Origin of the sequence: Streptomyces tamarix (assembly GCF_032423885.1) — a bacterium.
GTDB classification, from domain to species: domain Bacteria; phylum Actinomycetota; class Actinomycetes; order Streptomycetales; family Streptomycetaceae; genus Streptomyces; species Streptomyces tamarix.
On sequence record NZ_JAWCTQ010000046.1, the window covers coordinates 1 to 57,671 of the forward strand.

Annotated in this window: 47 protein-coding genes, 1 tRNA gene and 2 pseudogenes (1 of these 50 running past the window's edge); 22 read left to right on the plus strand and 28 right to left on the minus strand. The window is 73.2% G+C overall.

What is annotated here, in order from left to right; genetic code table 11:
- The first annotated feature begins 871 nt into the window (after positions 1-871).
- The 3 genes and pseudogenes from RND61_RS27035 to RND61_RS27045 form a co-directional block, all read left to right on the plus strand.
- Entirely contained in the window at positions 872-1,201 is a 330-nt protein-coding gene (locus RND61_RS27035; protein WP_315880735.1) for a hypothetical protein, read from the plus strand.
- Positions 1,202-1,619: 418 nt separating this feature from the next.
- Positions 1,620-3,011: a hypothetical protein gene (locus tag RND61_RS27040; protein ID WP_315880736.1), complete on the plus strand. Its 1,392-nt coding sequence runs from the start codon at positions 1,620-1,622 to the stop codon at positions 3,009-3,011.
- 833 nt (positions 3,012-3,844) lie between these two features.
- Positions 3,845-4,223 (plus strand): annotated as a pseudogene (locus tag RND61_RS27045) (winged helix-turn-helix domain-containing protein); the annotation flags it as partial.
- Here the strand turns inward: RND61_RS27045 and RND61_RS27050 are convergent.
- Positions 4,224-4,442: pseudogene (locus RND61_RS27050) on the minus strand (XRE family transcriptional regulator); the annotation flags it as partial. It abuts the pseudogene before it with no gap.
- Positions 4,443-4,617: 175 nt separating this feature from the next.
- On the opposite strand from RND61_RS27050, the gene RND61_RS27055 reads away from it, so the two are divergent.
- Positions 4,618-6,246, plus strand: coding sequence for a penicillin-binding transpeptidase domain-containing protein (locus RND61_RS27055; RefSeq protein WP_315880737.1), 1,629 nt, complete (start codon positions 4,618-4,620; stop codon positions 6,244-6,246).
- A 312-nt stretch (positions 6,247-6,558) separates the two neighbouring features.
- Here the strand turns inward: RND61_RS27055 and RND61_RS27060 are convergent, their stop codons facing one another.
- Positions 6,559-8,292 (minus strand): fibronectin type III domain-containing protein, encoded by a 1,734-nt coding sequence (locus RND61_RS27060; protein ID WP_315880738.1) that lies wholly within the window; start codon positions 8,290-8,292, stop codon positions 6,559-6,561.
- A 109-nt stretch (positions 8,293-8,401) separates the two neighbouring features.
- On the minus strand, positions 8,402-9,064 hold the full coding sequence (locus RND61_RS27065; RefSeq protein ID WP_315880739.1) for a class I SAM-dependent methyltransferase: 663 nt from the start codon (positions 9,062-9,064) through the stop codon (positions 8,402-8,404).
- A gap of 84 nt (positions 9,065-9,148) precedes the next feature.
- Here RND61_RS27065 and RND61_RS27070 point away from each other — a divergent pair, with 84 nt between their 5' ends.
- Entirely contained in the window at positions 9,149-9,529 is a 381-nt protein-coding gene (locus RND61_RS27070) for a DUF4180 domain-containing protein (RefSeq protein WP_315880740.1), read from the plus strand.
- Between the two features lie 392 nt (positions 9,530-9,921).
- On the opposite strand, the gene RND61_RS27075 is transcribed toward RND61_RS27070, so the two are convergent.
- Entirely contained in the window at positions 9,922-10,119 is a 198-nt protein-coding gene (locus RND61_RS27075; RefSeq protein ID WP_315880741.1) for a hypothetical protein, read from the minus strand.
- A 175-nt stretch (positions 10,120-10,294) separates the two neighbouring features.
- On the opposite strand from RND61_RS27075, the gene RND61_RS27080 reads away from it, so the two are divergent.
- Positions 10,295-11,041, plus strand: coding sequence for a DUF6879 family protein (locus tag RND61_RS27080; protein WP_315880742.1), 747 nt, complete (start codon positions 10,295-10,297; stop codon positions 11,039-11,041).
- Positions 11,042-11,064: 23 nt separating this feature from the next.
- Positions 11,065-11,916 carry a helix-turn-helix domain-containing protein gene (locus RND61_RS27085; RefSeq protein WP_315880743.1) on the plus strand — a complete coding sequence of 284 codons (852 nt, stop codon included), beginning with the start codon at positions 11,065-11,067 and terminating at the stop codon, positions 11,914-11,916.
- 33 nt (positions 11,917-11,949) lie between these two features.
- Here RND61_RS27085 and RND61_RS27090 read toward each other — a convergent pair whose 3' ends face one another.
- Positions 11,950-13,125 (minus strand): serine hydrolase domain-containing protein, encoded by a 1,176-nt coding sequence (locus RND61_RS27090; RefSeq protein WP_315880781.1) that lies wholly within the window; start codon positions 13,123-13,125, stop codon positions 11,950-11,952.
- 613 nt (positions 13,126-13,738) lie between these two features.
- Here RND61_RS27090 and RND61_RS27095 point away from each other — a divergent pair.
- On the plus strand, positions 13,739-14,200 hold the full coding sequence (locus tag RND61_RS27095; protein WP_315880744.1) for an SsgA family sporulation/cell division regulator: 462 nt from the start codon (positions 13,739-13,741) through the stop codon (positions 14,198-14,200).
- A 439-nt stretch (positions 14,201-14,639) separates the two neighbouring features.
- Here the strand turns inward: RND61_RS27095 and RND61_RS27100 are convergent, their stop codons facing one another.
- Both RND61_RS27100 and RND61_RS27105 read right to left on the minus strand, forming a co-directional pair.
- Entirely contained in the window at positions 14,640-16,958 is a 2,319-nt protein-coding gene (locus RND61_RS27100) for an MMPL family transporter (RefSeq protein WP_315880745.1), read from the minus strand.
- Positions 16,959-17,127: 169 nt separating this feature from the next.
- Positions 17,128-17,703: a TetR/AcrR family transcriptional regulator gene (locus RND61_RS27105; protein WP_315880746.1), complete on the minus strand. Its 576-nt coding sequence runs from the start codon at positions 17,701-17,703 to the stop codon at positions 17,128-17,130.
- 156 nt (positions 17,704-17,859) lie between these two features.
- On the opposite strand from RND61_RS27105, the gene RND61_RS27110 reads away from it, so the two are divergent.
- Positions 17,860-21,588, plus strand: a complete 3,729-nt coding sequence (locus RND61_RS27110; RefSeq protein ID WP_315880747.1) for a S41 family peptidase — start codon at positions 17,860-17,862, stop codon at positions 21,586-21,588.
- Positions 21,589-21,654: 66 nt separating this feature from the next.
- Positions 21,655-21,903 (plus strand): hypothetical protein, encoded by a 249-nt coding sequence (locus RND61_RS27115; RefSeq protein WP_315880748.1) that lies wholly within the window; start codon positions 21,655-21,657, stop codon positions 21,901-21,903.
- 320 nt (positions 21,904-22,223) lie between these two features.
- Here RND61_RS27115 and RND61_RS27120 read toward each other — a convergent pair whose 3' ends face one another.
- The 4 genes from RND61_RS27120 to RND61_RS27135 all read right to left on the minus strand — a co-directional run bounded on the left by RND61_RS27120 (position 22,224) and on the right by RND61_RS27135 (position 25,923).
- A complete protein-coding gene (locus RND61_RS27120; RefSeq protein WP_315880749.1) occupies positions 22,224-22,412 on the minus strand; it encodes a hypothetical protein in 189 nt (62 codons plus the stop codon).
- Positions 22,413-22,508: 96 nt separating this feature from the next.
- Positions 22,509-23,390, minus strand: coding sequence for an SDR family oxidoreductase (locus RND61_RS27125; RefSeq protein ID WP_315880750.1), 882 nt, complete (start codon positions 23,388-23,390; stop codon positions 22,509-22,511).
- Complete coding sequence (locus RND61_RS27130) at positions 23,387-24,379, minus strand: alpha/beta fold hydrolase (protein ID WP_315880751.1); 993 nt, start codon at positions 24,377-24,379, stop codon at positions 23,387-23,389. The genes RND61_RS27125 and RND61_RS27130 overlap by 4 nt, the downstream gene beginning before the upstream one ends.
- Positions 24,376-25,923 carry a flavin-containing monooxygenase gene (locus RND61_RS27135; RefSeq protein WP_315880752.1) on the minus strand — a complete coding sequence of 516 codons (1,548 nt, stop codon included), beginning with the start codon at positions 25,921-25,923 and terminating at the stop codon, positions 24,376-24,378. Before RND61_RS27135 ends, RND61_RS27130 begins: the two co-directional genes overlap by 4 nt.
- Positions 25,924-26,077: 154 nt before the next feature.
- On the opposite strand from RND61_RS27135, the gene RND61_RS27140 reads away from it, so the two are divergent.
- On the plus strand, positions 26,078-26,728 hold the full coding sequence (locus RND61_RS27140; protein WP_315880782.1) for a MerR family transcriptional regulator: 651 nt from the start codon (positions 26,078-26,080) through the stop codon (positions 26,726-26,728).
- A 369-nt stretch (positions 26,729-27,097) separates the two neighbouring features.
- On the opposite strand, the gene RND61_RS27145 is transcribed toward RND61_RS27140, so the two are convergent.
- From RND61_RS27145 to RND61_RS27165, 5 genes are all read right to left on the minus strand, one after another.
- Positions 27,098-27,475: a hypothetical protein gene (locus tag RND61_RS27145; RefSeq protein WP_315880753.1), complete on the minus strand. Its 378-nt coding sequence runs from the start codon at positions 27,473-27,475 to the stop codon at positions 27,098-27,100.
- Between the two features lie 100 nt (positions 27,476-27,575).
- Complete coding sequence (locus RND61_RS27150; protein ID WP_315880754.1) at positions 27,576-30,977, minus strand: ALF repeat-containing protein; 3,402 nt, start codon at positions 30,975-30,977, stop codon at positions 27,576-27,578.
- Between the two features lie 909 nt (positions 30,978-31,886).
- Positions 31,887-32,762: a DUF6528 family protein gene (locus RND61_RS27155; RefSeq protein ID WP_315880755.1), complete on the minus strand. Its 876-nt coding sequence runs from the start codon at positions 32,760-32,762 to the stop codon at positions 31,887-31,889.
- Between the two features lie 292 nt (positions 32,763-33,054).
- Complete coding sequence (locus RND61_RS27160; RefSeq protein WP_315880756.1) at positions 33,055-33,972, minus strand: helix-turn-helix transcriptional regulator; 918 nt, start codon at positions 33,970-33,972, stop codon at positions 33,055-33,057.
- 89 nt (positions 33,973-34,061) lie between these two features.
- Positions 34,062-34,334, minus strand: a complete 273-nt coding sequence (locus RND61_RS27165; RefSeq protein ID WP_315880757.1) for a hypothetical protein — start codon at positions 34,332-34,334, stop codon at positions 34,062-34,064.
- 439 nt (positions 34,335-34,773) lie between these two features.
- Between RND61_RS27165 and RND61_RS27170 the strand changes: the two genes are divergently transcribed.
- A complete protein-coding gene (locus RND61_RS27170; protein ID WP_315880758.1) occupies positions 34,774-35,988 on the plus strand; it encodes a helix-turn-helix domain-containing protein in 1,215 nt (404 codons plus the stop codon).
- A gap of 458 nt (positions 35,989-36,446) precedes the next feature.
- Here the strand turns inward: RND61_RS27170 and RND61_RS27180 are convergent, their stop codons facing one another.
- A complete protein-coding gene (locus tag RND61_RS27180) occupies positions 36,447-37,244 on the minus strand; it encodes an exodeoxyribonuclease III (RefSeq protein ID WP_315880760.1) in 798 nt (265 codons plus the stop codon).
- 69 nt (positions 37,245-37,313) lie between these two features.
- On the opposite strand from RND61_RS27180, the gene RND61_RS27185 reads away from it, so the two are divergent.
- Together RND61_RS27185 and RND61_RS27190 are read left to right on the plus strand one after the other, a co-directional pair.
- Positions 37,314-37,799 carry a GNAT family N-acetyltransferase gene (locus tag RND61_RS27185; RefSeq protein WP_315880761.1) on the plus strand — a complete coding sequence of 162 codons (486 nt, stop codon included), beginning with the start codon at positions 37,314-37,316 and terminating at the stop codon, positions 37,797-37,799.
- Positions 37,800-37,960: 161 nt separating this feature from the next.
- Complete coding sequence (locus RND61_RS27190) at positions 37,961-39,004, plus strand: trypsin-like serine peptidase (RefSeq protein WP_315880762.1); 1,044 nt, start codon at positions 37,961-37,963, stop codon at positions 39,002-39,004.
- A 432-nt stretch (positions 39,005-39,436) separates the two neighbouring features.
- Here the strand turns inward: RND61_RS27190 and RND61_RS27195 are convergent, their stop codons facing one another.
- Positions 39,437-40,444 (minus strand): asparaginase, encoded by a 1,008-nt coding sequence (locus RND61_RS27195; protein WP_315880763.1) that lies wholly within the window; start codon positions 40,442-40,444, stop codon positions 39,437-39,439.
- Positions 40,445-40,568: 124 nt separating this feature from the next.
- Here RND61_RS27195 and RND61_RS27200 point away from each other — a divergent pair, with 124 nt between their 5' ends.
- Positions 40,569-41,024: an Lrp/AsnC family transcriptional regulator gene (locus tag RND61_RS27200; protein ID WP_315880764.1), complete on the plus strand. Its 456-nt coding sequence runs from the start codon at positions 40,569-40,571 to the stop codon at positions 41,022-41,024.
- A 3-nt stretch (positions 41,025-41,027) separates the two neighbouring features.
- On the opposite strand, the gene RND61_RS27205 is transcribed toward RND61_RS27200, so the two are convergent.
- The 8 genes from RND61_RS27205 to galU form a co-directional block, all read right to left on the minus strand.
- Positions 41,028-41,384: a hypothetical protein gene (locus RND61_RS27205; protein WP_315880765.1), complete on the minus strand. Its 357-nt coding sequence runs from the start codon at positions 41,382-41,384 to the stop codon at positions 41,028-41,030.
- Positions 41,385-41,923: 539 nt separating this feature from the next.
- Positions 41,924-41,997: transfer RNA gene (locus tag RND61_RS27210), tRNA-Ala, on the minus strand.
- 84 nt (positions 41,998-42,081) lie between these two features.
- Entirely contained in the window at positions 42,082-43,191 is a 1,110-nt protein-coding gene (sepX, locus tag RND61_RS27215; RefSeq protein WP_315880766.1) for a divisome protein SepX/GlpR, read from the minus strand.
- A gap of 140 nt (positions 43,192-43,331) precedes the next feature.
- Positions 43,332-43,955, minus strand: coding sequence for a GNAT family N-acetyltransferase (locus RND61_RS27220; RefSeq protein ID WP_315880767.1), 624 nt, complete (start codon positions 43,953-43,955; stop codon positions 43,332-43,334).
- Positions 43,952-44,440, minus strand: coding sequence for a MogA/MoaB family molybdenum cofactor biosynthesis protein (locus RND61_RS27225; protein WP_315880768.1), 489 nt, complete (start codon positions 44,438-44,440; stop codon positions 43,952-43,954). Before RND61_RS27225 ends, RND61_RS27220 begins: the two co-directional genes overlap by 4 nt.
- A complete protein-coding gene (moaC, locus tag RND61_RS27230) occupies positions 44,437-44,916 on the minus strand; it encodes a cyclic pyranopterin monophosphate synthase MoaC (protein WP_315880769.1) in 480 nt (159 codons plus the stop codon). Before moaC ends, RND61_RS27225 begins: the two co-directional genes overlap by 4 nt.
- 91 nt (positions 44,917-45,007) lie before the next feature.
- Positions 45,008-46,315: a molybdotransferase-like divisome protein Glp gene (glp, locus tag RND61_RS27235; protein WP_315880783.1), complete on the minus strand. Its 1,308-nt coding sequence runs from the start codon at positions 46,313-46,315 to the stop codon at positions 45,008-45,010.
- A gap of 14 nt (positions 46,316-46,329) precedes the next feature.
- Positions 46,330-47,232 carry a UTP--glucose-1-phosphate uridylyltransferase GalU gene (galU, locus tag RND61_RS27240; RefSeq protein WP_315880770.1) on the minus strand — a complete coding sequence of 301 codons (903 nt, stop codon included), beginning with the start codon at positions 47,230-47,232 and terminating at the stop codon, positions 46,330-46,332.
- 236 nt (positions 47,233-47,468) lie between these two features.
- Between galU and RND61_RS27245 the strand changes: the two genes are divergently transcribed.
- A complete protein-coding gene (locus tag RND61_RS27245) occupies positions 47,469-48,062 on the plus strand; it encodes a 5-formyltetrahydrofolate cyclo-ligase (RefSeq protein ID WP_315880771.1) in 594 nt (197 codons plus the stop codon).
- On the opposite strand, the gene RND61_RS27250 is transcribed toward RND61_RS27245, so the two are convergent.
- Positions 48,063-50,861, minus strand: coding sequence for a penicillin acylase family protein (locus RND61_RS27250; protein WP_315880772.1), 2,799 nt, complete (start codon positions 50,859-50,861; stop codon positions 48,063-48,065). It abuts the gene before it with no gap.
- Between the two features lie 313 nt (positions 50,862-51,174).
- Between RND61_RS27250 and RND61_RS27255 the strand changes: the two genes are divergently transcribed.
- The 6 genes from RND61_RS27255 (at position 51,175) to mscL (ending at position 57,554) form a co-directional block, all read left to right on the plus strand.
- Entirely contained in the window at positions 51,175-52,707 is a 1,533-nt protein-coding gene (locus RND61_RS27255) for a potassium/proton antiporter (protein ID WP_391654246.1), read from the plus strand.
- A gap of 485 nt (positions 52,708-53,192) precedes the next feature.
- Positions 53,193-54,473: an MFS transporter gene (locus RND61_RS27260; RefSeq protein WP_315880773.1), complete on the plus strand. Its 1,281-nt coding sequence runs from the start codon at positions 53,193-53,195 to the stop codon at positions 54,471-54,473.
- Positions 54,474-54,541: 68 nt separating this feature from the next.
- Entirely contained in the window at positions 54,542-54,871 is a 330-nt protein-coding gene (locus tag RND61_RS27265) for an FmdB family zinc ribbon protein (protein WP_315880774.1), read from the plus strand.
- A gap of 324 nt (positions 54,872-55,195) precedes the next feature.
- The gene (locus RND61_RS27270) at positions 55,196-56,032 is read left to right on the plus strand and encodes an S-methyl-5'-thioadenosine phosphorylase (RefSeq protein ID WP_315880775.1); all 837 of its coding nucleotides are present in this window, start codon (positions 55,196-55,198) and stop codon (positions 56,030-56,032) included.
- 343 nt (positions 56,033-56,375) lie between these two features.
- Positions 56,376-56,954 carry an RcpC/CpaB family pilus assembly protein gene (locus RND61_RS27275; protein WP_315880776.1) on the plus strand — a complete coding sequence of 193 codons (579 nt, stop codon included), beginning with the start codon at positions 56,376-56,378 and terminating at the stop codon, positions 56,952-56,954.
- 111 nt (positions 56,955-57,065) lie between these two features.
- Positions 57,066-57,554, plus strand: coding sequence for a large conductance mechanosensitive channel protein MscL (gene mscL, locus RND61_RS27280; protein WP_315880777.1), 489 nt, complete (start codon positions 57,066-57,068; stop codon positions 57,552-57,554).
- Positions 57,555-57,573: 19 nt separating this feature from the next.
- On the opposite strand, the gene RND61_RS27285 is transcribed toward mscL, so the two are convergent.
- Positions 57,574-57,671 carry the 3' end of a hypothetical protein gene (locus RND61_RS27285; protein WP_315880778.1) on the minus strand. Its footprint extends 112 nt past the window's final position, so the window shows 98 of its 210 coding nt (coding positions 113-210); its start codon lies off the right edge, out of view; its stop codon occupies positions 57,574-57,576.

The following is a 57,671-nucleotide window of genomic DNA, read 5'->3' on the forward strand; positions in this document are numbered from 1 at the left end:
CTTCGACGGCCCACAGGCGGCCCGGGTGAAACCCTGGGCCTGACAGGGATCTGCCCCATTCGCCGTCGGCAAGCCGGGGCAGTGGAGGCAACCCGCTGATCAGCGGAAGGAGTCCCGGCCCCCGACTCCCGGACGTGGGCGTTGTCAGCCTGCACGAGCCAGCAGAGTGCCGGGCCGTCTCTCTGAGTACGGCTACGTGCATGCACGTTGCCGTCAGGTGTTGCCGTCAGAACTGCGCATTTCGAGTTGTCCGATCTTGTTCCGCCAGAGTCCACGAGGGTCCACCCTCACCACGGAACCGCAGTTCACACCGGATCTCGTACGGTGCCGGACACCGACGGACGGCTACATACGATCCGCCTTCTGAGACCACGACTGAGACCGCCGGGCACCTCCGCCTTCCGGCTCTGCGGCCTGCGGTCACACGACGCCCGAGGCGCCACCGCCTGCCGTGGCCCGGCGCTCCTCAACGGTCGCCCTCAACTCTGCCGGCGTCGGCCAGGAGGCAGCGTCATGAGCTTGGGAATCACGGTGCGATCCCATACACGTCATGCCCCTGACCTACGCGAATACCTCGCAGTTCGCACTGTGGTGGAGCCCGAAGTGACCGCTGGTGACCGCTCCTCCCCGCCTGTTCTGGCACGCATCTGGCACGGGTGGCCCTCCGTTCGCCTGGGGCCGCCATTCTCATGCTTTGTACCTCGCGAGGCCCCGTACAGGGTCGTTCACCTGCCTTCACGGCCGGCTAGTCACCGGAGCGGCTACGGGCTTTGGTCTCGGCTGAACGTCCGTGAACGGCGCTGAGCGATACGGAAACTTAGACGGACAGCGGGCCAGACTGGCTGACAACATGGTTGTTGAAGGGGGCCTCATGGCGCTGGTTCGCAAGGGATCACGACGGATCGTCATAGACGGCACGGTCTACCGCTGGCGGCTGCGGGGCCGGCCGACGTACTGCCGGGGGCTGGCCTGGTCGCCGTGCACGTTCGCGGTGGAGCATGCGGACACTCCGGGGGCGACGCTCGTGGTCGTCACCGACCAGCCGCATCCGAGCAACTGGATCGGCCGCGAGGCTGAACCTGTACTGCCGTCCCGTGTCGCCGCGGCTGTTCGGCTCGCCTTGGGTAAGGGTTGGACTCCGAGGACTCCGGGCTCCTCGTTCCGTCTCGACCAGTCCACTGGCTTCACGCCCTCGTCCTGAACGATGTTGTAGAGCGACCACCGCTTTAGGAGAGAGGGAGGGCGGGACCGCACCTGACCTGCACAGACGCTGCGGGAGCTGATCGATACCGTAGAGCCCGACAATGCCCTTCGTTCCCCGTGGCTCCCCGCACGATCTGGCACGGATGTGGCACGGTCTTCGCGGCCGTCTGTCAGTGCCGCGGGATAGCGTCCACCTGCGCGCGGTCGCCTTCCGAGGTGTCCAGTTCTGCAGTGCAGCTGCATCCCTGGCTCTGTCCGGGGGCGGCCCGGTGTAAGCCCGGGACCCAACCGACGACCAGGCTCCGCCGATAGCCAAGAGCGCCCTGCCAGCGCCGGCCGCGCGCCCGATGTGTCGTTCGTACTGTAGGAGCTGTTGGGCTCCGCCAATGGGGCTACCGGTCCTCTACACTCTCGCCATGGTGGCTCGCCTTCCCTCACGCTACGAGGATCTTGACCCTGCCTTCCGTGGACGGTTGCGTCCAGATAGGCCCCTGCTGGCGCAAGTGCAGCGCGCCCACGCCAGTATGCAAATTACCGGCGGAATTCGATTCCTTCCCATATTCGGCCGAAGCGGGTCGGGCAAGAGTTCGGCAGCCCGAGAACTGTCTACACATCTCCCTGAATGCAAGGTCGTCGAGCTGTCTCGCTCGGCGATTGCTTCCGAAGCAGCCCTCCTAGAGGAGCTGCGAGCGGTCGAGGGCTACCGAGATAAAAGTAGGCTAATAATCGCCGTGGTAGACCAATTCGAGGAGCGGGTGGCAGAGAAAACTGCCTTGCCGTCACAGTTCGTGGAGAGATTGAGCCTTCTCGACAGAGGCGAGCTGCGCCAGCGCCCGATCCTTTTCCTGTGGCTGACCACCAGTCGAGAATTTCAATCGGATCTCGCAAAGGCGACATCTCGCAACGAGAGAATTCTCCTCAACCCAGATTTCGAATTGGCCGGACCTCCCAGAAATGACTGGGCGGAAATTCTCGAGGAAACATTCGCTTTCCACAACAAGAGTCAACCTTTGGCCGACTACGAAGTCTTGAAATCAGACGTCGACGAAATCGCCGATAAAGCGCCTACGATTGGTCGCTCTATCGAACTGGTTGGCGATCGGCTGGCTTCCTACACCACAGAGCTTCACGACATCTCCAGGTACCAGGTCGTAATGCTGTGGCCTGTTACAGACGGACTTAGGATCACCCGCGTAGCGGGATTCACCAATGCGCGCGACGGCTACAAGCTGGACTGGAACGCTTTTTACCGAGAACTGAACGAAGACGATCGACAGACGCTTCCCCTGTCGGAACTGAATAGGGCACGACTCTATTTCGATGTGCGGCTCGTGCCGATCGCCGCCGCGGACTTGCATCCCCTCTGCCGCGATCTAGAGAAAGCAGACTTCGAACCCAGTAGGTCATACTTGGAGCGTTTCGAGAAGTCTCACTTCGTTTCCATCGTCGGGGAGAATTGGGATCCGTCTGCCTATAGCCCGCTTCGTGAACGTGAATCAGAGCGCGCCACAAAGGCGCGCGAGTGGTATGAAAGCGTAACCACCAAGCCCACTCAATTGGGATCTCGAATCGCGTTGTGCTTGAGATCGCTCGGCTATGACGCTAAGTCGGAACAAGAGGTCAAAACCCCCAGTAGTAGGGTTCGGGCCGACGTCCTAGTTTCGCGACCTGACAGTCAGCAGAACTCGGTGATCGTGGAGCTGAAAGCCTTCTCGACTGAGAACACCCGACCTTCGTCAATCAAGGATGCGATTCGCGTGACACTTAAGCGTCACGCACAGTTGGCGGGCTTCCTAGGGCGACAGTGAAGCGGTGAATCACCATAGCTGCAATGCGGGCAGGGATTAGATACTTCTAGTTTCAGCTCGCGCGACACACGAAAGCACCTAAGGTGGCGCGTTCCAGGTCGCTCCAGGACCTGCCCCAACTCCCATCCCGTCTGCCGTCGACCCACACGTATGTGGAGCGGGCGCGGGCCCTGGCGTCCAGGTGGAGCGCGCCACTGTACGAACGACCTGGACGCCAGGGTCCGTGTCTGCTCGGCTTGCCCTGGGTCGACGGCAGACGGGATGGGAGTTCCCCACCGCCACACCCCACGGCCGGCACCCGCTCGCGGAACCCCCGCCCACCCTGGTGCTTGTTGCGCCCCCGCCGGAGGCATGTCGGTGACGGGAAGAGAACCGCGGGCGTCGGGGACTCGGACTCATGCTCTTGGGCCTATCCCGTCTTGCAGGGGCGGGCGTCGGCGCAGCGGGGGCGGAGCGGGCCGAAGGCAGGAGCGTCGCCCCGAGCGGAGCCGGGAAGCCCGCCCGGCGGAGCAGAGCGCAGCCGGGTGCTTGGTCAAGTAGGGAAAGTTCTACCGTCCTCGGTGGCGACGGTTTTCAAGACCGACCGGCGTACAGCAGCCACCCCTACCCTGACCTGCTGGTTTTCCGCGTCCAGACTGCCGTGGGCGCGCGCTGGCCCACACATGGCCCACGAGACCCCGAAATCGTCCTCCTGAGGGCCGCCACACTCGTCCCCACGAGCAGCCCAGAGCGAGCACTTACGGAAGCGAGAGAGACACATGGCTGAGTCATCCGTGCCGCTCCCCCGTTACGCTGGCGAGCCCCAGCCGATGGCCTGGGAGTGTGCGCCGAGGATGGGACCCAAGGCGCAGAGGGTCTACGAGACGATCCGTTCCTGGATCGAGTCAGGACGGTACGGCCCCGGCGACAAGCTGCCGACAGAGCGGACGTTGAGCGCTGAGCTTGAGATCGGCCGCACCGCTCTCCGGCAGGTGCTGGGCCCTCCGGCGGGTGCTGGCCCGTTTGACGAGCGAGCGGTTCATCAAGGCGTACGGACGCAGCGCTTACCGGGTCGCGGGCAGCGAGGGCGTTCCCACGCCGGCCGACCTGGAGCCGTGGCAGGTCCACGGCAGCCGTCGCATCTACGAAAACCGCTGGGTGAACCTCGACCTGGTCGACGTGGAGCCGCCGGGCGTCAAGCGCTTCGAACACCACGTGGTCCGGCTACACCACGGCTGCGGCGAGCCACGCTCGCAGCCGAGGCGACTGCCGCTCAGGCTGGGTCTGCTGTGCGTTCCGCACCAGTTCGACGGCGGGCTGCGGGCGGCCGGCGTCAGCCAGCACGTACGCCTGCCCGTCCATGGCGTGAGCAAGGTACAGCGGCGACTCGGCGTCCTGTGCCGCCTTCTTCGCCAGCTCGTACCGCCGCCATGCCCGCTCCACGGCGCCCGCACGATCCCGATGGACCAGTGGCGGGCGCGGATGTGGCTGGATACGTGGGTGTGAGGGCTTCCGGTTGATTCCGTTCGGGTAACGGGCGCGCACGTGTTCGACTCTGCGGCATAGGGTTTCCCCAACGGATCTTGAACACGTTCAGGGGGACGTGCCGACGGAGGGGGACCGCGGAATGCGCAGCGGAGCGAAGGTGGCGGTCGTCGGCGGGTTGTTCGCCGTCGTCGCCGGGGGCGTCGGGTACGGGGCGTACAACCTGTGGGACGACCTGATGGGCAGCACGACCACCGCCGCGTCGGCCGACGGCTCGCCCAGGAGGACCGGTCCCGTCACGGCGGAGGAGACCGAGGCCACGGCGAAGGGCTTCCTCGCCGCGTGGGCGGCGGGCGACGCGGCCGAGGCCGCCCGGTTCACCAACGACCCGGCCACGGCGCAGACCGCGCTGTCCGCCTACCTGACGGAGACCCACGTCGGGGGCGTGAAGGCCACGGCGGGCGCGCCCAGCGGGACGACGGTGCCGTTCACGGTCAGCGCCGTCGTCTCGTACGGCGGGGCCCGCGTCCCGTGGACGTACGCGTCGCGGCTCACCGTCGTGCGGGGGCTCTCCACCGGGCAGCCGCGCGTCGACTGGTCGCCGGCCGTCCTGCACCCGGAGCTGAAGGACGGCCAGGCGCTGCGGGTGACCTCGTCCGGGGCGCCCGCCATCAAGGCCGTCGACCGCAACGGCGCCGAGCTGACGGCGGAGCGGTACCCGTCGCTCCGGCCGGTCCTGGACGAGTTGCGCGAGCGGTACGGCACCGGGGCGGGTGGCACGTCCGGCGTCGAACTCGTCGTCAGCGGCGAGGGCGACGCCGCGGACCGCACGCTGCTGACGCTGCGCGAGGGCAAGCCGGGCGAGGTCCGCACGACGCTGGACGCCGGGGTGCAGGCCGCCGCCGAGAAGGCGGTGAAGCGGTACGCCGAGTCCTCCGTGGTCGCGATCAAGCCGAGTACGGGCGAGATACGCGCGGTCGCCAACAACCGGAAGGACGGCTGGAACGCGGCGTTCCTCGGCAAGCAGGCGCCCGGGTCCACGATGAAGATCGTCACGGCGGCGCTGCTGCTGGAGAAGGGCCTCGTGGCCGCGGACCGGGTCGCGGAGTGCCCGCCCGAGGCGATGTACCACGGCACCACGATCAGGAACCTGGACGGCTTCTCCCTCGCCGGCAGGACGTTCACGGAGAGCTTCGCGCGCTCCTGCAACACCGCGTTCGTCAAGCTCATCGACGACGTGGACGACGACGACGCCCTCGGCAAGGAGGCCCGGGACGTCTTCGGCATCGGGATGAACTGGCAGGCGGGCGTGCCCACCTCGGACGGGTCCGTGCCCGCCGAGACGGGCGGGGTGGCCGCCACCCAGTACATCGGGCAGGGCACCGTCCAGATGAACGCCCTGAACATCGCCTCCATCGCGGCGACCGCGAAGAACGGCGCCTTCAAGCAGCCGGTCATCGTCCCGGCCGCCCTCGACGGCCGGGAGATCGCCGTGGCGCCCCGCGGCATGGACGGCTCGGCCGCCCGCCAACTGCGCGACATGATGCGCGCGACCGCCCGCGGCTACGGCACGGGCGCGGACGCGATGGCGGGCGTGAGCGGCGACAAGGGCGCGAAGACCGGTTCGGCGGAGGTCGACGACCAGGGGCAGGCGAACAGTTGGTTCGCTGCGTTCGCCGACGACCTGGCCGCCGCGGCGGTGGTCCAGGCGGCCGGGCACGGCGGCGACGCGGCGGGCCCGCTGGTGGCGTCCGTACTGAACGCGCGGTAACCACCCCGCCGAACGTCACCGCCGCGCCCGGCCCCACGCCGGCCGGCCCGGCGGGGGCCCGGCCCGATGGGGAGCCCGGCGGGGCACGCCCGGTGCATCCGGCACGTCCGGCTCCACGGGGCACCCGGCCCGGCGGGGCCCAGCTCGGCGGAGAGCCCGGCACGGCGCGCATCGCGGCGGCCGGGCCGATGGCGGCGGGCATCGAGCCGGGAGCGGGCTGGTGCCGCACACCGGGTGGGCCACCGCGCCGGGTGGGTCACCGACGCCGCGTACGGCCGCCGCGCCGCGCGCGCGGCGGTGCGGCGGCGCGGCTCACCCCTCGGTGGGGGTGCCCAGCTCGGTCACCGTGACCCAGGCGAACTCCTGCCCGGTGTGCGGGGCGCGGCTGTTGCCCCAGTCGTCGGTGGCGACGACCGCGTACAGCACCGTCTCGCCTTCCGGCGTCGCCTTGTGCAGGTAGCTCGTGTCGGTCTCGTTCAGCCAGGCGATCTGGCCGATGGCCCACGCCCCGTCCTCGCTGCCGATGGGGCCGTCGCCCAACCAGGTGGCCTTGTACACGTCGTACCGCTTGAGGTCCGGCTCCTGGTTCGGCTCCCACTCCAGCAGTACGCCGTCCTCGCGGGGCGTCGCGGTCAGGCCGGTGACGACGGCCGGGGGCACGCGGTCGCCGGGAGTGGTGTGCGTGACGGCGGCGGCGCGGGTCTCGTTGCCCGAGCGGTCGACGGCGGCCACGACGTACTCGTACGTGGTGCCATACCTGGCATTTCTGTCCTCGTACGCGAACGTGTACGGCCGGGTGGTGTCGTCCACGGCCCGGTCGATGCGGTCCACGGCCAGCTCCCCGTCGCGGTAGAGGCGGTATCCGGCCACGTCGTCGCTGGTGGACCCGGACCACTGCAGGTGGACGCCGTAGCGGCTGTCGGCGGTGGTCACGCCGGTCGGCGGGGCGGGCGGGTGGTCGCCGCGGGTGACGGTCAGGTCGGCGGACCGGACGGAGGCGTTTCCGGCGGCGTCGACGGCGCTCACCGAGTAGGTGTAGTCGGCCCGTTCGGGGGCGGTCGTGTCCGTCCAGGTGGGGGACGTGACGGTGGCGGCCTCGACGACGGGCTGGATCTCCCCGTTCACGGGGCGTTTCTGCCGGAACACGGTGTACCGCGCCGCGTCGGGCACCGCCGTCCACCGGAGCGTCACCCCGCCCCGCGCGTCGGCGCCGGTGAGGCCGGTCGGGGAGGCGGGCCGGGTGCGGTCGACGCTGACGACGGACCGGTCGGCGCTGCCCGTCGACTCGTTGCCGGCCTTGTCGACAGCGCGGACCTCGTACAGGTACGTCTCGCCGGTGGCGGGCGGGAGGTTCGCGTACGTGTCGGACGTGACGAGGCCGGTGCCGCTGACCCGCGACCAGGCGGTGGAGGTGGCGGGGCGCCGGTACACGCGGTACCCGGCGATGTCCATCTCCTTGTTGCGGAGCCACAGCAGGGTGGCCCTGTTGACGGTCCGGTCGTAGCTGACGGACGGACCCGTGGGGGCGAGCGGGCGGACCTTGTCGACGGTGGAGGCGGTGCGGGGCGCGTAGGTGAACTTGACGTTCGCGGCGCCGGTCCAGGCGGCGAAGTCGACGCGGATCGTGTGGGAGCCGGCCGGGAGGGAGAGGTTGAGCGTGCGCCGCTGGGTGGCGGTGACGTTCCGCCACGCGTCGATCTTGCGGACGCCGTCGACGTACACGCGGACGCCGTCCTGCGACTCGGCGGTGAAGGTGAAGGGGCCGCCGGAACCGAAGTCGCGGGTGAGGGTCCAGCGGGCGGAGAAGTTGTCCTTCGGCAGCGTGACGCCGGGAGGGTCGCCGAGGCCGTAGTTCTGGTTGAGCGCGCTTTCGCAGAAGGTCGCCTTCGGCGTGCCGCTCAGCGTCGTGTTGGCGTAGAACTGCACCCGCCACTTGGGCGAGGAACAGACGGAGGCCGCGGCGGCCGGGGTGGCGGTCAGCAGACCGCCGGTGACGGCGAGCACGGCCGTGGTGGCCAGTGCTCCCGCCCTGGTGCGAATGATCACAGAAGGGTCGACCTTTCAAGCCCACGTCAGGAGGGACGGCATGCGTGGGGGGCGGCGGCGGTACGGGTGGGGCCGGTGTTTCCGCCAGGGCGCGAATGCTACAGCCGTGTCATGCCCGCGCCCGCGCCAGGAGGGCGTACCGCTCGTCGTCGACGGGCCGCCCCCACAACGCGGCGTCCCCGTCGAGCCGCTCGACGCGCAGGTCGCGGACGAGCGGCGCGACGGCACCGGCCAGCACCTCGGCGGGCACGCCCCCGCCCCAGGGCAGCGCCTCACCACCGGGGACGTACGGCTCGGGCTCCCGCCCCGCCTCGCCCCACCGCCCCTCGACCAGGACGAGCCGCCCGCCGCTCCGCAGCAGACCGGTCCACGCGCGGAGGGCGGCCTCGGGCTCGGGGAGGGTCCATACGAGGTGCCGCACGAGGACGACGTCGAACCGCCGCTCCCCCACGGGCGGTCGCGCGGCGTCCCCCACCAGGAACCGCCCCGGCAGCCCCGCCGCCGCGAACTTCGCCCCGGCCCGCGCCACCATGCCCGGCGCGAGGTCGACCCCGGTGACGCGGTGCCCCTCCTCGGCGAGGACCAGCGCGAGGGAGCCCGTACCGCACCCCGCGTCGAGCACGTCGCACGCCCCGTCCGGCAGCCACCGCCGCAGCCGGTCCCGCCAGGCGCCGCGGGTACGGGGGTCGAGGAGCCCGTGGTCGGGCTCGTCGTCGAACGAGGCGGAGGCGGAGTCCCAGTGAGCGGCGATGGCGGCGTTCAGTCCGGTCATCGGGGCATCGTCGCACCGCCCACCGACAACGCCCCCGGAAAACACCTCGTACTCCCCCGCCGCACGGCACTAGCCTCCCGTCCCATGACCACCCCTCCCCCTCCCCCCGCCCTGCGGACGATCCACGGCACCCCCGTCTGGATGTGCCCCGCCGAGGGCCCGCCCGTGGCGGGCGAACAGGACGCCCTGGACCTGATCGGTGACGCCGGTTACTGGGGCGCCCGGTGGGTCGTCGTCCCGGTCGCGCGTTTCGACGAGGCGTTCTTCCGCCTGCGCACGCGCGTGGCGGGCGACGTCGTCCAGAAGTTCGTGAACTACCGCATGGGGCTGGTCGTCCTCGGTGACGTCTCCCACCACACGGAGGGGAGTCCGGCGCTGCGGGACTTCGTCCGCGAGTGCAACAGGGGCACGCAGACGTGGTTCGTCCCGGCCCTGCGGGACCTGACGGACCGCCTGGAGCCCTGAGCGACCGGTCCGGGGGCGAGACCGGGGCGGCCGGGGCGGGGCGGAGCCGGGGGCGGGAGTGGCCGGTGCTGTGGCCGGGGCCGCTCCGGGGGCGGGAGCGGTCGGGGCCGGGACGGGGCGGCCGGGGCTGAGGCCGGGACCGGGGCGGGAGCGGCCGGGGTCGGGGCCGGGGGTGAGGCCGGGACGGGGGTGGCCGACCGCTCAGCGCGGATCGCGCGCGCAGCGGGGGCAGAGGCAGGGCGGCCAGACGCTCGACCCCAGCGGGGCCGGGCGGTCCGTGACGCGGTACGCGCGCGGGGCGCCCCAGGTGCGCCCCCCGTCCCGGGAGACCCGCAGGGTGAGCAACCGCAGGGGCTCGCCTTCCGTGCCCGCCGCGCCTTCCGCACCGGTGTTCACCGCGGCGCCGTCCGGTGCTCGTGGTTGCGCAGCTCGACGTTGCAGTCGGACACCTTGGACAGGTCGCCCCGCCGCCGCGCGGCGGCGCGCTCCGCCACGAGGGCGGCACACACCCGGCAGCCGGGTGTGCCCTTCGGCTCCGGCACGGGCAGGGCGAGGTGTACGGGGCCGTCCATGGCCGTCGTCGTCCGCATGGACGGGACGCTAGGGAGGGGCAGTCGGGGTGTGCCAGCCGATGTTCTCGCATGTTCTCACGGAATGCCCGAATGTCCTCGGCTGTTCTCACACAGAGTGCCGAATCCTGTACCCCGTGCTGTCCGGTGACGCCATGCTTGGGGCGTCAACTCGCCTGATGGAAGGGCGTGAAGGATGGCACGACGACTGCGCTTCAACGGCACGGGCTCGGGCGGGGACGGCTGCCCGGCCGTTCACGAGGACATGGACAGCGGCGAGATCATCGTCCACGGACCGCCGCTCACCGACCCGGAGGACATCGCCCGACTCCAGCACCTCGGAGAAGGCGAGGTGCCGATCGTCGTTCCCCGAAACCTGCTCGTCGACTTCGGTCCCAAGGAGGGCGACCGCACCCCGCGGATGATCGACCTGGCCGAGTTCAGCAAGCTGTTCGAGACCTTCGAGCACACGGCCTGGCGGCTGGAGACGCGTCGCCGCTACGCCTCGGACGAGGCGACCGAGACATACGCCCAGTTCATCGCGGGGCAGCCGATCCAGTGGGACTACGACGACGCCTGGTGCACCAAGGTGCGGAACCAGACGGCGCAGGGCAAGCGATTCGAGCGGGTTCGCCTCGTTGACAGCCCTCCCACCCCGGGGCAGTTGTTCCTTCTGGAGAACGCCAAGCGGAACTGCGCCGTCGGGGAGGACATTCGCAGCCTGTGGCGCGAGGACGCCGACCGGCTCCACCTCCCCGCCGAGGACTTCTGGCTCTTCGACTCCCGCTATGCCGCCCTGCTGGTCTTCGACGACGACGACAACCTGCTCGGCGCGGAGTTGATCACCGAGCCCGTGGCGGTCAACCGCTACGCCCAGATCCGCGATGCGGCCTGGCACCACGCCGTGAAGTACGACCGGTTCACGGCCGGGCTGACGACCTAGACCGGGCGAAGTACCGTGGGCCGGTGAGCACAGACTTCCAGAAGGCACGGGCGGATCTCGGGGCACGCCTGCGGGAACTGCGTGTGTCCGGACCTCTCGGACCGCTCACCGGCCCTCAGCTCGCGCAACTTCTCGGATGGGCCCATTCGAAGATCTACAAGTTGGAGAACGGCCGCCAGACCGCCACCGCCGCCGATCTCCAGGCGTGGGCGGAGGCCACCGGCCAGCCGGGAGCCGCGGAGGAACTGCGGGCCCGCCTCAAGAGCCTGGAGTCCCACATCCGTTCGTGGCGGCGCCAGTTGGCCTCCGGCCACAAACCGGTGCAGGACAACATCACGGCTGAGCACGCCCGTTCCAAGACTCTGCGCATCTGGCAGAACTCCCTGGTCACGGGCATGCTGCAAACACCCGGGTACGCCCGTGCCGTCTTCACGCGATACGCCGAGCTCATGCAGTCTCCACGTGACACCGAAGACGCCGTGCGCGCCCGAATCCAGCGTCAGGAAGGGCTCTACGACCCCGCGAGGCAGTACAAGATCCTCATGTGGGAGGCGGCTCTCAGGGCCCGCGTCTGTCCGCTCCCCGTACTCGCCGCCCAGCTCGACCGGCTCCTGAGCGTCATCGGCCTCGACACCGTCGAACTCGGCATCGTTCCCTTCACGGCACCTCTGAAGGTCCCCCCGGGCAACGGCTTCTGGATGTACGACGAGCGCCTCGTCATCGTCGAGGACTGGCACGCCGAGCTGTGGCTCGACGACGCCGACAACATCGCCACCTACGCACGGGTCTGGCGGACCCTGCGCGAGTCCGCCGTCTTCGGAACCGAGGCCCAGCGGGTGATCCACGAGGCCCGCCGGGAGCTGGACGGCCAATAGGGCGGCGCGTCGGGCGCGGCGCTCCCCGGCCGGTTACCCGTTCGCCTTCCGCACCGCCCGCACCAGGGCCTGGGCGCGGGGGTCCGCGGTGACGCCCTTGCGCATGCCGTTGGTGACGTAGGCGAAGGCGATGCCCGACTCCGGGTCGGCGAAGGCGAGGGAGCCGCCCCTGCCGGGGTGGCCGAAGGAGCCGGGGGCGAGGAGCGGCGACGCCGGGCCGTGCAGCATGTAGCCGAGGCCGAAGCGGGTGCCGACGACCAGGACGCGGTCGGGGCCCGCCGACTCCTCCGTGCGGGCCAGCGCCAGGGTCGCCGGGGCGAACAGGCGGTGGCCGTCCACGGGGCCGAGCAGCGCCGCGTAGAACCGGGCCAGGGCGCGTGCCGTGGCGATGCCGCCCGAGCCGGGCAACCCCGCCGCGCGGTACTCGGGCGCGTTCTCGTCCGGTGCCGGGTCGATCACCGCGAAGGCCCGCCGCGTCAGCGACCCCGCGTCCCGGTACGCCTCCGCCACCGACCGCTTCGGGCGCAGCACGAGGCCGCCGGAGGCCGACGCGGGCGGCTCGTCGAGCCGGCCGACGCGGCCGACGCGGTGCGCCTCGTCGTCGGGCAGGCCCAGCCACAGGTCGAGGCCGAGCGGGCGGGCCACCTCCTCCGCGACCCACCGCCCGATGGACCGGCCCGTGACGCGCTGCACCAGGCCGGCGAGGAGCCAGCTGTACGTGTGCGCGTGGTAGCCGTGGTCGGTGCCGGGCTCCCAGACCGGGGCCTGGGCCGCGACCGCCGCCGTCGCCCGCTCGAAGCGGCTCCCCGCGTCCAGCGCGTCCTCGGGCGACAGGGGCGCGTCCAGCACGGGGACACCGGCCCGGTGCGCCAGCAGGTGCCGTACGCGCGTCCGTTCCTTGCCCGCCGCCTTGTACTCCGGCCAGTACGTCCCGACCGGCGCGTCCAGGTCGAGTTGGCCGCGCTGGTGCAGCAGCAGCGGCACCGCCGCCGCGACGCCCTTCGTGACGGACCGTACGACCTGGGCGGTGTCCACCGCCCACGGCGCACCGCCGTCGACGTCCCGCGTGCCGGCCCACAGGTCGACGACCTTCCGGCCGTCCCGGTACACGGCGACCGCCGCGCCGCGCTCCCCGCGCTGCTCGAAGTTGCGCGTGAACGCGTCCTTCACCGGCTCGAAGCCGGGGTCCACGGTGCCCTGGACGTCCACCTCTGCCCGCACTTTCTCTCGGGGTCGCTCACCCCATGGTGCAACGGCCCGGATCCCGCCCGGATTCCGGGTCCGCCTCGCGGCCGGGCCGGCGCCGAACGGCGACTCCGGGCGGTGCCCGCGCACCGGCTCCCCGGACGCGAACGGCTCGCCGGGCGCGAACGGCTCGCCGGGCGGGGCGTGCGCCGCGACGGCGGCCACGGTGACGGGACCGGCGGACGGTGGCAGGACCGGCGACCACGGTGACGGGCCCGATGGGCGGTGACCGGACCGGTGGGCGGTGACGGGACCGGCGAACGGGACGGGCCCGGCGGACGGTGACAGGCCCGGCGACCATGGTGACCGGACCGGTGGGGGGTGACGGAACCGGTGGGCGGTCACCGGGACGGGACCGGTGGGCGCGGACACGGGCGTGCCCGGATCCGTCGCGTACGCGCGCGGCGTCCGCTCCCGGGTGTTCGGCGGTGTCCGGCCGGTCGGCGACGGCCGCTCCCGCGCACCCCGCGCAGGGGCGGCGGAGGCGCGGAAGCGGCGCCGGGCGGGGTCGGTGGATGGGTGGGACAGTGGGGGGTACGCGGTATGAGCAGGTACTGGCAAGTGTGAGGAGCCCGTGATGTGCCCCGCCGACGTACACCCCGAAGAGGCCCGTCCGGGCGGGGAGACCCGCTCCGACGGTCCGCGCGCGGCCGTGCGGGCCGCGGAACCGGCCGGGGCGGTGGGGTCCGTACGGGCCGGCCCGCCGGTGGAGGTGCGGGCGCGGGGCATGGTCGTGACGGACGGCCCGCTGTCCCGGCCGGTGCCGGTGGCGCTGCGCTACGACCCCGGCACGGAGCCGGGAGCGGTGCGGTTCGTCCTGCCCGGCGGCAGTTGGTCGTGCCCGCGCACGCTGCTGGAGACGGGGCTGCGGGCGCCCGCGCACGACGGGGACGTCGACGTGTGGCCGTGCGGGCGGGTGCAGACGGTGGTCGAGTTCCACTCGCCGGAGGGCACGGAGGTCGTCCAGTTCGACTCGTCGGCGCTGCGCGGTTTCCTGCGGCGGACGTACGCCGCCGCCACCGCGCCGGCCGCGCGCTGATCGCGCGCCGGCGGAGTGGCGGCACGGGGCTGAGGCGGGACGGGGCCTCACCCGGACGGCGCACCGGCGGCCGTACGGTTCCTGTCCGGCTCCCGTCCGCCGCACGAGGGCCCCCGCCCGCGGAGCCCCACCCGAGGGGCCCCACCCCGGAGCGTCAGGCCCGAGGAGCCCCGGCCGAGGGGACCCGTCAGAGGGGCCCGCCCGAGGAACCCCGCCTCGGAGCGTCAGGCCCGGGGGCACCCCGCCCGAGGAGCCCCACCCAAGGAACCCCACCCCGGAGCGTCAGGCCCGAGGAGCCCCGGCCAAGGGGACCCGTCAGAGGGGCCCGCCCGAGGAACCCCGCCCCCGGTCGTCAGGGTCGAACGCACCCCGTCCGAGGCCCCCGACCCGAGGAGCCCCACCTGGGGCATCCCGCCCCGGAGCGTCAGGCCCCGGGGCGTCAGGCCCGTACGAGTTCCCGTTCCTGGTCGGCGTCCGGGTCGCCGGGGTGGCCGGTGCCGCCGGCGAGCTCCTTGCGCAGGCCCTCGCCCTCGACGTCGACGTTCGGCAGGACGCGGTCCAGCCAGCGCGGCAGCCACCACGCCTTGTGGCCGAGCAGGGCGAGGACGGCCGGGACGATGGCCATGCGGACGACGAACGCGTCGAACAGGACGGCCGCGGCGAGACCAAAGCCGATCATCTTCACCATCTGCTCGCTGGCCCCGATGAAGCCCGCGAAGACGGCGATCATGATGACGGCGGCGGCGGTGACGACGCGGGCGCCGTGGCGGAAGCCGGTGACGATCGCCTCGCCGGGCCGCTCGCCGTGAACGTACGCCTCGCGCATGCGGGTGACGAGGAAGACCTCGTAGTCCATGGCGAGGCCGAAGACGACGCCCACCATGAAGATCGGCATCATGCTCATGATCGGGCCGGTCTGTTCCACGCCGAAGACCGAGCCGAGCCAGCCCCACTGGAAGACGGCGACGACGGCGCCGAGGGCGGCGACCACCGACAGGAGGAAGCCGAGGGCGGCCTTGAGCGGTACGAGCACGGACCGGAAGACGACCATCAGCAGCAGGAAGGCGAGGCCGACGACGAGCGCCAGGTAGGGCAGCAGCGCGTCGTTCATCTTCTGCGAGAAGTCGATGTTCATCGCGGTCTGGCCGCTGACGAGGACGTTGTCGCCGGTCGCGTCGCGGATGTCGTGGACGAGGTCCTCGGTGGCCGTGGACGACGGGCGGTCCTTCGGCACGACGGTGATCATCGCCGTGTCGCCGGCCTTGTTCGGGGTGGGCGGGGTGACGGCGGCGACGCCGTCGAGGCCCTTGATCGTGTCGGCGGCCCGGGCGGCGGCGTCCTTGTCGCCGTCCACGACGACCATCAGCGGGCCGTTGAAGCCGGGGCCGAAACCGTCGGACAGCAGGTCGTACGCGCGGCGCTGGGTGGTGGAGGTCGGCTGGGCGCCGTCGTCGGGCAGGCCCATCTCCAGGGAGGCGGCCGGCACGGCGAGCGCGCCGAGGCCGACGACGCCGACGAGCAGGACGGTGACGGGGCGGCGCAGGATGAAGCGGGCCCAGCGGGTCCCGGCGTTCGGCACGGCCCCCTCGGCCCCGCCGGTACCGCCGGTTCCCTCGGTTCCGCCGGCCTCACCGGGACCGGTGGCGGTCGCGGCCTCCCGGCCGGCGACCGTCTCACGGGCCTGAGGCGCCTCGCCGGCCTCGCCGGTCTCGCCGGCCCTGCGGGCCTTGTCGGCCCTGCGGGCCTTGCGGCCGAGGATGCGCCCGCCCGCGTAGCCGAGCAGCGCCGGTATGAGGGTCAGCGCGATCAGTACGGCGATGGCGACCGTGCCGGCGGCGGCGACGCCCATCTTCGTCAGCATCGGGATGTTGACGACGGCGAGGCCGACCAGGGCGATGACGACGGTCAGGCCGGCGAAGACGACGGCCGAGCCGGCGGTGCCGACCGCGCGGCCGGCGGCCTCCTCGCGGTCGTGGCCCTCGGCGAGCTCGGCGCGGTAGCGGGAGACGATGAACAGGGCGTAGTCGATGCCGACGGCGAGGCCGATCATCGTGGCGAGGGTGGCGGTGGTGGAGCCGAGGTCCAGGGCGCTGGCGAGGGCGGTGATCGACGAGACGCCGATGCCGACGCCGATGATCGCGGTGAGCAGCGGCAGGCCGGCCGCGATGAGCGAGCCGAAGGTGATGACGAGGACGATCCCGGCGACGATCACGCCGATGATCTCCCCCGTGCCGGTCTCGGGCATCGTCTGGAGGGCGTCGCCGCCGATCTCGACGGTCAGGCCGCCGTCCTGCGCCTCGGCGCCGGTCTCCTGGAGCGCGTCGCGCGTCGCGTCGGTCAGCTCCATGCCGTTGACCTCGTACGAGACGTGGATGTACGCGGTGGTGCCGTCGCGCGAGACGGCCTGCGCGGCGTACGGGTCGGTGACGTTGGCGACCTGGTCGGAACCGGCGCGGAGGTCCGCGACGGCCTTGTCGACGCGGGCCTTGTTCGCCGGGTCGGTCATCTTCTGCCCGTCGGGCGCCTTGAAGACGACCCGGGCGGTGGCGCCGTCGGCGCTGCCACCGGGGAAACGTTCCTCCAGCAGGTCGAAGGCCCTCTGTGCCTCCGTACCGGGCATGGAGAAGGAGCTGGAGGTGGCTGCCGGCGCGGACGCGGCGCCCACTCCGGCGAGGGCCAGGAGCGCGACCCACAGGAGGGTCACGAGATGGCGGCGCCGGAAGGCGAACCGGCCGAGTTTGTAGAGGAACGTGGCCACTGGGGCGTACTCCCGAGGTGTGTGGGACGGGGCAGGACGTTGGGGAGTCGGCCCGACAGCGTGAGCGGTACGTGTCAGGTAGTGCGGTTCCGGGGCGGTGGCGCGGTCCGGCGTGGGGAGCGCCGGGGCCGGCCGACCCGGGTGGTCCGCCCCCGGCGGGGCGGGCGGGTCAGGGGGCGCCGAGGGCGGGGAGCACGACGGCGTCCACGTAGGCGGTGAGGAACGCCTGGTCGACCGGGCGGTCCTCGATGAAGGAACGGGCGACGACGGCGCCGATCATCATGTGCGGGACCAGGCCGAGCGCCGGGTTGTCGGCGGCGACCTCGCCCCGTTCCACGGCGCGGCGCAGGATCTGGTCGAGCCCGGTCACCTCGGGTTCGATCAGCAGCTCGCGCAGCGCCTCGTGGAGTTCGGGGTTCTCGCCGACGGCGTGGGCCAGGCCCCGCATCATCGCGGAGTCCTTCGCCATGCGGCAGTCGTCGGAGCTCCCGATGATCTCGTGGAAGTCCCCCCGGAGCGACCCGGTGTCGATTTCCGCGATGCGTACGGGCTTGTGGTGCCGCAGGGACTGGGCGACCAGCTCGGGCTTGCTCCCCCACTGGCGGTAGAGGGTGGCCTTGCTGGAGCGCGTGCGGGCGGCGATGGCGTCCATGGTGAGCCCGTCGTAGCCGACCTCCCCGAGGAGGTCGATGACGGTCTCGTACAGCTCCGACTCGCGTTCCGGGGTGAGTCTGCTGCGGGCCATGGGCGGTTCCATCCGAACGAAACGGTTTCGTACACCTCAAGCGTAAGGCGGGCCGCGAGCGAAACGAAACCGTTTCGTACGTGGGCTTCGTCACGAACACCAGGTCGATGCGCCGGTCGAGTTGCCGCGTTCCCGCCGCGCGGAAAGCATGAACGTGTGAGCAGTGACGGCGCGTACCTCCGGTATCCCCACGTCCACGACGACCTCCTCTGCTTCGCGGCCGAGGACGACCTGTGGCTCGCCCCGCTCGTCGCCGGGGGCGGATCCCCCGGCCGTGCCTGGCGGCTCACCGTCGACCGGACGAGAGTGGGGCACCCCCGCTTCTCGCCGGACGGGCGGCACATCGCGTACACGAGCTGGCGCAGCCTCGACCCGGAGATCCACCTCCTGCCGGTCGACGGCGGCCCGGCGCGGCGGCTGTCGTACTGGGGGTCGCTGGACACCCGCGTGTGCGGCTGGGACCCCGACGGCAACATCCTGGCCGTCGCGTCGCACGGGCAGCCGTTCTCGCACTTCTCGTGGGCGTACAAGGTGTCCGTCGACGGCAGCCCGGGCCGCCGCCTCCCGTGGGGGCCGTGCGCCGACATCCAGGTCGCCGACGTCGACGGGGAGCACCGCACGCTGCTGCTGACCGGGAAGCCGCCGCACGAGCCGGCCGCCTGGAAGCGGTACCGGGGCGGGGCGACCGGGCGGCTGTGGCTGCACGGCGAGCGGCTGTTGCCGGACCTCGGCGGCCACCTGGACTGTGCGATGTTCATGGGCGGGCGGATCGCGTTCCTCTCCGACCACGAGGGCGTCGGCAACCTCTACTCGTGCCTGCCCGACGGCTCCGACCTGCGGCGCCACACCGACCACGACGCGTTCTACGCCCGGCACGCCTCCTCCGACGGGCGCCGCGTCGTCTACCAGTGCGCCGGCGACCTGTGGATGGTGGACTCCCTGGCGCCCGACTCCCGGCCGCACAAGCTGGCGGTGCGGCTCGGCGGGCCGCGCGCCGGACGGCGCACCTACCAGGTGCCGGCCGCCCTGCACCTCCAGTCGGTGGCCGTCGACGAGACCGGGCGGGCCAGCGCCGTCTGCGTGCGCGGCAGCCTGTACTGGCTCACGCACCGCGACGGGCCGGCCCGGTCGATCGCCGACACGCCGGGGGTGCGGGTGCGGCTGCCGGAGATGCTGGACGGCGGGCGCGTCGCGTACGTGACGGACGCGGAGGGCGAGGACGCCGTCGAGATCGCGTACCTGCCGCGCGCCAGCGGCCAGCGGGAGCCGCGCCGGCTCGCCGCGGGGCGGCTGGGGCGCGTCCTGGAGATGGTCTCCGACCCGGACGGGGAACGGCTCGCCATCGCGTCGCACGACGGGCGGCTGCTGCTGCTGGACGTGTCGGAGGAGGCGGTGGAGGCGGCGGGCCCGGTGCGGACCGGCCGCCTGCGGCGGATCACCGACCCGGTGCGGCCGGAGGGCCCGGCCCGGCCGGAGGGCTCGGGCGGCCCGGCGGAGCCGGGGAGCTCGGGGGCGGCGGAGGGCTCGGCGGAGGCCGGTGGCCCTTCGGCGCCGGGCGACCCGGTGGCTTCGGCGGACCCGGAGGAACCGGGCGGCCTGGCGGACCCGGCGGCCTCGGCGGCCTCGGCGGACCCGGAGGAACCGGGCGGTCTGGCGGGACCGGCGGCCTCAGCGGACCCCACCGGTTCAGCCGACCTGGAGAACCCGGCAGCCTCAAACAGCCCGGAAGCCTCAGCCGACCAGGCAGGCCCGACAGCCTCAAGCGGCCCGGCGAGCCCAGCAGACTCAGACACCCCCACAGTCTCAACCGGCACAGCGGCCCCGGCCGACACGGCAACTTCGGCGGCCCCGGCCGACCCGGTGGACTCGGCCGGGGTGGTGACGGAGCTGATCCGCTCGGAGAACGGCCCCGTGCGCGACCTGGCGTTCTCCCCGGACGGGGCGTGGCTGACCTGGTCGCACCCGTTCATCGGCCGGTCGCTGCGGCAGATCAAGATGGCCCGCATCAAGGACCGCCTGGTCGTCGACGTGACCAACGGCCGCTTCGAGGACGAGAGCCCCGTGTTCACACGGGACGGCCGCTACCTGGCGTTCCTGTCGTGGCGCGGCTTCGACCCGGTGTACGACGTGCACACCGGCGACCTGTCCTTCCCGCTGGGCTGCCGCCCGTACCTCGTGCCGTTGGCGTCGACGACGCCGTCGCCGTTCGCGCTCTCCCCGGAGGGCCGCCCGGCGGCGGGCGGACTGGACCAGGGCGAGGAGGAACAGGCGGGCGACGGGACCGTGCTGGTCGAGGTGGAGGGCCTGGAGAGCCGGGTGACGCCGTTCCCGGTGGCCGCGTCGAAGTACTCGTCGCTGCACCCGGTAAGCGGGGGCGGGCTGGTGTGGTTGCGCTGGCCCATCTCGGGTGCGCTCGGCGAGACGTTCGTCAACCCGTCGGACCCGTCGGAGCGGCCGACGCTGGAGCACTTCAACCTCACCAAGGCGCGCAAGACGGAGCTGGTCGCGCACCTGGACTGGTTCGCGGTGAGCGGCGACGGGACGCGGCTCGTCGTGGTCGACGAGGGCGAGCTGCGGGCCCAGCCCGCGAACGAGACGGGCGACCCCGACACGACGGTGTACGTGGACGCCCGACGCATCCGGCACGAGGTGGACCCGGGCGCCGAGTGGCGGCAGGCGTACGACGAGGCGGGCCGCATCACGCGCGCGCACTTCTGGGAGCCGGGCATGGCCGGCATCGACTGGGACGGCGTCCTGGACCAGTACCGGCCGCTCGTCGAGCGGGTCGCGTCGCCCGACGAGTTCGCCGACCTGCTGCGGGAGGTCCTCGGCGAGCTGGGCACCTCGCACGCGTACGTCACGCCCGCGCGGCGCAACGAGGGCCCGCCGCACTACCAGCGCGCGATGGGGCTGCTCGGCGCGAACCTGGTGTGCCGGGACGGGAAGTGGGTCGTCAAGCGGATCCTGCCGGGCGACTCGTCGGACTCCAAGGCGCGTTCGCCGCTGGCCGGTACGGGCATCCGGGAGGGCGCGGTCCTCACGCACGTGGACGGGCGGCCGGTGGACCCGGTGACCGGGCCGTACCCGCTGCTCTCGGCGGCGGGCGGGACGACGGTGGAGCTGACGTTCGGCCCGGCGGACGGGGAGGCGGGCCGGCCGCGGCGCGTGGCGGTCGTGCCGCTGGTCGACGAGCGTCCGCTGCGGTACCAGGACTGGGTGGCCAAGCGCCGCGAGGTCGTGCGGGAGTTGAGCGACGGCCGGTGCGGGTACCTGCACATCCCCGACATGGGCGGCTCCGGGTGGGCGCAGTTCAACCGGGACCTGCGGCTGGAGGTGTCGCGGCCGGCGCTCATCGTGGACGTGCGCGGCAACGCGGGCGGGCACATCAGCGAGCTGGTCGTCGAGAAGCTGACGCGCCGGATCCTGGGCTGGGACCTCACGCGGAACGCCCAGCCGGTGTCGTACGCGTCGAACTCGCCGCGCGGGCCGGTCGTCGCGCTCGCGGACGAGGCCACGTCGTCGGACGGCGACATGATCACGGCGGTGTTCAAGCTGCAGGGCCTCGGCCCGGTCGTCGGGCAGCGCACCTGGGGCGGCGTCGTCGGCATGACGGGCCGCCACCGGCTGGGCGACGGCACGGTGATCACGGTCCCGATGAACGCGGCCTGGTTCGAGGCGTACGGGTGGGACGTGGAGAACCACGGCGTGGAGCCGGACATCGAGATCGAACGCACCCCGCTGGACTGGGCGGAGGGCCGCCACCGCCAGCTCGCGGACGCGGTCGACCTGGCGCTGGGGCTCCTGAAGAAGCACCCCCCGTCGAGCCCCCCGGACTACTCGGCCACCCCGAACCTCTCCCGCCCGCCGCTGCCGCCGCGACCGTAGGCGCCCGGCACCCGCCCTGCCCACCCGGGCGCCCGCCGCACCTACTGGGACCTGGTCCCCACCGCCGTGCGCAGTCCGACCACGGGGGCGGTCACCTCGGCGGAGCACCGCCGGTTCTGCGACGCCCACGGCTTCGACGTGACGGAGTGGCCCGGCTACGGGACCCTCGCCGGCATCCGTGAACCGCGCACGGTGAGTTGCGCGGTGCGGCACGCGGCGGGCAACCCGGACTGGGCCGGTCAGGCCCGACACCGGGTCGACTGTCTGCGCGGACGCCACGGCCCGCGGCCCTGGATGTGGAGGGGCATCCCGTGACCGGGCCCTCCACCGGAGCCGCATGACCGGTGTCACCGGCGCGCCGGTGGCCTGTTCACCCCGTACGGCCGGGAGTTCGGGGCGGCACGGCGACGGCACGGTGCGTGACGGGCGCGGCGCGGGGCGGGTCCTCCGGGGGGCCGGGGGTCCCGGGCCGGGCGGCTTCGCGGGGGGCGGGGTCCGGGCGCCGTCCGCGTGGGGCGGTCGCCTGTCCGTCCGGCGCTTCCCGAGCGGGCCCCGCGCCGGGTCCGGGTGGCTCGTACGCGCGTGTGCCCCGGGCGGGTGGGGCCGTCCGGGGCACAGCGGAAGGGGTGGCGGGGTCAGATGTCGTCGTCCACCGCGCCCTGCCTGTCGCGCGTCGTGTCGTCCTGCGTGCGCTGCTTGCCCTGCTGCTTGCCCTTGCGCTGCTGCATGCGCTGCTGCGCCTCGTCCTTCACGCCCTGCGCGCGCTGCTTGCCCTGCTGCTGCAACTGCTCGGCCTTTTCCTTGAACTGGTCAGAGATGCCCATACCGGGTTTCACTCCTACACGGGGTGGGGGGACGCGGAGCCGTGACCGGCCCCGCGTCGACCAGCCTGGCACGAGCGGACACGCCGCGCATTTCGATCAGTTACGCTCCGCACGCGCCCGCTCGTCGGCGGCGCCGCCCGCGCCCACCAGCCCCTTCGGCACACCGGCCAGCCGGGGCTCGAAGCGCCGCATCTCGCGCCGGCCCACCGCCGTGATGACCCCCGGCAGGTAGCCCCGTACGGACTGCATGCCGCGCAGCCACCACTGGGCGTACACGTGGGCCGAGCGTCGCTCTATGCCCGCGACGATCCGGTCGACGGCCGGGCCCAGCGGGTACGTGCGGTTCGCCGGCCACGGCAGCCGCTGCCGCAGCTCCCGCATGACGTCGTCCTGGTCGGCGCCGCGCACCATGTCGGTGTCCGTCCACGACAGGTAGCCCACCCCGACCCGCACGCCCCGGTGGGCGACCTCGGTGCGCAGGCAGTGCGCGAACGCCTCCACACCCGACTTGGACGCGCAGTACGCCGTCATCATCGGCGCCGGTGTGACGGCGGCGAGCGACGCGATCTGGAGGAAGTACCCGCGGCTCTCCAACAGGACGGGCAGGAAGGCCCGCCCGGTGACGGCGCCGCCGACGAGGTTGACCTCGATGACGCGCCGCCACGCGACCGGGTCGGAGTCCGCGAACGGGCCGCCCGTCGCCACGCCGGCGTTGGCGACGACGACGTCCACCTTGCCGAAGCGTTCCTTCACCTCGTACGCGACCCGCGCCATCGTCTCGTGGTCGGTGACGTCCGCGTGCCACCAGTCGCTCTCGGTGTGCAGCCGCTCCGAGACCCGCTTCAGCTCGTCCGGTTCGAGCCCCACGAGCGCGACCCGCGCTCCGCGCGCGGAGAGCTTGCGCGCCAGCAGTTCGCCGACGCCGCGCGCGCCCCCCGTGACGACGGCGACCTGACCTTCCAGGCTGACCCTGCTCATACGGCTTCCTCTTCCCTCTCGTCGTCACGCCCGGTGTCGTTGCGGCCGGCATCACCGCGGCCGGTGTCACCGCGGCCGGCGTCGTCACCTCCGGTGCCGTCGCCGAGGTACGTCGCGGACAGTTCGCGCAGGCGCGCCGTGACGGCCTCGGGCGCCTCGACGGGTGTCATGTGCCCGATGCCGGGCAGCACGTCGAGGCCGACGCACCGCGGCAGGGCGGCGGCGAGCGCGCGAGCGTGGACCGGTGGGGTGAGCCGGTCGGCGGCGCCCGCGACGACCGCGGTGGGCACGTCCAGGGCGCGCACGTCGGCCTCCAGGTCCAGCCCGGCGAGCACCTGCGACCAGGCGACGCGCACGGCGCGCGGGCAGGCGTGCACGATGCGGGCGCACTCCGCGACCCGGTCGGGCGCCGAACCGGGGCCCATCGTGGCGTACTTGAGGATCGCCTTCGACACGGGCGTGACCGGCCCGAGGGGGGCGCGGGCGCCGAGGACCGCGCCGGTGATCCGGGTGCGCAGGGCGCCGGCGCGCAGCGGTACGACGAGGGACTCGGGGACCAGCCGGGACGCGCCGGTGCTGCACAGCAGGACGGCGGCGGCGTGGGCGCGCAGGGCGGGGCGCCCGGCGGCGGCCATCAGCGTCATGCCGCCCATGGAGTGCCCGGCCAGGACGGCCTTCTCGCCGGGGGCGAGCGTGGTGGTGAGGACCGCCTCCAGGTCGTCGGCGAGGGCGCGCGTCGAGTAGCCGGAGGGGCCGGCGGCGGGCGGGGTGGCGCCGTGGCCGCGCTGGTCGTAGACGACGACGCGGTGGTCGGTGGCGAGGTCCCGCACCTGGGCGGTCCAGAAGTCGGTGGAGCAGGTCCAGCCGTGGGCCAGGACGACGGCGGGGGCGCCCTCGGGGCCGTACACCTCGACGTGCAGGGCCTGGCCGTCGGCGGAGGTGGCGGTCAGGGTGCGCGGGGTGGCCGCCGCGTACGGGGTGGGGTTCACGCCGCGGCCTCCTCACGGCCGCGCGGGGCCCGCCCCGAGGGGGCCGTGCCGGCCCTCCCGGGCGCCCGCACCACCTCGTACTCGCCGAGGTCCACGCTCCGCGTCGCGCGCCGGAACTCGGCCGTGGTGCCCGGCCACAGCGTGGTGTTGCGGCCGTTGGCGTCGAGGTACCAACTGTCGCAGCCGCCGGACTTCCACACGGTGCGCTCCATCCGCGCCTGGACGCGCCGGTTCCACGCGGCGACGGCGGACGGACGGGGGGCGAGGGCCCGGCCCGCGCCGAGGAGGTCCAGCCGGCGCAGGAAGTCGGCCATGTAGTTCAGTTGGGACTCGATCATGAGGATCATCGAGGAGTTCCCGAGCCCGGTGTTGGGGCCGATGATCGTCATCCAGTTGGGGAACCCGGCGGCGGTCGCGCCGCGCAGCGCCTCCATGCCGTCCTTCCACGCCTCCGCGAGCGTGACGCCCTCGGCGCCGACGACGCGGTCGGCTATCGGCATGTCCGTGACGTGGAAGCCCGTGCCGAAGACGATCGCGTCGACCTCGGCCTCGGAGCCGTCCGCGCCGACGGCGGTCCGGCCGCGCACCTCGGTCAGTCCGGCGGCGACGACGTCGACGTTGGGGCGGGCGAGGGCCGGATAGTAGTCGTTGGAGAGCAGGATGCGCTTGCAGCCGATCCGGTACGACGGGGTCAGCTTGGCGCGCAGGGCGGGGTCCTTCACGGCGCGGTGCATGTTGGCCTTGGCGAGCGCCTCGACCAGGCCCAGCGCCTCCGGCCGCTTGGTGAACGCGCCGACCTGGAGCTCGCGGATCCCCCACAGCAGGCCCCGGCGGGCCTTGCCGGTGAACGGGAGCTGCCGGTGGAGCCAGCGCTCGGCGCCGGTGACGGCGCGGTCGACGCGCGGCATGACCCACGGCGGGGTGCGCTGGAAGAGGGTGAGGCGGCCGACCTCCGGCTGGATGGCGGGGACGATCTGGATGGCGGAGGCGCCGGTGCCGATCATCGCGACGCGCTTGCCGGTCAGGTCGTAGTCGTGGTCCCAGCGGGCGGAGTGGAAGACCTTGCCGCCCGCCTCGCGGAAGCCGTCGAGGCCCGGCACGTCGGGGATCTTGGGGTCGGACAGCGGCCCGGTCGCGGAGACGACCACGTCGGCGGTGAGGGTGCCCCGCGAGGTCTCGATCTCCCAGTGCACGGCGTCCGCGTCCCAGCGCGCCGTCAGCACCTCGTGCCCCAGGCGCAGGTGGGGCCGGAGCCCGAAGGTGTCGGTGACGCGCTCCAGGTACGCGCGGATGTGCGGTTGCCCGGAGAAGGTGCGGGGCCAGTCGGGGTTGGGCGCGAACGAGAACGAGTACAGGTGCGACGGGACGTCGCAGGCGCAGCCGGGGTAGCTGTTGTCGCGCCAGGTGCCGCCGACCGCGTCGGACCGCTCCAGGACGACGAAGTCGGTGATCCCCTCGCGGCGCAGCCGGACGGCGGCACCGAGGCCGCCGAAGCCGGATCCGATCACCGCCACTCGTACGTGTTCGCGCGCGTGGTCGCTCATGCCGCCTCCCAAGACTCTGCCAGCAATCACTGGCACTTTCCGGAGGGTAGAGCAGCTCCCTACCCGGCGGTAGAGGGCGGGGCGAGGAAGTTACCCCTGGTACGTCTATAGGCTTGCCGGCGTGGCGAACGAGGGTGAGGACCGTGAATACCGCATGGAGGAACTGGCCGAAGCGGCCGGCATCACCCCCCGGACGCTCCGCTTCTACCGCGAGCGCGGGCTGATACCGCCCCCGCGCCGCGAGGGCCGCATCGCCTGGTACGGCCCCCACCACCTGGCCCGGCTGCGCACCATCGCGGCGCTGCTGGAGCGCGGCCACACCCTCAACGGCATCGCGGACCTGGCCGCCGCCTTCGAGAGCGGCCGGGACGTGGGCGAGGTGCTGGGCCTCGGGGAGCCCACGGAGGAGGAGCCCGTACGGCTCACCCCGGAGCAGTTGGCCGACCACTTCGGCGACCAGGTCAGCGCCGAGAACTTCGCCGCCGCCCTCGACCTGGGCTACCTCGCGACGGACGGCGAGGAGATCGTCCACGTCAGCCGCCGACTGCTGGAGGTGTCGTCCGCGTTGGTGCGGGAGGGCGTCCCGCTGGCGGCGGTGCTCGGCGCCGCCCGCGACGTGCGCGTCCACGCGGACGCCCTCGCGAAGCTGTTCACGGACCTGCTCCACACCCACGCGCGCGACGAGGACGCGCACCGGCTGCGCCCGCTCGCCAAGAGCGTGGTGGACGCGGAGCTGTCGATGGCGCTGGACCGCCGCCTGCGCGGGAGCGACGAGGCGCGCGACGGCGCGGCGCGGGGAGCTTAGGCGCCCCCGGAAGGGCCCGCGGGGTGCCGCGGGAGGGCCCGCGGGGTGCCGTTTCCCCTGGAGAGACGGCCGCGGCGCGGGACCGGCGGGCCGGGGCCGGCTGGGCGGGCCTGCGGGCCGGAACCTGCGGGCCGGGCCGGCGACAAGGGACCGGCGGGGTGGCCGGCACCGGACGGGACGCGCCGGTACGCCACGCCGGTGGAGCCGTCCGCCGGCATCCGCGCCGCCCCGGACGGGACGCGCCCGTGCCGGACGAGCCGTACCCGCGCCCGCGCCGGGCGAGCCGTACCCGCGCCGGACGAGCCGTACCGGTGCCGGACGGGCCCCGTACCGGCCCCGCCGCGCGGGGTTCGGGCGGCCGGCCGGCGCCTACAGCAGCAGGACCATGACCGCGACCGCGAAGGCCAGCGTCAGCGCCGCGTACAGGTTGACCTTCCACTTGGGGATCACGTGCTCCTCGCCGCGCCGGGCCTTCTCCGCGTACGTCCGTACGTCCGGCCTGATGGCGACGAGCAGGAGGGCCACCGAGAGGAGGGCGACGGAGAAGATGACCAGGGCCTCCTTCTCCGCGTGGCCCCGCAGTCGGCCGTGCCCGAGGACGGCGAGCGCTCCGAGGGCGGGCGCCACCAGCGAGTACGCCGCGCCCTTCCCGCTCCTGAGGCAGAAGTAGAACGCCGCCGGGACCAGCGCGGAGACGGCGAACGCCACGATCCACCACTGCCCGACCGTCAAGCGTTCCGCGACCACGTCCTGTCTCCCGTCCTTCCGGTGGCTGCCGCCGGGCGGGTGGCGACCGGTGCGGTGCCACCCGCCCCTCCTGCGGCGGTTTTCCGGGATTACTGCCCGGTCAGCTCCAGTTCAGCCATCCGATGGCCGCCGTGGCGGTGTCCTCCAGGAAGCCGGACACCTTCGTGCCGACCTCGTCCGCGACCCCCTTCAGGCCCTCGACCCTCTTGGAGGCCCAACTGAGGGCGCGGCCCTTGCCGAAGAACAGGGCGCTCAGCGCGAACGTGCCCACGGACGTGTTGAAGGCGCTGCTCCCCCAGCCGGCGGAGAACCCGGTGGCGATGACGTTCACGCCGCCGGCCAGCAGGGAGACCCCTCCCGCGACGACCGAGACCCCGCCGAGGAACGCCGCGACGGGCTGGCCCCCCGGGATCATCGCGGCGATCAGCGCCGCGCCACCGGCGGCTGCGGAGATCGTCCCGGCGACGGTGCTGACGCGGCCGGACCAGGTCGCCCACTGGTCCGCGGTCAGGCCGAGGAACTCGCCGTCCTTCTCGGCCTTGTTCGTGTCGTTGTCGGGCGTGTCGGCCGGGTTGGTGCCGTTCTGCTGGTTCTCCCGGGCCCTGCGCGCCGCTTCGGCCGCCGCGGCGGCCATCTCCTGCTGCCGCTTCTGCTGCACGATGCGGCGCGCGTCGCTGGCCGCCGCCGCGGCGGCCCGGGCGTCCTGGCCCGCCTGCGTCGCCGCGGCGCGCGCCTGCGCCGCGGACCGGGCCGCCGATGCGGCCGATGCCTGGGCCCGGGCGGCGGAGGCGTAGGCCTGGTTCGCGGAGTAGTTCGCGGTGCGGGCCGCGGTGCGCGCCACGGCCGCCGCCTCCTTGGCCCGGCTCGCGGAGGCCGCGGCCTTGGCGGCCCACGCGTCGGCCGCCGCGGCGTTGTCCCGGGCCTCCTTGGCCGCGTTCGCCGCGGCGGTGGCGTACCCCTGGGCCTTGGCCGCCCAGTTCGACGCCTCCTCGGCCGCCTTCCGGGCCTCCGCCGCCGCCTTGGAGGCGTACGCGGCGTCCTCCAGGGCCTTCTGCGCGATCTGGGCGGCGTGCGCGATGGAGGCCCGGATCGCCGCGACGTGGGCTTCGGCGTCCTGGTCGAGGCGGGCGACGTTGTACTGGTCGTGCGCGATGAAGGACCGCCGCATCAGGGCGGACCCCTCCAGCACGACCTTCGCCGCGGACTGGAGGTAGGCGCCACCGGTGTTGAGGATCTTGAAGATCTCGACGGTGTCGTCTTCCTTGAGCGCCTCGGCGTACTCCGTGCTCAGGAAGCGGAACAGCGCCTCCGGGCTGCCGTCGTTGAGAGCGGCCTCCGCCTTGGCCTTCACCGCCGGGCCGGGGTTCTGGCTCAGGATCTTGAAGACGGTGACGCGGTTCTCGGTGGCGGCCGCCTCGGTCATGCCCTGCGCGAGGAAGCGGCTGGCCGCGCCGGTGTCCTGGCTCTCCAGGGCCCGCTGCGCCGCCGCCGCGATGTCCGGGGCGGCCACCTCGGCGACGGCGAGGACGGTCTCCTGGTCGTCCTGCTGCTGGGCCGCGAGCCGGTCGGCGTCAATCCAGTTGAGGACGTCGTAGTCGCTGCCGGCGAGGGCGAACTCGGCCGCCTCGCGGGTCCAGGTGCCGTGGCTGTCCAGGAGCTTGACCGCCGCCTTGCGCCCCAGCTCCACGGCCCGGGCGTCGTCTCCGGCGGCGAGGGCGCTCTGGGCCTGCTCGATGAGGTCGGTGGTCTCCTGCGACGTCTGCTCGCTCTGGGTCCGCTGCCGGGTGAGCCGCTCCAGGGCCTCCTTCTCCTGGGCGGCCTTGAGCCGTGCGGCGACGATGCCGACCTCGGTGTCCTGCTGGATCCGTTCGGCTTCCGCCTCGCGGGCCGCCGCCTCGACCTCCTGCGCCTTCTTCACCGCGTCGGCGGCGGCGGTGGCGGCCTTGTAGGCGGCGTCGGCGTAGGCGGTGGAACGCTTGGCGTACTCGATGGCCTGCCCGGCGTACTTGGCCGCTTCCTCGGCCGCGGCGGCGGCCGCGTCGGCGTGGTCGGCCGCGGAGTTGGCGGCCCGGTGGGCCTCGGCCGCGGCGGCTGCGGACGTGTTGGCCAGGCGCTGGGACAGGGCCGCGGCGCTGCTGGCGCGGGCCGCCTGCGCGTTGGCCTCCGCGGCGGCCTCGCGGGCGCGGCGGGCCTGGTCGGTGGCGGCACCGGCGGCGGCGGCCGCGTCGGCGGAGGCGTTGGCGGCCGCGGCGGCGTTGCCCGCCGCGGAGGCCGCCGCGGCACCGGCGGTGGCGGCCTGCGAGGAGGCGATGGACGCCTGCTGCGCGGCCGCCGCGGCGGTGCGCGCCTTGGCTGCCGCGTCGCGGGCGCCCTGGGCGGCCTGGCGTGCCGCGGACGCCTTCGAGGCGTCGGCGGACGCGGCGATGGCCGCGTTGTAGGCGCGGGAGGCCGCCCGGCCCGCCTGCGCCGCCGCCGCGGCGGCGGCCTGGGCCGCCCGTGCGGCACGCTGCGAGGCGGACTGCGCGGCGCGGGAGGCGCTGATCGCGGTCTGCGCCGCCCTGGCCGCGCCGCGTGCGGCGTCGGCGGCCTTGTCGGCGGCCTTCGCCGACTTGCGGACGTCCTGCTGCGCGGCCTTCGCCTCGGCGGCGGCCGTGAGGGCGGCTTCCTTCGCCTTCTCCGCCGCCTCCTTGGCCTGGTTGGAGGCGGCTACGGCCTTGTCCGTCTTGAGCTTGGCCTGCTTGCCCTCGCGTTCGACGATCGCCACGAGCTGGTCGATGGTGGCGGTTTCCTCGTCGCGGGCGCGGGCGATGTGCTGACCCGTGGTCAGGAACCAGTGGATGGCCTTCGGCGAGCCGTCGGAGAGCGCGCGTTCGGCGTACTTCTTCACCTCGGGCGAGGCGGTGGCGAGGATGGTGAAGACCTCGGCCCGCTCGTCCTCGTCCTGGGCGGTGTACCGGGTCTCGTTGAGGAAGGTCTCCAGCGCTTCCCGCGTGTCCGTCTCCAGTGCCGCGGAGGCTTCCCGCTTCACGGCCCTGCCGCCGCTGTTCATGACGCGGAAGACCTCGACCCGCAGGTCGGTCTGGAGCGACGCCTGGTAGCCGTCCTTCAGGAACGCGGCGATCGCCTCGTCGCCGCCGGCCAACGCCTGCTGCGCGGACGCCTGGACCGACCTGCCCGCCCAGGCGAGGCCCTGGAACACGGCGAAACGGTTGTCCTCGGCCTGGGCCTGGGCGTATCCACCGTTCAGGAACGCCGCGATCTGGGCGTCACCGCCGGCCAGCGCGGCGGCGGCGGCCTCGCGCACGGAACGGCCACCGATGCGGAAGGCCCACACGGCCCGGGCGCGGTCGGTGTCCGGCAGCCGGTCGGGTATGCCGGTGACGCCGTCCGCCGCGCGCGCGGGGGTGGCGGCCAGGGTGAGGACGCCGGGCAGCGCGGGAGCCGCGGTCACCGCGGCCAGGGTGGTGAGAAGGCGTCGTCTGCTCCACAGGGTGGGTGGCATGACCTGGGTCCTTTCGTGACGAAGACGAGGGATTCGGTAAGCACGACGGCGATGTGGCACGGGCCCGGGTGCCGTAGGCGCGCGCGCCGAAGCGGCACCGGACGGCGGTGCCGGGCGGAGTCCCGGGCGGGGGTCCCGCGGTGGGCGGGCCGCCCTGTCCCGGCCCGTACGCGGTGGCGAACCCGCCGGAAGCGCCGGGCGGGAGGGCGTCGCCGCCCGGGGCGACCCGGCGGCCGGTGTCCCCGGGGACGCCGGGCGGGAAGGACCTGCGCGCGGTTCCGGAGCCGAAGCCGGTCGGAGCGGCATCGGCGGCAGCGGTCAGCCCACCGAAGCGGTCGCCCTGCACTCCAGCCCCTTCCAGCGTCAAACGGCAGGGAGTTGACGGGCTTTCCGCTCGTCACGCCGGATCTGCCCTGCCGGATTCCGGCCCCCCTGCGGCCTTCCCCAAGAGATCACTCCAGCAGCCCCCCGCCCGTGAAGGCAAGGAGGAAATGAACGACATGAACGACACTCGAAGAACGAGATCGTGAGCCTCGCCACACCAGCGGAATGGTTGTACGGGGTTCCCTATCGATCGCATTACGAAATGGCCGGGAAGTGGAGGGAGTTGGTCCACTTCTTCGGCCCTCCGGCTCGCCCGACGACCGCCGGGGCGGGACCGAACACCCGGCGGAACCCCCGGCCACCGGCGCAGATGCCGGGACGGGGACCGGGGTTGGGGCCGGGGTCGAGGTCAGGGGCGGGACCGTGCGGCCGGGGTCGGGGTCAGGGACGGGACCGGAACCGGGACCGTACGGCCGGGGACGGGGCCGAAACCGGAACCGGGACCGTGCGGCCGGGGTCAGGGGCGAGGCCGGGACCGGAACCGTACGGCCGGCGCGTCGGCGAGCGCCGTCGGCGGGGGCGCCGTCAGCGGGCGGGTCGCGGACGCGGGGAAAGGTCCCACCAGCGGGCCTTGTAGATGCCGCCGCCCGGCAGGCGGTACGCGCCCGCGGGGCGGTGGACGGCCGCGGTCGTCGTCCACCAGGGTTCCGCCAGGCCCCGCTCCGGGGCGGTCGACAGGATCCGGCCGGTCCGGGGCTCGTCGCCCACGGCCTTCACGCGGGGGCGGCTCACGGCGGCGGCGCCCGGGTAGTCCCGGACGAAGGCGCGGCGGCTCTTGACGTACTGGTACACGGCCGTGCCGGTGCTCACCCACAGCCGGTCCGGGTGCCGCGCGACCTGGCCCAGGTCGTGGCCGCCCCGGTCGGGCAGCGGCACCTCGTCCACCCGTCGCAGCACGGGCCGCCCGCCCCGGCTGCCCGGGCGCAGCGCCACGAGCCGGTCGCCGCCGAGGGCCCACAGGACTCCGCGCCGCTCGTCCCACTCCAGCCCGTGCGCGTCGTCCAGTGCGAACGCCGCGTACCGCCCGCCGGGCGGCGGCTCGTACAGCCGGACCACGTCCCCGGTGCTGCCCGCGACCGCGACGGAGCCGTCCGGGAGCAGTTCGGCGCTGTGCGGGTTGATCCGGGTGGTGCCGGGCGCGAGGGCGGCGGCCCAGTAGCGGTCGCCGGACGGGTACGCGACGACGGCCGCGAAGCCGTACGAGGCGGTGGTCAGCAGGTAGGTGCGGCCCCGCCAGCGCCGGGGCTTCGCCTCGTCGGGGTGCACCCAACTGCGCTCGGGCGCCAGGTCGGCGTACCTGGGGTCCCCCACGGGCGAGAACGCCCACCGCTCGGCCGCCGGGCCCCACACCCGCCGCCCCCCGTCGAACACGACGACCCGCCGCGACGCCTGCTCGGTCACGACGACGTCGGAGGCACCAAAAGCGCCGGGAGCACCGGCGGTACTGGGGACACCGGCAGCACCGGGGGAACCCGAGGCACCGGCGGTACCGAAGGCACCCGAGGCACCCGGAGGGACGGAGGAGGCCCCGGAGGCGAGGGCGACGAGCGCGGCGAGAGTCACGGGGAGAGTCGCGGAGAGCACCCCGCCACGCTGCCACCGGCCGCCGCCCGGGCGGACACGACGCGCGCGCCCGCCGCCCCCGCCCGCGCCACATCGGCCCGTACGGCCCAGGGCCGCGGCTCCCGGGGCGCTACGCGGCGATGGCCAGGCGGCGCTGGATCGGGGGGACTTCCTCCTCCAGCGTCTCCGACGCCTCCAGGCCGAACGCCGCCTGCGGGTTCTCCTGCACCAGGCGGAGCCAGTCGCCGACCGTGGACTCCTGCGGCACGGTGACGATGCGCGCCGGCCCCAGGGGCGCGCGCGTGGACAGCACGGTGGCCATGAACTGGTCCGTCGCCGTGATGAGGATGACGTCGTGCCCGAAGCTCGACACGTGCTCCATCACCCCGCGGGCGGGTTCGTCCGGGTCGGCGACCACCACGGCGTGGGCCCCCCGCCCGTCCGTCGTGTGGGCGACCCCCGCCAGGAACTCCATGAACCCCGGGATGTGCTTGTTCCGGAGCTCCTCGACCACCTTGTCGCGCCCCGCTTCGAAGCCGGGCGTCCCGGCGGCCGTGAAGTTGAGGGTCACGGAGACCGCGTTGGCCAGCGCCGCGTCGATCTCGGCCATCTCGGCGCGCGTGGGGTACGCGGCCCCGTCGTCGAGGCCGTGCGCGGCGAGCCACCGGTTGACCTCGCTCCACAGCCAGGCCCGTGACCTGCCCACGGTCCCCTCGGCGGCGGGGAAGGGCTCCCCGTGCGCCTTGCGGTCGCCGGCGATCCACTGGCTGACGTTCTGCCGCGAGCGCCCCGTCCGCTCGGCGATCTCGTGGACGCCGACCAGGTCGCGGTCCAGTCGGCACACCCGCAGTTGCGGCGCCGCCGCGCGGGCGGCGGAGACGGCGGTCAGCGCCGCTTCGAGGGCGGACGCCCCGGAACCGGTCATGCTCAGCAGGTCCACGCCCCCGGCCCGGGCCAACAACGCGTCGCAGTTCTCCAGCAAGGCGTCAACGGCAGCCTGGTCGTCCACGTCCACGCCGGAGACGACAAAGGTGAAGTCGTAGTCCATGTTGGCCCCCTAGTCCTTCACCACAGTCGCAGAGCTGTTGACATTCGTCAACAGACAAAAGGGGTTAAATATGGACAAATATTCTTTGTCTAGTCGCGCGACCGTCCGGTGAGGCTACGGTTCGGCGCGTCCGACGGGAGCGGGCAGCGGGAGGCCAGGCGGTCGATCCTGCGCGCGTGGGCCCCGTCGTCGCGGGGCGACCCGGAGACCGGGATGGTGGTGCACGCGGCCCCGCACGGGCAGTACAGCTTGCCCCAGTGGCCCTCCTTGCACAGCTTCCAGCCGCGCTCGGCCCACCTTTCCAGGACCCGGCGGACCTCCTTCCTCGGATGGTCGGAGGGGTTGAGGTCGCGACCTACCATCCGGCCACCGCCCCCGCTCGCGGGTGGCCGCCACGCGATATCCGCCGCCCCCACGGGAGCAGGGACCTACAACCCGCACCAGAGCGAGGCGGGGGGTGAACAAGTACCACGGGGGTTCGCGCTCCTCCAGTGCCGGCCGCGCGAGGAACGGGACTCCCCGCGAGCAAGATCACTTACGTGACGGAGTGGTGACACTCAGCCACCAGTACGATACTCCAGATGGGGGACCCCACGTCATCGCCACGACCATCGGCGTTCCACCTTACGGTGGGCACCGCCTTGTGACCGGCACCAGTTGACGCGCCGTCGCATCGACAGCCGTCCGCCCGCACCACCACTCGGCCGATCGTCCCGCCGCGCGACCCGATCGGGAACACCCGCCGCGTCCATCGAGCCGACGGGCTGCCGGCCGTGCCCGGCCGGGCGTACTTTCGGAGCCATGGCTACTGAGCACCTGGGTGACCGCATCGGGAAGCTGCGACGGCTGGCCGACCTCACGCAGGAGGGCCTGGCCGAACGGTCCGGGGTCTCCGTGGACGTGATCCGGAAGCTGGAGCAGCACAGGAAGCACAGCGCCCGCCTGCCCACCCTGCACGCGCTGGCCAAGGGGCTCGGCGTGGAACTGACCGCCCTGCTGGGCGACCCTCCGGGCGTGCCGTCGAGCGGCGACGCCGACCCGCCGCAACTGGTCGCCGTCCGGCGGGCGATCATGCCGCCGCTGTTCGCGCCACCGGTCGAACCCACGGGCCCCGAGAAGGTGACGCTGCCCCTCCTGCGTGCCGAGCTGGCCGACGCCTGGACGCTGTACCACGCCGCCGACTTCACCCGCCTCACCGGACTGCTGCCCGGCGTCCTCGCGGATGCCCGGCTGCTGGCGGCTGCGGGAACCGCCGATCAACGGGCGGCGGGACAGGCCGCGCTCGGAAAGGCCCTCCAACTCGCCGGCCACCTGGCCATCCGACTGGGCAAGACCGACCTCGCCCTGGCCGCTCTGGAGCGCGCCCACAGCGCCGCCGGGCAGTCGTCGGACCCGCTGCTCGCCCCGATGATCGCCAACTCCGTCGCCTGGGCGTACCAGCGGCAGGCGCGGCTGGACGACGCGCGCCGCCTCGCCGTGCACGCCGCCGACGGCGTGGCCCGTGAACAGCCGGGCACCGCGGAGGGCATCCGCGTCTGGGGCGGCCTCCTCATGTCAGCCGCCACGTCCTACGCGCGCGGCGACGACTACGCGACCGCCAACGACCTGATGGTGGAGGCCGAGCGGGCCGCCGGCCGCCTGTCGACGCTGCCCCCGCCCGAGGACGGCAGGCTCGTGTCGGTCTTCAGTCGCTCGTCGGTCCGCATCGAACGGGTGCGCCTCGCGGTGCAGCACGAACGACCCGAGGAGGCATTGACCCTGGCCAGGGGCATAAGGATCAGCGGCGACACTCCCCCGTCGTGGCGGACCTGGCTGCTGCTGGACCTGGCGCGCGCCCACACCGACCTGGGCGACGCCGCCGGGGCCGTACGGACACTGGAGCGGCTGCGCCGCGTCGCCCCGGGGTGGATGCGGCACCACACCCTGGCCATCGCGATCGTCAGCGACCTGTGGAACGGCCCTGCCCGACCCCCCGGCCTGCGCCGACTCGCCGAGCACCTGGGGGTCACCGAGTAGCGCGCGAAAGTAGGACGTTCCGTCCCTGGGCCGGGGTGAGCGTCGGCGGCACGCTGCTGACATGACCGAACCGACGCGTTACGACCCCCGACCGGTGGAACCACCCGTGTGGCCCGAGCGGGAGCCGGCCCCGGTTGCGGGGTGCGCCCGGTGTGCCGGGCTCGCCGCCTCCCGGGCCCGGGCGCGCGACCGGGGGGACATGTCGGCCGTCACCGACTGCAACGTCCTCCTCCGACGGCACCGGGACGCACACCCATGACCCACCCGACAGACCCCGGCAACCCCGCCGCCGACGAACGCCCCCTGCTGACCCTCCGGGTGTCACGCGACGGCGGACGCACCTGGAACACGACAGCGGTCGTCCACCGGACCGAGAACCTCACCCCACTCCCGTCCTCCGTATGGCCCCCCTGCACCTGCCCCCGGTGCACACCGGACGGCCCCGCCGAAAAAGCAGGTCACGGACCGTAGACCACCGTCACCGGCGCATGGTCCGACCAACGGGCCGCATGGACCTCGGCACGCTCCACCCGGGCCTTCAGCGCACGGGACGCCAGGCCCGGGGTGGCGATGTGGTAGTCGATGCGCCAGCCCGCGTCGTTGTCGAAGGCACGGCCCCGGTAGGACCACCACGAGTACGGGCCCTCCTGGTCGGGGTGGAGGGCGCGGACCACATCGACGTACGCCACCTCGTCGAGGACGCGGCCGAACCAGGCCCGCTCCTCGGGGAGGAAGCCGGAGTTCTTGCGGTTGGCCCGCCAGTTCTTCAGGTCGGCCTCCTGGTGGGCGATGTTCCAGTCGCCGCACACGAGGACCTCGCGGCCGTCCGCCGCCGCGCGCTCCCTCAGCTCCTTCAGGTACGGCAGGAAGGCGTCCATGAAGCGGACCTTCTCGTCCTGGCGCTCCGTGCCGACCTCACCGGACGGCAGGTAGAGGCTGGCGACCGTGAGGCCCGGCAGGTCGGCCTCCAGGTACCGGCCGGACGCGTCGAACTCTTCCACCCCGAAGCCGACCCGCACCGCGTCCGGCTCGCGCCGCGTGTAGAGGGACACGCCCGCGCGGCCCTTGGCGGCGGCCGGCGCGTGGAACGCGTACCAGCCCTCGGGCGCCCGGACCTCCTCGGGGAGCTGGGTCTCCTCGGCCCGTACCTCCTGGAGGCAGAGCACGTCGGCGGCCGTCCCGGCCAGCCACTCCACGAACCCCTTCTTGGCGGCGGCGCGGAGGCCGTTGACATTGACGGTCGTCACAGTGAGCATCCCGGCACAATACGACAGTCCCGATACGCGGCCCGCCGCCCCACCACGCATAGAAGTACGATACTCCGCATGATTATACGACCCAGGCCGTTCGACCACCCCGACGCCGTCAAGCTCAACGACGAAGTGCAGCTCGAATACGCCGAGCGGTACGACGGCGACGGTGACGAGACCCCCCTCGACCCGTCCATGTTCCGGCCGCCGCGCGGCCTCTACCTGTTGGCGTACGACGAGCGGGAGCGCCCGGTCGCGACGGGCGGCTGGCGCTCGATGGACGAGAACGGCGAGGGGTACGCGGACGGCGACGCCGAGCTGAAGCGGATGTACGTCGTCCGCGAGGCGCGCGGCCAGGGCCTGGCCCGGCGCGTCCTGGCCCGTTTGGAGGAGGACGCCCGCGCGGCGGGGCGACGGCGGATGGTCCTGGAGACGGGGACCAAGCAGCCGGAGGCCATCGCACTGTACCTGTCCAGCGGCTACGAGCCCTGCGAGAGGTTCGGCCTGTACCGCCATCACGAGGACAGCCGCTGTTTCGCGAAACTGTTGATGGGTCAGTAAAGAGATAGTGACGCGCTGCTGACCTTCCCGTCAGGGCCGTGGCACTCCACCAGAAGCGGCTCGACCGGTACCGCGATCCGCACCCATCCCTTCGTCCCCCCCACCACCCCCTGCCCGGGTGGCCGTCAGCGACCGCCCGGGCACGGCAGAAGGAGACATGTGTGAGACGCCATCGCTCGCCCGTTGCCGCCCTGCTCAGCACGGCAGCCCTCCTCACCGGCGCCCTCCTGGCCGGCGCCCTGACCGCCGCCGCTCCGGCGGTCGCCGCGCCCGGTCCCCCCGACGACACCGGCACGGCGGCCACCGCCCAGGCCGCCGTCCGGGACGTACCGGCCGCCGAGCGGCAGGGCGCGGCCGAGTTCTGGACCGCCGAGCGGATGCGCGGCGCCACCCCGCTCGACCTGCACCCCACCCCCGCCCAACTGGACGGGGCCAAGGCGCCCGAGCCGGGCGGCAAACCGACGACCGTCGCCCCGACCGCCGCCCCGGCCACCGCTTCCGAAGGGGCCGTCGGCCCCCTCGCGTTCCCGCAGGCCGGTGCCCCCTGGACGGGCGGCGGCGCGGTCGTGAAGACGGTCGGACGGGTGTTCTTCACCTTCCAGGGCAATGCCGCGTCCTGCTCCGGCAACGCCGTGACCAGCCAGAACCAGTCCACCGTCATGACGGCCGGGCACTGCGTGAAGTACCAGGGAAGCTGGCACACCGACTGGGTCTTCGTCCCCGGGTACGACAACGGACAGGCCCCCTACGGGCAGTGGCCCGCGACCAAGACGCTCACCACGCCGCAGTGGGAGGCGAGCGAGGACCTCAACTACGACATCGGCGCCGCCGTCGTCGCCCCGCTGAACGGCCAGAGGCTGACGGCCGTCACCGGCGCGCAGGGCATCCAGTTCAACAGCGGCTACAACAAGCCGATGTACGCCTTCGGCTACCCGGCGGCCGCCCCGTACGACGGGTCCAGGCTGATCTACTGCAGCGGGAACTCCTCCAGGGACTTCCTCTTCACGCAGGACCACAGCCTCGCCTGCAACATGACCGGCGGATCCAGCGGCGGCCCCTGGTTCACCGGCTTCAGCGAGGCGACCGGGACCGGACTCCAGGTGTCGGTGAACAGCTTCGGGTACACGTTCATGCCGAACCGCATGTTCGGTCCGTACTTCGGCAACGAGGCGCAGGCGCTGTACAACACGGCGCAGACCTCCTGACACACGAGGGCCGGTCACGGCCCGTGTGACCCGTGGCCCGTTCCCGACCGGGGGGACGGGCCACTCCCGCGTCCGGGACCGCACGGCCCCCCGGTCGAAGGTCGGCCCTGGTTCACTGGGCGGTCCCGGCCACAGGGCGGGACCCGGCCGGTGTCGCTCCCGGACCGGGTGTCACTCTCGAACCGGGTGCCGCTTCCGGACCGGGTGTCACTTCCGGCCCGGGTGTCACTTCCGGACCGGGCCGGGTGACACGCCCACACCTGACCGGGCGACACGCCCACACCTGACCGGGTGACAGGCCCGCATCTGATCGGGCGACACGCCCGCATCTGATCGGGCGACACGCCCAAGTCCGGCCGGGTGACACGCCCGGACCCGGCCGGGCCTCACGTCCGAATCCGGCCGGGCGTCACCTCTGAGCCCGGCCGGGCGTCACGCCCGGGCCGGGTCCGCGGCCGGTACGGCGTCGTCGAGGACGTGCCGCAGGAGCCGTACGCGCTCGACGGCGTCGGGGGCCGCGAGGAGGGCGGCGAGGACGGCGATGCGGGCCTGCCCGGCGCGCAGCGTCCCGGTGGGGACGGCGCCCGCGGCGACGAGGTCGACGGCACCGCCGTGCGTGTAGATCTGGGAGACGGGCCCGGCCGGCACGCGCGTGGTGAGGGCGACCAGGACGCCCCGCGCGGTGGCCCCGGCGACGGCGGAGACGATCTCGGGCGTAGCGTTGCCGGCGCCGGTGGCGACGAGGACGAGGCCCTGCGCGCCGGCGTCGACGGCGGCGTTCAGCAGCACCGGGTCACCGTCGGCGTGGTGCATCACCATGTCGACGCGCGGCGGCGTGCCGGGCAGGTCGGGCAGGGGCAGCGGGGCGGGCCGCTCGGGGCGGCGCAGGACGGAGACCTTGCCGAAGCCGATGTTGCCGAGGCGGATGCCGGAGGGGTCCGCGAAGGCGTCGGCGTCGAGCGTGTGCGCCTTGACCGTGCCGCGCGCGGCGTGGAGCTTGCCGTCGAAGGCGATCAGGACGCCCAGTCCGCGGCAGCGCGCGGCGGTGAGCAGGGCGTCGTGGAGGTTGCGCGGCCCGTCGCCGTCCTCGGAGTCGAGGGGGAGCTGGGCGCCGGTGAACACGACGGGGCGCGGGTCGTGGTGGTGGAGGTCGACGAGGAACGCCGACTCCTCCAGCGTGTCGGTGCCGTGGGTGACGACGACGCCGTCGACGCCGGGGTCCGCCAGGACCTCGTGCACCGTGCGCAGCAGGGTGAGCTGGTGGACGGTGGTGAGGCGGGGGCTGTTGACGCTGAACAGGTCGACGACCTCGACGGTGACGCCCTCCGGCACGGCGGCGGTCGCCATGACCTCCCGCCCGTGCGCCTCGGCGGCGAACCCGGACCCCTGCCAGCGGCTCGCTATCGTCCCGCCGGTGCTGATCACGACGATCCGTCCCACGCTGTCCCGCCCTCTCCTCACGTCTCACGCAAAACACCCGAAAGAGCAATGATAGGAGAGTACGAACGCAATAAGATCGCTCATTTCTCCACCTACCCCCGTCCCTGTGGTGGATAATTGCGCCATGGACGCGATCGACCGCGCTATCTTGCGCGAGCTCCAGAAGGACGGCCGGCTGAGCAACCAGGAGCTGGCCGCGCGGGTCGGCCTGACCCCGTCCCCCTGCATGCGCCGGGTGCGCCAGTTGGAGCAGGACGGCGTGATCCAGGGCTACCGGGCGGTGATCGACCCGGAGGCGGTGAACCGGGGCTTCGAGGTGCTGGTCTCCATCGAGGTGGAGCGGGACCGCGAGGTGGTGGAGGCGTTCGAGGCGGCGCTCCAGGACATCCCGGACGTCATCGAGGCGTACCGGCTGTTCGGCAGCCCGGGGTGCCTGCTGCGGATCGCGGTCGCGGACCTGCGCGCGTACGAGCGACTGTGGATCGAGAAGCTGACCGCCCTGACGGGGGTCACGGAGGTCAACTCCCAGATCATCATGAAGCGCGTGAAGGAACCGACGGGCCTGCCCGTCGCCCCCTGACCGTCAGCGGCGGCTGCGCCGGGCCTCGCGCACGAAGTGCCGTACGAACGCGAAGACGCCCCACGCGAGCAGCACGTTCACCAGCGCGCCGCCCGCGTACTGCACCAAGGGGTCGAAGGGCCCCGCGGTCTCGTCCGAGAGGTCCACCTCGCCGGGAGACGAGAACAGCAGGTGGGCGGTGATGAAGGCGACGACGACCAGGGTCGAACCGGGGAAGGCGACCAGGGCCAGGAACCCGCCCCACCCCTCGGGGCTCCCGGCAACGCCGTAGGCGAGCGCGAACGCGGCGACGAGCCCGGTGTAACCGGCCGCCACGAGGGGGGCCTTGCCCCGGCGGCGCGCGGGGTCCGTCTGTGTCATCAGGGGCTTTCCGTCTCTCTGGAGGGCGGCCGGGCCGGTTCGGGCACGCGACGGACCTGCGCCTCCACGAAGGGACCGAGGGGCCGCCGGACCCCATCATTGAACACGTTCAAGTCCAGAGCCGACCCCGGCCGGCCAAGGACCGCACCCCGTCACGGCCCGTCCCGCGGTGACCGTCCAGGCCACGGCCGTACCACCGGGGCCATCCGGGCGGCGGCCGGGTCGGGCTCAGTGGAGTGGAAGGGAGCCGTGATGTCACGGCCCTCGGGACGGGTGTCCAGCAGACGTCAGGCGCTGGGTGTCTTCACCACGATGGGAGCCGGTTGCGCGCTGTCCACCTGCACGATCGGGACCCTGGCACGGCAAGATCACCGTCACGATGGAGGTGTACACGCACGTGCCGTCCGAGGCGACCCTCAAGGCCCTGCGAAGCTCGCAAAGCATCTGGGTCGGCAGGTCCGACACAGTTGCCGTACTTCGCTGCCGTACGGCAAGACAAAGCCCCCGCCCGGAGAACCCGGCGGGGGCTTTGATGTGCGTGGACCTGAGGGGATTTGAACCCCTGACCCCCTCGATGCGAACGAGGTGCGCTACCAGTCTGCGCCACAGGCCCTTGCGACGTGTGAAACATTAGCATCCCGATCGGGGTGCTCGGAAATCCGTTGCCTGGTCGGGCGCCGAGAGGTGGGTCACCTGGTCATTCGTTGGCCGCGCGGGGGCGGTCGTCGTCGGCGTACTGGTCGAACAGCGGGGTGCGGCCGTGGTCGCGGGAGCGGCGCGGGGGCGTGGCCGAGGGGTTCGGGTTCTTGCGGGTGGGCGGGGGCGGGGTGGGCTCCGCCGGGGAGGAGCGGGCGGCGCTCCACGTCTCCGGGTCGGTGACGTCGACGCCGCCCGTGGCGCGGGGGGCGACCGGGGCGGTGACGTAGGTGGGGAGCGGTACCGGGACGGGGTCCCAACTGTCACCCCTCGCCGGGCCGCGGTCGCGCTGCTGGTCGACCCACTCGGCGTGGTCGGTCTGCTCGACGAGCGCGCGGCGGTCGGCCTCCGCCGGGGACACCGGCGGTGTGGCCGGTTCCGGGTGCGCCGGGGCCGCCTCGTCCTGGAGGGGAGATGCCGGGCGGCCTCGGCGGGGTCGGTTCTCGCGGAGGCGCTGGGCCGCGGCCTCCGCGCGGCGCCGGTCCATCACGTACACGAAGCGGCGGCGCTCCTGGCGGCGCAGGTACACGATGTACGCGCTGAGCAGGACCGCCGGGAGGCCCGGCGCCCACAGGAACGCGAGGCCGCCCACGGCCGCGACGACCGCGCCCACGGTGAACGCGAGGAAGAGGAGCACCGTCGTACGGCGGCGGCGGGCCAGGACGCGGGAGCGGCGGGCGCGCTCGGCGGCCGCCCGCGACACGGCGGGGCGGGGGTGGGCGTCGGGGGCCGCCCTGCGCGCCGCGGAAGCGGAGGCGGGAGCGGGGACGGCGGCGGAGGCGGGAGCGGGGGCCTCCGGGAGTTCCAGGCGCGCCTCCGTGTGGGACGGGGGCGCGGCGAAGGCCCGGACGTCGACCGAGTCGATCTGCTCGGTCTCGGCGTCCGGGTCCACGTCGGGCACCCGCCAGTCCTCGTCGGCGCCGCGGGCGCGCAGCTCCTTGGCGTACCGGCGCTCCATCCCCGCCCGTCCGGACAGGAGCCGGATGGCGGTGCTGAAGCGTTCGGTCGGGCGTGCTTCGTTCAGCTCGTCCTGCCTGCGGAGCCACATCGGCACCAGATAGGCGGCCCAGGCTCCGACGATGACTGCGTAGATGAGGCCGCTGCTGCTCACGCCTCACACGGTAGAGGTGTTCGCATGAGGCCATCTGCCAATTGGGCCGGTGTGTCGCACGATCTGGCTGATATCACTGACATTTTTGTGATTGTTCGGATCGTTTGCGTGCACGCAAGCGCTTAATTCGAACACATGAATTATTTAGTTTGGTGTTCCCGGCGCGACCTGTGCCAGCGCCGCACCAGGCCCTCGGGGACCTCCTCCGCGGTCAGCGCGAAGACGAGGTGGTCCCGCCAGGCGCCGTCGATATGGAGGTACCGCGGACGCAGCCCCTCCTCGCGGAATCCCAATTTCTCCACGACGCGGCGGCTCGGCCCGTTCTCGGGGCGGATGCACACCTCGATCCGGTGCAGCCCGACCGCCCGGAAGCAGTGGTCGACGGCGAGCGCGACCGCCGTGGGCATGACGCCGCGGCCCGCGACGTCCCGGTCGACCCAGTAGCCGACGTGCCCGGAGCACATCGAGCCCCAGGTGATCCCGGCGACGGTGAGCTGGCCGACGAGCCGGCCCTGGTACTCGATGACGAACGGCAGCATCCGGCCGGCGTTGGCCTCCGCGCGCAGGTGGCGGACCATCTGCCGGTACGTGGGGCGCTGGAGGGGGGGCGCTCCGGGAACGGGCGGCGGGACGGTGGCCTCCCAGGGGCGCAGCCAGTCGCGGTTGCGCCCGTTGACCTCCCGCCACGCCTTGTGGTCGCGGGCCTTTATCGGGCGCAGCACCACGTCGCCGTCGGCCAGCGTCACGGGCCAGGCGGGGTTCATGAGGCCGGTCTCGGGTGGTCGCCGCCGCGTAGCTGGTCCACCGCGTGGACGAGGAGCGGCTCCAGGACGGCGAGGCCGTCGCGTACGCCGCCGGTGGAGCCGGGCAGGTTGACGATCAGGGTGCGGCCCGCGACGCCGGCCAGGCCGCGGGAGAGGGCCGCCGTGGGGACCTTCCCCCGGCCGTACGCGCGGATGGCCTCCGGGATGCCGGGCACCTCGTGGTCGAGGACGCGGCGGGTGGCCTCGGGCGTGGCGTCGGTGGGCGAGACGCCCGTGCCGCCGGTCGTGAGGATCACGTCGTACCCGTCGCGCACCCCCGCGCGCAGGGCGGCCTCGACGGGGTCGCCGTCCGGGACGACCCGCGGGCCGTCGACGGCGAAGCCGAGCGCCGCCAGGCCCTCGGCGAGGAGGGGGCCGCCCCTGTCCTCGTACACGCCGGCCGCGGCGCGGTTCGATGCGGTGACCACCAGCGCGCGGTACGTCACGGCCGGCTCCAGTCCCCGGACTTGCCGCCCGTCTTCTCCTCCACCCGCACGTCGGAGATGACGGCGGCCTTGTCGACCGCCTTGACCATGTCGACGACGGTCAGGGCGGCCACGGACACCGCCGTGAGGGCCTCCATCTCGACGCCCGTGCGGTCCGTGGTCCGCACGGTCGCGGTGATCTCGACCGCGTCGTCGGCGACCTCCAGGTCGACCTTCACCCCGGAGACGGCGAGGGGGTGGCACAGCGGGATCAGGTCGGGGGTGCGCTTGGCCCCCATGATCCCGGCGATCCGGGCCGTGGCGAGCGCGTCGCCCTTCGGGACGCCCTCGCCGCGCAGCAGCTCCACCACCCGTGGCGACACGAGGACCCGGCCGCTCGCGCGCGCGGTGCGGGCGGTGACGTCCTTCGCGGAGACGTCCACCATGCGGGCCGCGCCCGCCTCGTCGATGTGGGTCAGGCTGCCTTGCGTACTCAACTCACTCCGCCTCGCGATCCTGGCGCCGGTCGTCTTGTCCGGCACGGCGGCAGACACCGTACCGCCAGGCCGCCCCGCGGGGCCCGCCGGTTCAGCCGATGAGAACGACCTCCAGCTCGGTCCCCGGCTCCACGCGCGTGGTCTCCTCCGGTACGACGATGAGCGCGTCGGCCTGGGCGAGGGCGGCGACCAGGTGCGACCCGGCACCGCCCACAGGAGCGACGGTACCCGCCTGGGCGTCGTACGTCCCGCGCAGGAACTGGCGCTTCCCGGCGGGCGACGGCAGCGGCCCGGCGGCGGACAGCACGGCACGCGCGCGCGGGCGGTGGAGGTCCGGCAGCCCCATGAGGGCGCGGATCGCGGGCCGGACGAACAGCTCGAAGGAGACGTACGAGGAGACCGGATTGCCCGGCAGGGCGAGCAGCGGGGTGTGCTCGGGGCCGATGGAGCCGAAGCCCTGGGGCTTGCCCGGCTGCATGGCGAGCGCGCGGAACTCGACGCCGCCGCCCGGCTCGTCGGCGTCGGACGCCGCCGACAGGGCCTCCTTGACCACGTCGTACGCGCCGACGCTGACGCCGCCCGTGGTCACCAGGAGGTCCGCACGGACCAGCTGGTCCTCGATGGTGGCGCGGAGCGTGTCCGCGTCGTCCGTGACGGCGCCGACCCGGTAGGCGATGGCGCCGGCGTCGCGGGCGGCGGCGGCCAGGGCGAAGCTGTTGGAGTCGTAGATCTGGCCGGGGCCCAACTCGGCGCCCGGCTGGACGAGCTCGCTGCCCGTGGAGAGGACGACCACGCGGGGGCGGGGGCGGACCCGGACCGAACCGCGGCCGATGGCGGCGAGGAGGCCGATCTGGGGCGGCCCGAGGACCGTGCCCGCCGCGAGGGCCAGGTCGCCGGCGGCCACGTCGCTGCCGCGCGCGCGTACGTGGGCGCGGGCCTCGGCGGGCCGGTGGACGCGGACCTCGCCGCTCGCGCCCTCCGGGGCCGCGCTGGCCGCGCGCATGCCCATGGCGGCGCCGCCGCCCGTACCGCCGTCGGTCCACTCGACGGGGACGACCGCCTCGGCGCCGGGCGGGAGGGGCGCGCCGGTCATGATCCGCGCGGCCTGGCCGGGGCCGACCTCGGGCAGGCCGTCGCCGCCGGCCGCCACGTCCCCGACGACGGTGAGCACCGCGGGGAACTCCTCGCTCGCCCCGGCGACGTCGGCGACGCGCACGGCGTAGCCGTCCATGGAGCTGTTGTCGAAGGGCGGCAGGGCGACGGGCACCGTGACGTCCTCGACCAGCACGCAGCCCTGGGCGTCGGGCAGCTGCAGCTCGATGGGGTCCAGCGGGTGGACGGCCGTGAGGATGTCCTCCAGGTGCTCGTCCACCGTCCAGACGGTTCTCTCCGGGCTCACTGAGCTCACAGGGCCTACATCTCCTCGGTGACGTAACGGCGGAGCCAGGAACGGAACTCCGGTCCCAGATCTTCACGTTCGCACGCGAGTCTGACAATCGCCCGCAGATAGTCGCCGCGGTCGCCGGTGTCGTAGCGGCGGCCCTTGAAGACGACGCCGTGGACGGGGCCGCCGGCCTTCTCGTCGGTGGCGAGCTTGTGGAGGGCGTCGGTCAGCTGGATCTCGCCGCCCCGGCCGGGCTCGGTCTCGCGCAGTATCCCGAAGATCGCCGGGTCCAGGACGTACCGGCCGATGATCGCGTAGTTGCTGGGGGCGTCGGCGGGGTCCGGCTTCTCCACGAGGTCGGTGACCCTGACCACGTCGGCCTCGTTGGTGGGCTCGACGGCGGCGCAGCCGTAGAGGTGGATCTGGGACGGGTCGACCTCCATGAGGGCCACGACGCTGCCGCCCTGGCTCTCCTGGACCTCCACCATGCGGGACAGCAGCGGGTCGCGGGGGTCGATCAGGTCGTCGCCGAGGAGCACGGCGAACGGCTGGTCGCCGACGTGCGGGGCGGCGCACAGGACGGCGTGGCCGAGGCCGCGCGGGTCGCCCTGGCGGACGTAGTGCATGGTCGCCAGCTCGTTCGACGCCTTGACGCGCTCCAGTCTCTCCTGGTCGCCCTTGCGGTAGAGCGCTTCTTCGAGCTCGTAGTTCCGGTCGAAGTGGTCCTCCAGGGGCCGCTTGTTCCGACCGGTGATCATCAGTACGTCGTTCAGACCGGCGGCCACCGCCTCCTCCACCACGTACTGGATGGCAGGCTTGTCGACGACGGGCAGCATCTCCTTGGGGGTGGCCTTCGTGGCGGGCAGGAAGCGGGTGCCGAGGCCCGCGGCGGGGATGACGGCCTTGCGGATCATGGAATGTGACTCAGTCATGCCGAGCACCATATCTGTTCAACATATGAGGGAAGATTCAGGTTCGGTTACCTTTCTCCACGTATAAGCACATACAAGAAGATTGATGGGGAGACGTGCCCGAGAAAACTGTTCCGGCGAACGGCGGTACGGCGGATCGCGGGGAGCGGGGGACCGCTGCCGGGCCGGACGCGGGGGTCCCGCGGGGGGCGCCGGCCCCTGCGGGCGAGCGAAGGCCGGACAAGGTGCCGGACAGGGTGCCGGACAAGGCGGGGCTGCGGAGCCGGTTGCTCGCCGCCCGCACCCTGCTGACCACCGAGGACGTCGAGCGGGCCGCCGGGGCCCTCGCCGCCGCGGCGCTGGAGCTGCCCGAGCTGGCGGGGGCCGGCACGGTCGCCGCGTACGTCTCCGTGGGCCGGGAGCCGGGCACGCGGACGCTGATCGAGGCGCTGCGCGCGCGGGGCGTGCGGGTGCTGCTGCCCGTCCTGATGGCCGACAACGACCTGGACTGGGCGGTCTACGAGGGCGCCGCCGGGCTCGCCGGGGCGCGGCGGGGGCTGCTGGAGCCCTCGGGGCCCCGGCTCGGTCCGGAGGCGGTCGCGGAGGCGGGCGCAGTGCTGCTGCCGGGGCTCGCGGTGGACGCGCGGGGCATGCGGCTGGGCCGGGGCGGCGGCTCGTACGACCGGGTACTGGCCCGCCTCGCGCGCGTGGGGGCCGATCCGGCGCTCGTGGTGCTCCTCTACGCGCACGAGGTGGTCGCCCGGGTCCCGGAGGAACCGCACGACCACCCCGTGCACGCGGTGGTGACCCCCGACGGGGTGCGGCGTTTCACCGCACCCCGGCCGGGCTGATCAGGGCTTCAGGACCAGGTGGTCGGCCTTCGCCGCGTCGACCGCCTCGTCGCTGAACGGCCAGTCCAGCAGTTCGCCCCTGGCCCACGCGTCGGTCTGGTCCGTGTAGTGCGGGTGGTAGGCGTGGCCGGAGGCGCCGGTCAGGTTGATCCAGCGGGACTTGTCCCAGTCGCCGACGTTGACGACCATCCGCATGGACGGCACCCAGACGACGCCGTAGCCGCCCGCCGCGTTCCAGCCGGTGGCGTTGACGGCCGCCTCGCCGCCCGCCAGGTTCCACGGGCCGCGGTTCAGCAGGAACTTCACGACGTCCGGTCCGCCCGTGCCCAGCGTCTGGTTGCGCAGGTTCAGCTGGTGCAGCCGGCCCCAGCTCCAGGTGGAGATGTCCTTGCCGAGCTGCGCGGTCAGCTCCCAGCGGGCGTCCTTCATGGCGCGGGCGAGCAGTTGGTCGCGGGTCTCGGTGGCGTCGTCGAGGCGGTTCCCCGGCGTGCGCCACCAGGCGTTGTCCTCGTCCTCCAGGAGCGGGCGGACCACCTCGTACCAGCGGTCGCCGCCGTCCGGCTGCGCCTTGTCCGCGTCGCGCTGGCCGCACTCGCGGACGAGCCGGTCGCGCTGGTCGTCCGGGACGGTGGGGTCGGCGGGCGGGACGTTGAGGCACTCGCCCTTGACGCGCAGCTCCTTGGGGAGCTTGTCGCCGAACGCCAGCTTCAGGACGTTGCGCCAGACCGCGTTGAAGTACGCGGCGGCCGGGGAGTCGGCCTCCTGCGTGTAGTCCCAGCCCTCCAGCAGCTTCTGCGCCTCCCGGACGTACGGGTCCGCGATGTCGACCTTCAGCAGGAGCGGGGTCAGCAGCTTGGCTATCTCGCTCTGGTTGTCCGTTTGCATGGTGCGCATGTCGTCGGTGGAGATCTTGCCGCCGTCCTTGATCTTCGACTCGATGAGGTCGTTGATGCGCTGGCTGCGGGAGCCGTAGCCCCAGTCGGCGGTGAGGTGGTGCGGGTACTCGTCGTTCACGACGGCCTGGTTGGCGGTGACGATGTAGCCGCGCTCCGGGTTCTCCTCGTACGGCAGCTCGTCGAACGGGATGTACTTCTTCCAGTCGTACGCGGGGTCCCAGCCGGGCGCCGGGAGCGTGCCGTCGTGCTTCTCGGCGCGGACGGGGATCTTGCCGGGGGCCTGGTAGCCGATGTGGCCCTTGGCGCCCTTGGCGTCGGCGTAGACCAGGTTCTGCGACGGCACCTCGAAGTCGCGGGCGGCGTCCCGGAACCCCTTGAAGTCGCGGGCGCGGTTCAGCTTGAACACGGCGTCCATGGACTTGCCCGGGGTGAGGGCGGTCCAGCGCAGGGAGACCGCGTAGCCGTCGCCGCGGTCGGGCGCGGGGTCGGCGATGGGGGCCTTCTGGCCGACCTTCTCCAGCTCGCCGCTGCGGTCGGAGATCAGCGGGCCGTTGTTGGTGGTGCGGACGGTGATGGTGCGGCTGCCGCCGCCGGCGATCCTGATCACCTCGTCGCGGGTCTCGAACGGCACCTCCTTGGTGCCGCGCAGGTAGCCGCGGTCGGTGACCTTCTGCAGGTACAGGTCGGTGACGTCGGCACCGAGGTTGGTGAAGCCCCAGGCGATGTCCTGGTTGTGGCCGATGACGACACCCGGCATCCCGGCGAAGGTGTAGCCGGCGACGTCGTAGCGGCACTTGTCGGAGACGGCGCGGCAGTGCAGGCCCATCTGGTACCAGACGGACGGCAGCTGCGGGGCGAGGTGCGGGTCGTTGGCCAGGAGCGGCTTGCCGGTGGTCGTGTGCTCACCGGAGACGACCCACGAGTTGGAGCCGATGCCGTCGCCGTTCGGGCCGAGCAGGGCGGGAACGGAGTCGAGCGCCTCGGAGAGGGCCGCGAGCTGCGACTGGAGGCCGCCCTGGAGGTCACCCTGGGCGCCGCTCTGGAAGCCGCCGGCGCCCTGGTCGGTCTGGCCGGTGCCGGAGCCCTGGACGCCGCCCTGGAAGCCGCCGCCGTCGCCCGTGCCCGTGCCGTCACCCGTGCCGTCGCCGTCCTCGCCGTCACCGGACGCCTTGAAGTCCTCGACGACGGGGCGGTGGGTCTTGTACGGGTAGGCCGGGTACAGGTCCTCGATCTGCTCGTCGGTGAGCCGGCTCGTCATGAGCGAGCGGTCGATCTCGTCCTGCATGTTGCCGCGCAGGTCCCAGGCCATGGCCTTCAGCCAGGCGATCGAGTCGACCGGGGTCCAGGGCTCGATCGCGTAGTCGTGCGAGAAGGCGAGCGCGGAGTACTCGACGGAGACGTCCCGGGGCGCCTTGTCCTTCAGGTAGGCGTTGACGCCGTCCGCGTACGCCCGGAGATTCTTCTTCGTCTCCTCCGACAGGACCTCGTCGTACTCCTCCTTCGCCACCCGGTGCCAGCCGAGCGTGCGGAGGAACGCGTCCGTGTCGACCATGTCCTTGCCGAGCATCTCGGAGAGGCGGCCCGCGGTCATGTGGCGGCGGACGTCCATCTCCCAGAAGCGGTCCTGTGCCTGGACGTACCCCTGGGCGCGGAACAGGTCCTCGTCCGTGGAGGCGTAGATCTGCGGGACGCCGTAGCCGTCGCGCTTGACGTCGACCGGCCCGGAGAGACCGGCGAGCTGGAGCGTGCCGGTGGTCTGCGGGAAGGGCGCGCGCACGGTGCTGACGCTCCAGTAGGCGCCGTAGCCGACGCCCGCGACGAGCGCCAGCACCAGGGCGATCACGAGCAAGCGGGCACGTCGCCCCTTCTTCTTGGGGGAAGAGACGGTGGTGTTGGCGGGCATCGCTGTCCTTCGAGGCGCAGGCTGGGTCCAGGAGTGCTGGGAGCAACCATAGGCGCAGCGATCGACCGCCCCGGACGCGGTGCCGGTAAAGGGGGCCCGCCGCGGAAGGCGGCACCGGCGTCAGGGAAACGTTAAAGATTAGGTAAGGTAACGAAGTACCGGCCGTCGCAGACCCTCCGCACGGCCGGACATACCCGGCATAACCCCGCCTTCGCCGAAAACCGGCAACTGTACGAATCCGCCCGGGCGGTGGGAACGGCGCCCACGCGCGCGTAGCCGGGTCGGAAGACCGGACGCGGACGCCCGCGCACAACTGAAGAGGTCCGCCCACGCATCTCCCGGGAAGGTTCGGCCCCTGACTGTCCACCAGCTCAACGAACTCCTGCTCATCGGCTCGCTCGTCCTGCTCGTCGCCGTCGTCGCGGTGCGCCTGTCCTCACGCAGCGGCCTCCCCAGCCTGCTCCTGTACCTCGGCATCGGCGTCGCCATGGGGCAGGACGGCATCGGCAACGTCGCCTTCGACAACGCCGAGCTCACTCAGGTCATCGGCTACGGCGCGCTCGTCGTGATCCTCGCCGAGGGCGGCCTGGGCACCAAGTGGAAGGAGATCAGGCCCGCCCTGCCCGCCGCGACCGTCCTCGCGACCGTCGGCGTCGCGGTGAGCGTGGGCATCACGGCCGCCGCGGCGCACTACCTCGTCGGCCTGGAGTGGCGGCAGGCGCTGCTCATCGGCGCCGTCGTCTCCTCCACGGACGCCGCGGCCGTCTTCTCCGTGCTGCGCAAGGTGCCCCTGCCGTCGCGGGTGACCGGCACCCTGGAGGCCGAGTCGGGGTTCAACGACGCGCCCGTCGTGATCCTGGTGGTCGCCTTCTCGACGACGGGCCCCGTGGACAGCTGGTACGTCCTGGTCGGCACGATCGCGCTGGAGCTCGCCATCGGCGCGGGCATCGGCCTGGCGGTCGGCCTCCTCGGCGCGTACGGGCTGAAGCGGGTCGCCCTGCCGGCCTCCGGCCTGTACCCGATCGCCGTGATGGCCATCGCCGTCACCGCGTACGCGGCGGGCGCCCTCGCCCACGGCAGCGGCTTCCTCGCGGTGTACCTGGCCTCCGTGGTGCTCGGCAACGCGAAGTTGCCGCACCAGCCGGCCAACCGCGGCTTCGCCGAGGGCCTCGGCTGGATCGCCCAGATCGGGATGTTCGTCCTGCTCGGCCTGCTGGTGACCCCGCACGAACTGCTGCGGGACTTCTGGCCGGCGGTGGCGATCGGCCTGGCCCTGACGGCCGTGGCGCGCCCGGTGTCGGTCCTGCTGAGCCTGACGCCGTTCCGCATCCCGTGGCAGGAGCAGGCTCTGATGTCGTGGGCCGGGCTGCGGGGCGCGGTGCCGATCATCCTGGCGACGATCCCGATGGTGTCGGGGATCGAGGGCAGCCGGAAGGTCTTCAACATCGTCTTCGTCCTGGTCGTCGTCTACACGCTGGTGCAGGGGCCGACGCTGCCCTGGCTGGCGAAGGCGCTGCGGCTGGGCGCCGGGACGGAGGCCACGGACCTGGGGGTCGAGTCGGCGCCCCTGGAGCGGCTCCGCGGCCACCTGCTGTCCCTGTCGATCCCGGACCGGTCGAAGATGCACGGCGTGGAGGTCGCGGAGCTGCGGCTGCCGCCCGGCGCGGCGGTCACCCTCGTCGTCCGGGACGGCACGAGTTTCGTGCCGTCGCCGACGACGGTGCTGCGGCGCGGCGACGAACTGCTGGTCGTGGCGACGGACCCGGTGCGGGACGCGGCGGAGCGGCGGCTGCGGGCCGTCGGCCGGGGCGGCAAACTGGCGGGCTGGCTGGGGACGGGAGGCTGATCCCGGCAGTCGGGGGCGGTACGGGGCGGGTGCGCCGGCCGGGGACGGGAGGCCGGCCCTCCAGCGGCCGGGGGCGGAGGGGCGGAGCAGGTGCGCCGACCGGGGACCGGGGGCTGGTCCGGCGACCAGGGGCAGTGCGGGGGTGGCTCGCGGCTTCCCGGGCGGAGGGGGTCGCGTGGCGCTTTCCGCGGGCGGCGGAGTGGCACGTAGCGCTTTTCGCAGGCAGGGAAGCGGATCTTGGCACTTTCCGCAGGTAGGGAAGGGGCACATGGCACTTTTCACAGGAGCCACTCCGCTCGCCCCCTGTACCATGAAGGCGCATTGATCGAACCAACTCTGCCTGATGCAGGGCTGGCGCGACCGTATGGCGGCCGAGTCCCCCTCCGCGGGGCTCCGGTATCTACCGCGCTTCCGCGCAAGAGGACAGCCCTCGGCGGCTCCCGGCACCCCGGCGAGCGCTACCAGGCGGCAGAAAGGCACGGGCCGTGGCATCCACGGTCACCTCCGACGCTGTGAAGCGTCCCGGATACGGGCAGCTCCTGCGCACCCCCGGCGCCTGGACGTTTCTGCTGCCCGGATTCGCGGCGCGGCAGCCGTTCGCGATGCTCACCATCGGCATCGTCCTGCTGGTTCAGCACACCACCGGCTCGTACGGCAGCGCGGGCGCCGTCGCCGCGGTGACCGGCGTGTCCATGGCGCTGTTCGCCCCGCAGAGCGGGAAGCTCGCGGACCGCTTCGGGCAGCGCGCCGTCCTGGTCCCCGGCGTCCTCGTGCACGCCGCGTCGGTCTCCCTGCTGACGGTGCTCGCCCTGGCCGACGCGCCCCTGTGGGCGCTGTTCGCGGCGGCGGTGCCGAGCGGCGCCTCCGTCCCGCAGGTGGGCCCCATGGTGCGGGCCCGCTGGGCGGCCCGGCTGGAGGGCTCGCCGCTCATGTCGACGGCGGCGGCGTTCGAGTCCGTGACGGACGAGTTCACGTTCGTCGTGGGCCCCGTCCTGGCGACGGCGCTGTGCACCGGCGTGCACCCGGCGGCCGGCCTGGTCGCCGAGGCGTCCCTGACCCTGGTCGGCGGCCTCCTGTTCGCCGCCCAGAAGCGCACCCAGCCGGCCCACGGGGCCCGCTCCGGCGCCGGGGCGCGACCGCGCGCGTCGGCGCTGTCCGTGCCGGGCGTACGCGTGCTGGCGGTGGCGTTCCTGGGGATCGGCTCCGTCTTCGGCGGCATGCAGGTCTCGCTGACCGCGTTCACCGAGGAGATCGGCGACCCCGGGGTCAACGGCCTGCTGTACGGCCTCTTCGCCGCGGGCAACATGCTGGCCGGCATCGCCGTCGGCGCCATCGCCTGGAAGTCCGGGCCGCGGCGCCGCCTGATCGTCGGGTACGCGGCGCTGACCGTGGCCGCCTCGCTGCTGTGGTCCGCGCAGTCGGTGCTGCTGCTGGGCGCGCTCGGCCTGGTGGTCGGCCTGTGCATCGCGCCCGCGCTGATCAGCGGGTACACGCTCGTCGAGCCCCTGGTGCCGGCCTCCGCGCGCACGGAGGCGTTCACCTGGCTGACCGGCGCCGTCGCACTGGGCCAGGCGGCCGCCGTGACGGTCGCCGGACGCCTCGCGGACGCGCACGGCTCGGCCGCCGGGTTCCTGGTGCCGCTGGGCGGCACGGCGCTGGCGCTGGTCACCCTGCTCGCGCTCCGGTCGCGGCTGGCGCCCCGGGCGCCCCAGGACCGCACCGCCGCACGTGGCATCGGTCACCGCGTGCCGGTGGCGGTGGACTGAAGCGAAGGAATGCGTCACTATTGTTCGTCGTTAGCACTCATCGAGTGAGAGTGCCAGGAGGAAGACAAGTGCCGACGTACCAGTACCAGTGCACCGAGTGCGGCGAGGGCCTCGAGGCGGTGCAGAAGTTCACCGATGACGCCCTGACCGAGTGCCCGAGCTGCAAGGGACGCCTGAAGAAGGTGTTCTCGGCGGTCGGTATCGTCTTCAAGGGCTCCGGCTTCTACCGCAACGACAGCCGTGGCGCGTCCTCGAGCAGCTCCCCCGCGGCGAAGTCCGGCTCGTCGTCGTCCTCGGCGTCGTCGTCCGACTCGTCCTCGTCCTCGTCCGGCTCGTCCTCCTCGGACGCGAAGCCCGCGGCGTCGAGCACGGGCAGCGGCACCAGCTCCGCCGCCTGACCGAGGCACCGACACGTCCCAGGGCCCTGCCGTTCCGTACGGCGGGGCCTTCGGCGTACCCGGCGGCGGGGCGGGCCTGCGCAGGCCGGGGTGGGGCGCTGGTACAGGACGGGGGCATCCAGGGGCTGGTGCGGGGCGGGGGCACCGGTACGGGTCGGGAGCGGCCCGGGGTCGGGAGCGCCGGTGTGGGGTGGGGCGCCCGGAGGCCGGGGACGTCCAGGGGCCGGGGGTTTCCGGAGGCCGGGGGTTTCCGGAGGCCCGGGGGCGCCCGGAGGGGCCGGGGGGCGTCCAGGGGCCGGATGGGCCGCGTCTAGGGTGAGGCGCATGGCGACGCATGCAGAGATCGGCGTGATCGGCGGTTCCGGCTTCTACTCCTTCCTGGAGGACGTGACCGAGGTCGAGGTCACCACCCCGTACGGCAAGCCCAGCGACTCCCTGTTCGTCGGGGAGGTGGCCGGACGCAGGGTCGCCTTCCTGCCCCGGCACGGCCGCGACCACCGGCTGCCGCCGCACCGCATCAACTACCGGGCCAACCTGTGGGCGCTGCGTTCGGTCGGCGTCCGCCAGGTCCTGGGGCCGTGCGCCGTGGGCGGGCTGCGCGCCGAGTACGGGCCGGGCACGCTCCTCGTACCGGACCAGCTCGTCGACCGTACGAAGTCGCGCGTCCAGACCTTCTTCGACGGGGAGCCGCTGCCGGACGGCACGGTGCCGAACGTCGTCCACACCACGTTCGCCGACCCGTACTGCCCGGACGGGCGGAAGGCGGCGCTGAGGGCCGCGCAGGGCCGGAGGTGGGACGCCGTGGACGGCGGCACGATGGTCGTCGTCGAGGGGCCGCGCTTCTCGACGCGCGCCGAGTCGCGCTGGCACGCCGCGATGGGCTGGTCCGTCGTCGGGATGACCGGCCACCCCGAGGCGGTCCTCGCCCGTGAGCTGGGCCTCTGCTACACGTCGTTGGCCCTGGTCACGGACTTGGACGCGGGCGCCGAAACGGGCGAGGGCGTGTCGCACACGGAGGTGCTGCGGGTGTTCGGGGAGAACGTCGAGCGACTGCGCGCCGTGCTGTTCGACGCGGTGGGGGCGCTGCCGGAGACCGAGAACCGGTCGTGCCTGTGCACCCACGCCCACGACGGGTGGAACCTGGGGATCGAGCTGCCGTAGGACCGCGGCTCACCCCTGGGGGTGAGCCGGTTTTCCACAGAGGGGCCGGCTGTGCACAGGCCCGAGCGGGGGCGGGGGGAACGCGGGATGGTGAGGGACGTCGGCGCTCCGCCGGCGACGGTCCTCCCACGACAGGCGGTGCGCCATGACATCCCGCACGTACCAGTCCGCGTCCTTCTCCGCGTCTTCCTCCGCGCCTTCCTCCCCGTCCTCTTCCGCGTCCTTCTCCGCGTCCCCCGCCGTCCCCTCTTCCGCGTCCCCCTCCGTGTCCCCGCTTCCGGCCCCTCCGTCCCCCTTCTCCTCCGTCCCTCCCCCGGCGCCGTTCGTACCGGAGACGTGCGCGGTGCCGCTGTTCGCGCCGCTGCGGGTACGCGGCGGGCGGTACGGGCTGTGGTGGGCCGTGCGGCGCAGGCGGCGGGCGATGGCGGCGGCGCTGGCGATGGCGGCCGCCGCGATGGCGGCGTCGGGTTTCCGCGAGCCCTCGACCGAGGCCGGGCCGGAGGCGCGGCGGGCGGACCGCGCGGCCGCGGTGCGGACCGGGCCGCCCGGCCTGTCGGCGGCACCGGCGGGGCAGAGGAAGCGGGACCTGGTGTCCGCGCCCGTGCGGATCGCGGACGGGGAGACCGTACGGCTGCTGCGGCCCGGCGACCGGGTGGACGTGATCGCCGCCCCGGCGACCCCGGCCGGCACGTCGGCGGAGGACGACGGCCCGCAGGCTCGGATCCTGGCGTCCGGGGTCCGGGTGACGGCCGTGCCCCGCAGGGAGGGAGAAGAGGAGGGCGCTCCTCCGGACGGTCTGGGCGGGCCCGCCGGGGCGGAACGGGGCGACGGCGCGCTACTCGTGCTGGCCGTGCCGCGCGCGGCCGCCGCGGACCTCGTCGCCGCGTCCGCCACGGCGCGACTGGCGGTGGTCCTGTGCTGACTCACCCGCACGGGCAGTGCCCGCACCGGTCCGGGTACACCGATTGGACGGCCTCGTGCCCCGCGCGGCGTAATGGCTGCGCCCACTGCACACGCGACGAAAGGCATCTAGGTGAGCCAGGAAAGCAGGACGAGTCTCCTGGAAGGCTTCAAGGCGTTCCTGATGCGGGGGAACGTGGTGGATCTCGCGGTGGCCGTCGTCATCGGCGCCGCGTTCACCAATATCGTCAACGCCATCGTGAGGGGTGTCATCAGCCCGATCGTCGGCGCCTTCGGCACGAAGAGCCTGGACGGCTACCGGTCCTGCCTCAAGGGCCCGTGTGTGGTGGAGGGCGGCGAGGTCACCAGTGGTGTGGCCATCCTGTGGGGTTCGGTGCTCAGCGCCACGCTCACCTTCCTGATCACGGCCACGGTGGTGTACTTCCTGATGGTGCTGCCGATGGCCAAGTACCTGGCGCGGAAGGCCGCCCGGGAGAAGGCGCTGCACGGCGACCAGGAGAGCGTGGAGGTCACCGAGCTGGACGTGCTGAAGGACATCCGCGACGCGCTCGTCCACCAGCGGGGCGACGAGACCGCCGGTTCGGGGGCCCGTGTTCCGTAACCCGCGCCGCGGCGACGGCTCAGAGGTGGTGCGGCGGCTTCTCGTCGAGGAAGCGGGCCAGGTCGTCGGCCGCGCCGCCACCACCCGGAGCCCGCTCGCCCCATCCACGGTCCGTAT

Coding starts and splice junctions, on each gene's coding strand:
- RND61_RS27035 (WP_315880735.1), top strand. CDS start 872: ATGGCGCTGGTTCGCAAGGGATCACGACGGATCGTCATAGACGGCACG.
- RND61_RS27040 (WP_315880736.1), top strand. CDS start 1,620: ATGGTGGCTCGCCTTCCCTCACGCTACGAGGATCTTGACCCTGCCTTC.
- RND61_RS27055 (WP_315880737.1), top strand. CDS start 4,618: ATGCGCAGCGGAGCGAAGGTGGCGGTCGTCGGCGGGTTGTTCGCCGTC.
- RND61_RS27065 (WP_315880739.1), bottom strand. CDS start 9,064: ATGACCGGACTGAACGCCGCCATCGCCGCTCACTGGGACTCCGCCTCC.
- RND61_RS27070 (WP_315880740.1), top strand. CDS start 9,149: ATGACCACCCCTCCCCCTCCCCCCGCCCTGCGGACGATCCACGGCACC.
- RND61_RS27075 (WP_315880741.1), bottom strand. CDS start 10,119: ATGCGGACGACGACGGCCATGGACGGCCCCGTACACCTCGCCCTGCCC.
- RND61_RS27080 (WP_315880742.1), top strand. CDS start 10,295: ATGGCACGACGACTGCGCTTCAACGGCACGGGCTCGGGCGGGGACGGC.
- RND61_RS27095 (WP_315880744.1), top strand. CDS start 13,739: ATGTGCCCCGCCGACGTACACCCCGAAGAGGCCCGTCCGGGCGGGGAG.
- RND61_RS27105 (WP_315880746.1), bottom strand. CDS start 17,703: ATGGCCCGCAGCAGACTCACCCCGGAACGCGAGTCGGAGCTGTACGAG.
- RND61_RS27120 (WP_315880749.1), bottom strand. CDS start 22,412: ATGGGCATCTCTGACCAGTTCAAGGAAAAGGCCGAGCAGTTGCAGCAG.
- RND61_RS27125 (WP_315880750.1), bottom strand. CDS start 23,390: ATGAGCAGGGTCAGCCTGGAAGGTCAGGTCGCCGTCGTCACGGGGGGC.
- RND61_RS27135 (WP_315880752.1), bottom strand. CDS start 25,923: ATGAGCGACCACGCGCGCGAACACGTACGAGTGGCGGTGATCGGATCC.
- RND61_RS27140 (WP_315880782.1), top strand. CDS start 26,078: ATGGAGGAACTGGCCGAAGCGGCCGGCATCACCCCCCGGACGCTCCGC.
- RND61_RS27150 (WP_315880754.1), bottom strand. CDS start 30,977: ATGCCACCCACCCTGTGGAGCAGACGACGCCTTCTCACCACCCTGGCC.
- RND61_RS27160 (WP_315880756.1), bottom strand. CDS start 33,972: ATGGACTACGACTTCACCTTTGTCGTCTCCGGCGTGGACGTGGACGAC.
- RND61_RS27165 (WP_315880757.1), bottom strand. CDS start 34,334: ATGGTAGGTCGCGACCTCAACCCCTCCGACCATCCGAGGAAGGAGGTC.
- RND61_RS27170 (WP_315880758.1), top strand. CDS start 34,774: ATGGCTACTGAGCACCTGGGTGACCGCATCGGGAAGCTGCGACGGCTG.
- RND61_RS27180 (WP_315880760.1), bottom strand. CDS start 37,244: ATGCTCACTGTGACGACCGTCAATGTCAACGGCCTCCGCGCCGCCGCC.
- RND61_RS27185 (WP_315880761.1), top strand. CDS start 37,314: ATGATTATACGACCCAGGCCGTTCGACCACCCCGACGCCGTCAAGCTC.
- RND61_RS27200 (WP_315880764.1), top strand. CDS start 40,569: ATGGACGCGATCGACCGCGCTATCTTGCGCGAGCTCCAGAAGGACGGC.
- RND61_RS27205 (WP_315880765.1), bottom strand. CDS start 41,384: ATGACACAGACGGACCCCGCGCGCCGCCGGGGCAAGGCCCCCCTCGTG.
- RND61_RS27220 (WP_315880767.1), bottom strand. CDS start 43,955: ATGAACCCCGCCTGGCCCGTGACGCTGGCCGACGGCGACGTGGTGCTG.
- galU (WP_315880770.1), bottom strand. CDS start 47,232: ATGACTGAGTCACATTCCATGATCCGCAAGGCCGTCATCCCCGCCGCG.
- RND61_RS27250 (WP_315880772.1), bottom strand. CDS start 50,861: ATGCCCGCCAACACCACCGTCTCTTCCCCCAAGAAGAAGGGGCGACGT.
- RND61_RS27270 (WP_315880775.1), top strand. CDS start 55,196: ATGGCGACGCATGCAGAGATCGGCGTGATCGGCGGTTCCGGCTTCTAC.